Origin of the sequence: Marinobacter sp. MBR-99, from assembly GCF_040547575.1 — a bacterium.
In the GTDB taxonomy this organism is placed as follows: domain Bacteria; phylum Pseudomonadota; class Gammaproteobacteria; order Pseudomonadales; family Oleiphilaceae; genus Marinobacter.
Window position 1 is genome coordinate 57,672 of sequence record NZ_JBEPPY010000016.1, and the last position, 52,578, is coordinate 110,249.

Here is a 52,578-nt window from a genome sequence, read left to right on the forward strand (position 1 = left end):
GGAGCCGGCGACCTACAAGACGCCGATGGGTGTGTATTCCGGCCCTCGGAACTTTATGACCATTGGCCTGGCGCCCGGCGGTACTGTGGTGGTGTGGATTTCGAACCAGATTGGCAATGAGATTGAGGTGATGCGTATGCAGGCCACGGAAGTGCCGGGGGATCCGGCAGATTTTGCACCCTTAATGGAGGATTATCTGGAAGCCCATGGTGACTACCTCAAGGAACATGGCATCCCGACGGAAGGGTGGTAGGCTGCTCGACAAACAGCCATCTCTTGGTCAGTTCTAAGCAGGTGGCTTGTCCAGCAACTTCCGGAAGGGCCCACTCCTCCAGGAGCCGGGTGCACCAAACACAAACGGGGCCAACAGGCCCCGTTTTCGTGACAGCATCAGGCTTGATCAGCCGTACACCTGCCATACGTTCCATAACAGCAGCAGCGCCGCCACCAGAATCGCCAACCAGGTTAACAGGATACCGATCATGCGGGCCTTGTGGGGGCCACCCTTGCCGTTGATCATGCCCCAGGCATGGAGAATACGGCCCACCACCAGCGCCATGCCGGTCCAGTAAATCAGGCCTGAGGCAACACCGTTCAGCTCGGCAATCGCCAGCATAATCAGGCCAATGGGCGCATATTCGACCAGGTTAGCATGGGCGCGCACCGCTGCCTCAAACTCGACATCGTCGTTCACGCCCAGCCCTTTACGGTACTTCAGCCGGTACTTGACCACCTGGCCGGACAACACCAGCAACAACAAACCAAGGACGGCCGCGAACACAGCGGTTACGGGTACGATCATGTCAGCCCTGCTTTATCTTGTTGACCACCGCCAACAGCAGTACCGCACCGACCGTCGCTGTGACCAGCTCACCGACCATGCTCTTTACCGCCAGCCCCAGCACGCCAAACAGCACGCCGCCAATCACCGAACCGACAATACCGATACCGATATTGGCCAGTACACCAAAGCCCTTGCCTTTCATAATCAGGCCGGCCAGCCAGCCGGCAAGACCACCGATGATCAGAAACCAGATCAGGCTCATCTCCGCGTTCTCCCAAGGTTTACCAGTTCAGAATGTAATCCTGTTCAGAAGACTGCCCTGTTTTTCACGGCCATTCAAGCAGTTCCGGGAGTTCGTGCCAGCCCTGCGATGGCTTCCGACATCTGTTGGTGGCACCGGGCGATCAGCTCGGGTACATCGGCAGAGGTCAGCCCCTGGGTTTCGACAGGAGGAAGAATCCGCATCGGGACTGGCTCCCTGCGACCAGACCAGCCTCGTGTTTTGCCGTGATACTCACCGGCACACACCATGGTAATGGGGGCACCGGCGGCAATGGCAGTGTGAAACGCACCTTTCTTGAAGCTTCCCAGGCCGCGCCCTCGGCTACGGGTGCCTTCCGGGAAGACCCAGATACTTTTACGCTGCTGGTTGATCGCCTCACTGGTGGCCTCCATTACCGCCACCGCTTTTCGGGACCGACCGCGGTTCAGAATGATGTTGCCACCCAGCCAGAATACCTGGCCAAAGAACGGCACCCAGACCAATGAGGACTTACCTACCGCCACCGTACGCGGCGGTAGCAAGTCACCCATCAGGAACAGGTCGTCGTTCTGTTGGTGGTTAGCGATGATCACCGTTGGCCTGTCCTGCGGCATGTTCTCAGCCCCGTACAGTGGGCGCTTCATGCCCACCAAACAACGCCCTACCCGGGCGACAATCCAGCCCAGCAGACGGTTATTATCCGGGTTGAACGGCCGGGCCAGGTATAACACCAATGCCAGAAGGCACAGGACTGGCACACTGATCCACGCCAGGATTTTTCTTACCACTGCCATACTGCTTTTCCGTTGAGACTCATTTGGCGCACAAGTGTACGCCAAACCTAAAGCGCGGCAACAGTATCCTTTTGTTCGAGTGCGTAAACCGGTTGGGCTTCAACCACATAGCGCAGGGGGCCACGGGCATCCATGGAATTGAAGGGATAGCAGGTAACCAGCAACAGGGTGCCGGCCGCCATCGCGTGGGTGTTAATCAGCTCTTTGCGACTGTCCACTACCCGGATACTGGTCACCCGATAGTCCTGCCAACGCTGATCCCGGCCTTGCAACCTGACCGGGTTACCCGGAGCGAGATGCTGGAGATGGCTGAAGTGGGTGTCCCGGTGCCCGGCCAGGATGACCGGCCCGTCGGCGCCGGCCACCACCTTGCCCGGCCCGAAGGCCAGGCTTTCGCCATGCAGGCCATCCAGCACAATCATCGACACATCCAGCTCGGGTATCTCCAATTTCGCCACCGGCCAGGTATCCGCCCAGGGCCAGGGCCGGGCCTGAACCTGACGGGCCTGGGTTTCGGCCCAGGCAAGTGCCAGCAGCTCCTGTGCCACCAGCGCCTTGAAGGGAATCCACAGCCCGAACATGAGCACTGTGGCAGAGCAACCGAACAGTAACAGCAGCAGGCGGCTCACAGGGATGGCCTCCGGTTCAGCATGGCAATGGCCAGGGAGAACATCAGCCCCAGCAAACCCAGCGCCGTGAACAACGGTGCGAATGTGGCCGTCTGGGGGTACCTGAGCATACCGGGCTGGCTACCTGCCGGCAGCAGGGTGGGTATGCTCTGCGACCCTGCGCTTTCGGTTTCCGGGCGAGCCCGGCGCTGCTCCACCACCACAAAGCTGGTGAATGGCGAAATCACGCCATGACGAACCGACAGCTCAGTGATTTGCTGCTCATCCGGCGTTTCTCCCTGAAGCTGTGCGGCATCGGTCAGCTCATCAATCCGGCCACGGGCCCACTGACGATTCAGACCACTGGCGGGTGCCGCCTGGGCCAGGTCCAGATATGTGGACCAGCGACGGCCTCCGGGCAACTGGCCGGAAACCTGCAACTGCCCTGCTGCCGGCAGCCCCCGGACTACCTGGACCAACGGCGCGCCGCGAAACACATCCCCGGGCCTGGCCGGTACTGGCTCCAACGGCTGCCCCTGATCCGGCCAGCGGACGTCCAGATTGGTCAGCACCGGCGCCTCCATGGCGGCAAACAGACGGTTCAGGGCCCGGTCTACTTCGGCGCCTGAATGAATTGCAGTAAACTCGCCCCGGCCCCACCGGGCCGCCTCCCGCAAAAAGTGCATGTTGGGAGCAGAACCAATCCCCACGGTAAACAGTCTTCGGTCCGTCAAACCCGAGCGGATCTGGTTAAACAGGACAGACTCATTGCCCACGGCACCGTCGGTGATAAACACCACCTGGCGTACCCGGTCACCACCCGGGCCAGAGTCCATTCCCAGCGCCAGCGACAGGGCACCCGCCATCTCGGTACCGCCATTGGCCTGCAAATCCTGGACATAACGCCGGGCCCGGGCCAGGTAATGGCCTTCTGCCGGCACCGGCTGGGCGAACAGGGCATGGGCCTGGCTGTTGAACTGGATGACATTGAACGAATCACCGGGGCGCAGGGTTTCCAGTCCCTTCAGCAGGGCAGAACGGGCCTGGGCGATTGAATCCCCCGCCATGGAACCCGAGGTATCAATAACGAACACAAGCTCCCGGCGCAGCATCGGCCCGACCGTTTCCGGCGGCAACACCATGGCCATCAGATAATCCTCACCCTGCCAGGTCTGGTGAAACACCGCCGCTTTTGGCTCACTGCCAGCCGCCGGGCGCCACCTGATGATCACATCACGGTCCATAAGCACCTTTTCCTGTTCCGGCCTCACCATCGCCCTGGCACCGTCCAGCTCGGTATGCAGTCGATGGCTCGGGCTGGAGATATCCGCCAGGGCCAGGCCGCTTTCGATCTCTATCTCGATGCTGGCCCGGTGGCTGCCGCCATCAACGTCCTGGGGGCGAACGGTAAACGGACTGATTTCGTGGGCATCGGCAACTTCCGTGGTGGCAAGCGCCCAACCCGACTGCCACGGACCTTGCGATTCCGCCAGCGGTTCGCCTGGCATATAACGGGGAGTCAATGTAGTGGGCAACCGAAGTTCGAATTCACCGTGTTTGTAGGCCACCGGTTGCTGATAACGGATTTCCACCTGCACACTTTCGCCTGGCGGGATATTGGCTACCCGGCTGGTGAACAGGTTCGGGCGATGCTGCTCCAGCGTGGCCGCATGCTGCCCGGCCTGCCTGGCCCGTTCATAGGTTTGGCGGGCCTTGGCTTTGGGCTCAATGTGGCCCACGATTTCACGCTCACCAATGGTCATGCGTAGCCCGTACACCGTGGCCTTGTCGGGTAACGGGAACACAAAAATTCCCTCCTGCCACTGGTCGCTGGTATTACGAAAAACCCTGGTCAGCCTGGTCTCCGCCAGCAGGCCAGACACATGAACCCGGAAGTCACTGTCCAGAATCAGGGCCGGCTGCTGCCGGGCACTTTGATCATTCATCAGGTACAGTTGACCCGGCTGTTCCATGTCCATCTGACGCGCCTCCGCATACAGGGGATGGACAAACAACATCAGCAGAACCGCCAACCAGAGGCTGATACCCTCGGCCATCCGCAACCACCTGGATTGTTTAGCGGCTGGCTTCGCCCGGCGGGCAGTGAACAGGTCGGGCCGTACGGCCGGATTGGCAAGCAGCGATAGCAACATCATCACGACATCCTTTTTGTGGAAGTTAGTGATGCCATTGCAACAGGCTGAATGGGCCCTGCCGTGGCAGAAACGGGCAAGCTGGCGATAGAAAATGATGAATTATGGCAATCCCGCGGCATCGACTTGTGCCGCACAAGGAGCATGGTTTAATGACAGCACATCTTGCTGAACAGCATCACTCATGAAAAAACACATTGTTCTGATTGAAGACGAAGCAGGCATTCGCGATAACTACCGGGCGGCGTTCGAGCGCCGGGGTTACCGGGTATCTGCCTATGGCGACCGGCCATCGGCCTGGCAGGTGCTGCGCCAGGCGTTGCCAGACCTGGCCATTATCGATGTCGGGCTCGGAGACGAGCCGGAAGGCGGCTTTGCTCTGTGCCAGGATCTTCGGTCACAGTCTGCCACCTTGCCGATTATCTTCCTGACCGCCCGGGACAGCGATATCGATTCGGTGCACGGCCTGCGCCTGGGCGCAGACGATTACGTCACCAAAGACATGAGCCTGGACCACCTGCTGGCCCGGATTACTGCCCTGCTGCGCCGGGCCGATGCCTGGGCCGAGGCGCTGCAGAAGCCGGATGAGCTGCTGCACCGGGGCCGGCTGTCGCTCAACGTCGACCGCATGACCGTGTCCTGGGACAACCAGCCGGTGGACTTGACGGTAACCGAATTCTGGATGCTGCACAGCCTGGTTCAGCATCCAGGCCACGTTCGCAGCCGGGACCAGCTGATGGAAGCCGCCAGCACGGTACTGGATGACAACACGGTGACCTCCCATATCAAACGCATCCGGCGTAAATTCAGCCAGCTGGACAGCAGCTTTGATGGCATTCAGACCGCCTACGGCATGGGTTACCGCTGGAATGCCCGTGAGGTCTGACCTTGAGCCTTAAACGCCAGCTGTTTCTCGCCAGCCTGCTGATGCTGCTGATCCCCTGGGCCGGGCTGAAGTTTGTGCTGGAACTGGATGACGCCCTGCGCCAACAGGCCCTGCAACAGCTCCAGGAGCGGGGCCAGCGGATGGCAAACCTGGCCGGCGACCTGCTGCTGGGGCAACCCACCATCGCCACCCCGAACGCGCTCTACGCCAGCCCGGCAGAAACACCGATCAAACCCGACGGCCATGCCGACGACTGGCCCGGTTATGATGAGCCCGATCACCTGCAGCCCTGGCAATCGGCTGAGCCCCTGCCCGTGCCCGGCGCACCCCATCTGCGATGGCAGGCCGCCAGTGATGGCCGACACCTGTTCCTGCTGGTCCAGATGCAGAACCAGGCGATGCAACTGTTTCAGCAGAACCGGCCTGACCAACCCCACGATCGCTTTGAGCTGGTGCTGCAACCGCCGGTCACCGACCTGCAACAGCCGGTGCCACGGCACCGCTGGACACTACGAACCTCAGCACCGGGCAGCGTGAATGCCATTCGGGAAGACCGCCAGCAAACTCCGGATTATCGGGTTCAGGGTGCCTGGCGGGATCGGGGTGCTGGCTGGCAGCTGGAGCTGCAGATGCCGCAGCCTGCCCGGGGCAGCTTGCTGGGTTTCCAGGTGACCCAGGGAGGCCAGGAGTCGTCAGTACCCGGCACCGGTATTGAGCCACCACCCCCACTGGTGCAGCGAATCCCGGAGCTGGAACGGGCCTTGGCGGACCAGCTCGGTGACGGCCAGCAAGTCACCGTGGTTGAGCCGGCGGGTTGGATAGTTGCCCATCACCGGCATCCGGCCACGGGCCAAGGCCCGGATTTTGATGACCTGTCCCCCGTGCAAGTGCTTGAGAAAATCACACTGAACGCTTTGCGAGCGCTGATTCGGCTCTACCAGCCAGAGCCGACACCGCTGGCAGAAACCGGCCACCGGCTGATCACCGGTGGTCTGCCAGACAACCATCTGGTCAGGCGAAATGACGGCTCGGTCTGGCTGGCCACCGAGCATGACCTGTTTGGCGGTCGCTCGCTGGTACTGGAACAGTCCCTCGACCAACTGCTCACCGTCTCCGGCTCGGCCCTTGGCAGTGTTCTGGCCCGCAGCCTCCTGATCATTCTCGCGCTAACCCTGGTATTGCTGGGTTACGCCAGTTGGTTGTCCTGGCGAATTGCCCGCCTGCAGCGCCTGGTCAGCGCCAGTGTGGACGAAGATGGCCGGATTCTCAGCCAGGTGCCCTCGGCCAGAACCCGGGATGAACTGGGGCAACTGCAACAGCATTTCAGCCAGATGGTGGAACGGTTGCAGAGTTACAACCACTATCTGGAGAGTTTCTCCCGCCGGCTGTCCCATGAGCTGAAAACCCCCGTGGCGGTGGTCAGATCGTCCCTCGAGAACCTCGCTCATAACAGCTCCGAGCAGGAACGGCAGCAATACCTGGAACGGGCCGCCGGGGCCACCGAGCGGCTGCGCCGAATTCTCAACAGCATGAGTGAGGCTGCACGGCTCGAGCAGAGCTTCGACCAGGCCGACAAAGAACAGTTCGACCTGTCCGAGGTGGTCGCGCAAGCCACCGCGGCGTACCAACAACTGGATGCCGACCACCAGATCCGTTACCAGATTCCCGAAGCGGAATGCCCACTGATGGGCTCACCGGAAATGCTGGTGCAAATGCTCGACAAGCTGGTGGATAACGCCCGGGATTTTACCCCCGAAGGCGGCGCCATAGAGGTCAGCCTGCAACGCCATTCGGACCACTACCAATTGTGTGTGTTCAACGAAGGCTCACAATTGCCGGAACACGCCGGCGTGGATATTTTTGGTGCCTTTGTCTCCCAGCGCCAGGGCCAGAGCGAGGGGCACCTGGGGCAGGGGTTGCTGATCGTACGTCTTATTGCCGACTACCATGGTGGCTATGTGGAGGCCCGAAACACCCGCGAAGGTGGCATTGACGGGGTGAGCTTCCGGGTTATCATCCCGGTATACCGCCCGGAAACAGGATCAACATTGTGAGTGCCGAAACGTCATCCCTGGATTTTCATCCCTTGCGGGCAGACCTTTACCAAGAGCTGCACTCACGCCCCTTTCAGGTGATACCCTCCACCGCCCGGGTGACCCACATTGCCGTGCTGGTCACACCGGAGCAGCGCCGAACACAGTTCGCGCATCTTCAGCGGCTGCACCGCCTGCTGGGCGAGCCCTGGCCGGAACAGGAAGTCAGCTGCTATGAGCACAACTTTGGCAAGCTGCGGGTCCGACGTGAAGTACATATGGAGTTTGCCTCCTACACCTTCACCAACCTGGACGTTTCCAGTGCCGACCCGTTTGCCGAGACCGGCATCAGCTCATTACCTGAGGGTTGGCTGGAACAGCTGGACGGCACCATTGTCGGGGCCTTCCACATTGAGGTGCGCCCGTCAGAAGAGGACGCCCGCAGCGAACTGGCGTTCATGCGCAAGTATTTCGAAGGTATGCGCCTCATTGGCAGCAGCCCACAGGAAGGCGCCGCCCGGGTGTTGGGCTCGTTCCAGTTGCACAGCGACCATTTCGGCCGGTTCATGGTACTCAATCACAAGATGTCCAATAGCCAGCTGGGCCGCCTGGTACAACGCCTGATGGAGATTGAAACCTACCGTTTGATGTCTTTGCTGGCGCTGCCACTGGCCAGGGAAATGACGCCCAGTCTGAACGACATGGACCACAAACTGGCCACCATCACCCAGTCCCTGGCGGATAACGAATCCCTGGACGAACAACAGATACTGGCCGAACTGACCCACATTGCCGCCCGGATAGAAGCCTACCGGGCCCATTCCACCTTCCGCTTTGCCGCCACCCGGGCCTACCACGAACTGGTACTGACCCGGTTGGAAGAACTGCGGGAAGACGAAGTCTCCGGCCACCTGACGATCAGCGAATTCATGACCCGCCGGCTGACACCGGCCGTGAAAACCTGCGAAGCCGTGGGAGAACGCCTTGAAGACCTGTCCCGCCGGGTGGACCGCGCCTCCGACATGATGCGTACCCGGGTGGAACTGGCGATCCAGAGCCAGAACCAGCAGTTGCTGAGTTCCATGGACCGCCGTTCCCGCATTCAATTAATGATGCAGCACACGGTAGAAGGTTTCTCGGTGGTGGCGATCTCCTACTACCTGATCAGCCTACTGAAGCTCGGCCTGGACGTGCTGCAGGACAGCGGCCTGGCGTTCAATAAATCCCTGGTACTGGGCGTGGCCATCCCGGTGATCATGGTGCTGGTGTTCCTGGGCATCCGGATGATCCACCACCGGTTTATCCGCATGGCCCGCCGGCAGTAGCCGGCGTCAGCGGAATCTGGGGTCACCGGCAAACTGCCGGTAAAACTGCTGGGCTGTGCGGCCGTTGCGGACGCCTTTGCCGGTGGCAAACCGGACGGCCTCCTGGTGCAGTTGCGAGCGGTCTGCCACCTCCGGAAACAGCGCGTCCACCGCCTGCAGATAGATATCCTGGGAAAACGGATAGAACGACAGCTGCAACCCGAACCGGTCTGCCAGTGAGACCTGTTCTTCAATGGCTTCCGCCGGGTGCAGCTCGCCGTCGCGCACCTCGCTTTTCAGGTTGTCACTCATAAACTCTGGCATCAGGTGCCGGCGGTTGGAGGTGGCATACACCCGCACGTTCTCCGGGGGCAGCTCCAGTGATCCCTCCAGCACGCTTTTCAGGGCCTTATAACCGGACTCCCCCACATCAAACGACAGGTCATCACAGAAGATCACAAAGCGGTACGGCAGCTCGCAGATGTCGTCGACAATCTCCGGCAGGTTGACCAGATCATCCTTGTCCACTTCAATCATGCGCAGGCCATCAGCCTGGTAACGGTTCAGCAACGCCTTGATCAAGGACGACTTGCCGGTGCCCCGGGAACCCCAAAGTAACGCATTATTCGAGGGCTGCCCCGCCAGAAAGCGTTCGGTGTTGCGGGCCAGCGCCTGTTTCTGCCGGTCAATACCCGTGAGATCAGCCCATCTTACCGGATCCAGCCGGCGAATGGCCCTCAGGCCGGAGCGGTGCCGGCGCCATACCGCGGCCGGAATCTGCTGCCAGTCAAAACCGTGTTCTGTCACTGCCTTGCTCCTTGGTCGAGGTGCCGGGGCATAGTCTGAATCTGCCTTCAATATAGCCACACGCCACTGTATAAGGTTACGATCTGCAACTACACTTGAATGGAATTTCTTCGGGACGGTATACCTTGCAAACCCGCCTGCCTCCATCGTTCAAGAACTTAGCCCGAGCAGCCTGGTTGATTCTTGCCATCCTGTTTGCCGGGTTATCGGCCTCACAAGCTTTGGCTGAAGACGATACCACCCTATCTCATCGTGTGGTCACCATTGGCGTGGTCTCCGATAACGAGCCCTACACATTTTTTGAAGGCCGCAACCCATCCGGGTTTTCCATCGATGTGCTGCGGGAAGTGGCCCGCAACAGCCACCTCACCTTTGATTTTCGCGCGGGCAGCTGGCCTGAAATCTATGCCGCGTTCCAACGAGGAGACCTGGATGCCATCGACGGCATCTCCTGGCGCCGGGATCGGGCCGAAACCATCCTGTTTACTGAGCCATACCACTTTCGGGAAATCTACCTGATGTACGACAGTGCCGGCAATGCACCGGTTATTCGCGAGCTGGCCGATCTGGCAGACCTCCGAGTTGGCGCTGTGGAAGACGTCTTTTACAACAATGAATTCGTGGATGCCGGTATTAGCCTGACCACCTACGATTCCCTGCCAAGCCTGGTGCGCGCTCTTGCGTTTGGCTGGGTGGACGTTGCCGTTGGCCCCAAACTGACGCTGGAGTACCTGGCTAATCAGTCCGGCTTCCGGTTTCTGGAAATTCTGGGGCCGGCACCACTTAAGCGTTACTCGGGGGAAGATTTCCGGATTGGTGTGAGTCGAGACGATCTGGACCTGTTCAATCGCCTTCAGGCAGGACTCAGCGAAGTACCGGAAGAATGGCTGAAAAACCTGCTGCAACGGTGGCAAGAGTTTGGTGGGCTGTCTGGCAGCACCACCACCGACCTTCCACTGAGTGCCCGACAGCGGCAATATCTGGCAGGCCTTGGTCCCGTTCGGGTGGGTTTTATGGATGATTATGCTCCGTTCAGTTTCACCGACGGCGGCCGGATTCTGGGGTTGAGCGTAGATATCATGAACCGTCTGGTCGACCTGACGGGTATGCAGATGATTCCGGTACGGGGCCAGTGGGAGGAACTGATTCCCATGCTGAGGAGCGGCGACATCGACATCATGGCCAATATGTCCTTTCGGCCAGAGCGTGAAGCTTTTGCAATGTTCACCAATTCCTACCACGTCATCCCCAATGTCATTTTCACTCGTAGCAATACCCTGGCGTATCAGACCCTTGAAGATCTGTCGCATTATCGGATTGGTATCGGAGCCGGCATTTATTACGAAGACGCTGTTCGCCAGGTACTGGCTGACGGTGTTGTCGTTGGGTATGGCTCACAGCAACCCATGTTCGAGGCACTTGCACGGGGTGACGTGGATGCGGTCATCGGCGCCCTGCACACCGGCAACTACTGGATTCGTCAGTTAGGTATCAGTGGTACACGCATTGTCGGCGAACTTCAGCTCGAGGGTTTCAGTGGCGAGGACCTCCGCTTTGGAGTCCGGCCCTCACTGTCGCCTCTCGCGGATATCCTGAATCTGGCTCTGGCAGGCATTTCACCAACCGAACATCAGGTGATTGAAAATCGCTGGCTCGGAGCCACCACTCAACCACCGCCCAGCTCTTCTGGCCCGATACAATGGACAGAAGCCGAGTTGCAGTGGCTGGAACAGCGCAAACATGAGATTCGGATCTGTGCCGATCCGGACTGGTTGCCCCTGGAAGGCGTTCGAAACGGCAAACATACGGGCCTGTCCGCAGACGTTCTCCGCCTGTTAAGCCAGCGCAGCGGATTGATATTCAGACTGGTTGAAACGAACGACTGGCCACAGGCCATTGCCGCTGCGAAAGCGCGGCAATGCGATATGTTCCCCATGGCGATGCGAACCCCAGAGCGGTCCGAGTACATGGATTTCACGTCATCGTATCTGGAGGTGCCAAACGTGGTGATCGGACGGCTGGAGTCTCCGTTCATCCAGCGCCTGACAGAGCTGGATGGCAGTCCGATCGGCATTGTGGAAGGTTACGCCTTCGCCGAGCTTCTGAAAAAACGTAATCCTTCACTTCAACTGGTTATGGTCAACTCCGAACAGGAAGGCCTCAGAAAGCTACAGAACCGGGAACTGGCGGGGTACATCACCACCCTGGCCACGGCCAGTTACTACATGCAGTCCCTGGGCCTGGCAGATCTCAAGGTGATTGGCCGGGTACCTGCAGACTGGTCACTGGCCATTGGCACCCGCAATGACGAACCCACATTACACGGGATCATGCAGAAACTGGTATTGAGCCTGACTCCCGCCGAGCGAACGGAACTTGAGAGCACTTGGCGAAACCTTCAAATCGAAGAGCGCGTGGACTATTCCCGATTCTGGCAAATACTCGCGCTAGGCCTGTTAGCAACAGCCCTGCTGGTGTACTGGAACCGAAAACTCGGCCGGCTCAATCGGGAGTTGGCCGAGGCCAACACTGCCCTGTCACGATTGAGTGTAACCGACAATCTCACCGGCCTGGGCAACCGCACCTATTTTGACCGCGAGTTCTCCAAAAGCTATCAATGGTGCCTGCGCCACCGGACCGGCTTTGCCGTCGCCATGGTAGACGCGGACCTTTTCAAGAAAATCAACGACAATTGGGGGCATGAGGCCGGTGACCGCTGCCTGGAATCCCTGGCAAACACCATGCGGGAACATTTCCGCCGCGACACGGACCGTCTGGCTCGGTTTGGTGGTGAAGAATTTGTGATTTTTACCAGTTATTACGATGCAGATGACGTAAAGGCCCGGCTGAACCGGTTCCGGGAGGAAGTCGCAACCCGCCGCTGCGATACCTGCAAGGATAAGGGCATAGATCTGACGGTCAGCATTGGCCTGGCACTGGGTTTTCCGACACCAGAGCACACCGCCGCGGAATATCTCCGGCTTGCCGACCAGGCACTATACACCGCTAAACGTAACGGCCGGAATCGCCTGGAGGTTATTCCCGCAGGGCAAGAATCAGGGCCAGACGACACTCAGCACCCGAAGGCATGAATAACGAGAGGCGTGCCGACTGGAGCCTGTGCCACCAAGAGCATTGGCTCATTTTTCAGTGGTATCTTGCCGACACATTGCCAAACGGGCACCGGCAGACGCCGCCCCTTCGGCAACCACACGACCGGCCAGCGACACGCTGTCGTAACTGACTCTGGCGATACCATGGTGGCACACCCGAACAAGCCGGCTGCCGGGCCGAGTGACCGGAATGGCGTCCAGCACCCGAAAACTCTCGTCGGCAATGGAAAGGTGCACACGCTTCAACTTCACCGCGCCGTGATGCATGCCCTGGGCCACCAGCTCCGCCACACCCAGCCACCAGTGGGTATTGTTATCCGGTCCTTTCATGACAGCCACTCCTGCAATTGCTGACTCACCAAGGGGTGATGGGCCAGGCGAATATGGTCAACACCGGGAAAATTGGCGATGCCCGCCAGTTCCCAGCCTTCACGGCGTTCACCACGGGCGCTGGATTGGTGCACCAGGGCATCGCCAAACAGAACGTTCACAGGGTGCTGTTCGCCCTTGGCGAGCAGTCCGCTGATCACGTAATGCCGTGCACTCTGCAACAGCGGTTGATCCGAGGTTCCCGGTTCAAACACATCCCCCCGGGACAAGTTGCGGATACCCTCGCTGCGAAGGTCAATCACCTCGCCCACCACTTTCAGGTAATCCCGGGGCACCCGATTCAGCCAGCCTGCCGCTTTGTGGGCGCCAACCGCCAACCAGGAGCCGTCGTGGGGGGAGCCGATGTACACACAATCCGGGTTCAGGCTGGCCCAGCGGTGATCATTCGCAGCCCCGTAATGACAGGCACTGCGAATCAGCAATCCGCCCATGCTGTGGCCGATCAGAACAAGTCGCTTGACCGGCACCGGCCAGTTGGTTACCAGCCGCTCCAACAATGCGGCAAGGTCCTGGCCGTTACGGTAAATGGGCCGGCCGGTATTGAAACGGAGTTTGAGGGCGGACGTATCGCCCAACCTGTTGGCGAGGTGGGTACCATAGTGTTCATCGGGCTTGGCTGGAAAGTCCCAAACCGATTCCAGCTCCATCAAACCATGGATAGAAAGGCAAAGCACACTGCCCGGCGCTGCGGGCTGGGGATTCTTCAGATCCAGCGCTTCGCCATCGGCAAACACCGTCATCGGCACCGCCAGCGGATTGCCCCGGTGCTCCAGCCAATCACCCAGAAAGCCGCTGGCAATGGCCGAAATGTGTTGCTGGACTCGCCCAGCGGAAGGAACAGACACCATGGTTAGTCTCCCGTGTATCTATTCAGTGTACGCCCTTTGCGGTGCATTACACTGGCCATTTTCGGGCCAGAATGGTGGCCCCGGAGCAAATCCGGCGAGACAGGCTCACGGTTTGTTAATCTGCCCGAAAGGGCTACAGGCGACCGAACCTGATAGCCTTGCTGGAATTGCCTAGAAACAGACCGGCCCGTGCCGCTCCATCTTTCACACTGACCAGCCAAAGGAAGCATCCCATGCGATCTGCTGTCATCGCCCTGACCCTGACCAGCCTCTTGTTCTCTGCCAGCCCGGCCACGGCCGAGACTCAGCAACAAGCATCGGCGGAGCCGGAAGTGATGGGCTTTGTGGAGTGGGTGGTGATGGGCGAGACCGGCATCCGGTTAAAGGCACGCCTGGATACCGGCGCAAAGACCTCGTCTCTGCATGCTGTAAACGTGGAACCTTTCGAGAAGGACAACGAGGAGTGGGTGCGCTTTCAGCTGCCTCTGGGTGACCACGAAGACCAGCCCAGCGAGGGTGAGCTGAAGCATGACGAAGTGATTCTGGAATTTGAGCGACCGGTCTATCGCACCGTACTGATTAAACGCAAAGGCGCCCCCTCACAGCGGCGCTACGTGGTCGAAATGGACTTCTGCCTCGGCGGCAAGGTCCATGAAACCCAGTTCTCCCTCACCGACCGGGGTAAATTTTCGTACCCGGTACTTCTGGGCCGCCGACTGCTGCGGGATGACAACATCCTGACCGACTCCGGCCGCACCTTCATGACTGAACTGGAGTGCGAGTACAGCACCCTGGAAGAGCTGGCTCAGAGCAGCAAGGCTATCTCGCCCTAATCGACCTGCGGCACCGGCTCATCATTCCGGATCCTTAGAAAGCTGGCAAACCTTGGCAAGCCGGTGGCGGTCAGACCACGGTAGCGGAAGGTAATCATCGAGCCAATCGCCGGCGGATTCGCCCTGTCGTTATCGGTAAACCCGGTCCCGATGCGAAACCGCCGGCCATCCTCCAGCTCAACTTTCAACGCCCCCATCATCCCCTCATACTTGCCCTTGCCCGGCAGGTGGCCAACCACCCGGGCTTCGGCGTCCTCATGGGTTTTCACCTTGAGCAGATCGTCTGAACGACCCGCCCGATACAGGCTGTTTCTTCGCTTCAGCATCAACCCTTCCGCACCGGCTGACACCATCGCTTCAAGCTGTGCTTTCAGTTCGTCATGGCTTGCAACCGGGTGTTGCTCCACCAGCTTCAGATAGGGGGAACCCGAGTCTTCGACCAGTTGTTCCAACCGACGATAACGCTGCTCGAACATAACTTCAGGAACGGGCAGGTCAAACACATGGTAACGTACCTGGCGCCATTCCTGCTGCACCGGATGCGCCTTGCGCACCACTCCGGACAGTTCAGCAAAGCGCCCACGACCGCTCCAAAGCTCACCGTCCAGAGGATGCTCGGGGAACCGTTCGGTGAACCAGGCCGGCGCCTGATACACATGTCCGCCCCGTGACCATAACTGTGAGCCATCCCAATAGGCGCGGACACCGTCGAGCTTTTCGCTAACCCAGTATTCCTGAAGGTTTACATCCGGATGATAGACATTGGCCAGGGGAATGGCCGGTGGCCGGGCATTTGCCTGACCGGAATGGGCGACAAGTAACGAAAAACAGAAAAAGCTGAGTGCCAGGACTATTGCCCTGACACCGCCAGTATTGAAGAGTGGCATGTTCCTTTGCCCTTTTTACATCCTGTTGAAGGTATTACAAAAAACGCTGGCTCAGGCCGTTACATACTTCAGCAACTCAACCACCTGCTCCGGCGTTTGTGCCCAGGCCATGGCGGCAGCGTCCACTTCCTTGAGCGGGTGCACGATGTCTTCATCATGCAGGGTGATATAAGGGGTGCCCATGGCGGCACAGTAGCCGGCGTCGAAGGCCGCGTTCCACTGTTTGTACCTGTCGCCAAAACGGATCACCGCCAGGTCGCACTGCTCCAGCAGGGTCTTGGTACGAATGGCGTTCACCTTGGAAGACTGGTGATCCCGCCAGAAGTTGCTTTCTGGCTTGCCCAAAAAATCGCCGGCCGCATCGCTGGATTCGTGGTCGGTGTTGGCAGAGGTGAACTCAACCGGCAGGCCCGCCGCCTCGGCACCCGCAGCAATCTGCTCACGCCAGTCGGTGTGGATTTCGCCAGATAAATAAACAGTCCAGATCATGGTGGGCTCCTGTGGGGCTCGTCAAAAGTTGAGGTGGAGATCATACGCCAAAGAAGGCGCAGGTTCACGGCAGGTCAGCGCGCTTCACACACCCTGACCCACCGTTGCTCAGCCTACCGACCGCTGTTCAGGTTCATGCAGTTTGCATAATAGGTCGTGGTCGCTGGCCAGTCGGAGAATATCCCGATTACGCCAACATCCCGGGCCAGCACATCAATCACGTTGAACACATCGCCGTCGTTATTGATGGCGTCTGTGACGGTCTGATAATACCAACCACCACCGGTGGCCAGCGGACCGCTCCGTTCAACCGTCCAAGCGATCATATCCAGTCCCGCCGCGCGGGCATTCTCCGCATACTCGGAAGGCACAATCTCGCCATGGCCATCCAATGTCAGCATTTTCCAGATTGCGGGCGCCAGGATATTCACACCACGGGCTTTCAGGTTCTCCATGAAGGCCAGGGACGTGTTGTCTGGGGTAATCGGTTCCTGATCAAGGAACACCGCTTGCTTGCCAAAGCGGGGTGTTTCGTTAACCCAGTAGAGCACATCGCCCAGATTGAAGGATTGCGGCCAAACGTCTCTCGGAGGCACGCCGGCATCAATGTAATCCTGGATCATCTGGCGGGCATAATCCTGCTGACTGTAATCGCCCTCAAACGGCATATCCACCACCGGGAACTTCAGCTCCGGAGTGAACTTGACCCCCAGCGCCTTGAACAGCTCAATGCTTTCACGATGACTGACCAGAGTGCCGCGGGCGGTGTAGAGGTCCGTCCGCCAGTCGGCCGTCCCGCCAAGGTATTCCTCCGGCGTAGTTGCCTCCGAGTTGTAGGCATCCATCTTGCCCTTCAGGGTTTTGAACTCCGCAAGTGTGATGTCACTGGTACGGCATTCGGCCTGCGCAGGCGCGCCGGAAGCCGGATCGGCCGGCACGAAGGGCTGCGTGCATTTGGCGTTCAGCTCAGGAATGGTAACGATGTTGGTGGTGGTGTGTAGATCGTTCTGGGCATGGCGGCAAACCAGCTCCCGGTCCTTGGTAAAGGCTACGTCACATTCGACAATGCCCGCTCCCATTTTGGCCGCCGCAATGTAGGATTCCCGTGTATGTTCCGGGAACTGCAGCGGCGCGCCTCGATGACCAATGGAGAAGTCCGAGGATTTGAACGGACGGGCACTGCAGGACTGAAGCCGCTCCTTCAACGGTCCCTCGTCCATATCCTGTACCAGCCAGAACGGGCGCGGCCCAAGCTGCACCGATTCCTGCCCCTTGAACTTCCCGTGGTGGTGCTTACCCCAATCCGATGACTCCTGCCACTTGGCAAGGCCCGGCGGCAACCAGTTCTGCCCATCCTGATTCTTCGGCCCGGCGTGGGCGACGGCGATAGAGATCGAGCACAACACGATGCCCGCCAACGTGAGTAACTTCATAACCAGCTCCTTGTTAAATGAATGATACTGCGGAGCCAGTGTTCACAAACAGGGTTACCGGTGCATGAAGGTTTTTTGACCAGGGCGGCACAACCTCTCGGGTACTTCCCGAGGGCATCCTCAAACTGGCAGATCGATCCAACGCAACAGATCCGTTCCTCATAACAGAGTGGGCGACCTTTTTACTGAATTACGGCTAGATATTGCCAGTATTACACCATGGCTGCCTCGGCCAGATTGGGAACGCTTTTCTCCATCCGATCCTCCAGTGTCGACCATGGGAATTCCCGAATAGCCTTCAGTTGGGCCGGATAGCCGTCGTTTTCCCACCAAGTCAGATCCAGAGTCGCCCAATAGTCCGATGGCCTTCCCCGCTTGCCTGCCGCATCGTACTCGGCTGTTGTGGGGTCCAGGTGACGGTACTTTTCCAACGCGGGAACGTCGGGTAAGGGCTGGCTAACGTCCATATACCGCTGTAGTTCATCCCAGTGCGCATACAGCTCCACTTTGTGGACATCCGCCACCTGAGCGACGGTCGTTTGCCAACCGGTATAGCGATGACGCAGAAGCAACTTGTAGCTGACGGGGGCCTTCGGATTCACATGAAACGAGATATAGGGATCGAACTCGATAAACGGTGCTTCGAAGGTCTCTTCTCGCCACTTACGGAACTTAACCATGCCGGTGGGGCGGACAAAAACACAGCCCAGATCTTTAACAATGAATTCTGGATTGCGTTCCAGAAACCAGGTGAGAGGGGCTCCTGCACTGGGATTGCATCCCGGCGATAGGCGCCAGGCGCCAGGCGCTTAACATGGTCTTCAGAGCCTTGGACGGAGAAACACCAGAGGGAGGCTGACTATAACGTTCGAGTTTGTTACGCTCCGCGCTGATCTCACAAGGATGCACTGCCCCCCAAGGAAACGGAGATTCCTGAATGAAGCTGCTCTGGGCGTTCTGCCTGCTATCGCTCCTGCTCGGGTGGAGCCCTCTGGCTACTAGTCAAGCCCCACACGTCATGGCAAAAAATAGCCAGCTGGATGATCTAAAGCTCTGGGTTCGGCTTCAAGGCAATAACATCAACCCGGAGAATGCAAAGTGGGCAGGGTTTGCCAACACCGCGGCGAAACAGGGGCAGCTTGAAATCCTGGAATATCTGCATAATCTCGGAGTCGATTTCAGCCAGTTCGACAGCTTCGGAGATAGCACGCTTCACTCCGCCTCGTCTTCCAACAAGGTTAACGTTGTCCAATGGCTCCTGACATCAGGTATCGATCCAAACCTTCAAAAGACGGTTAACCATCCAACCGCACTGCATAAAGCCGCGCGGTATGGCGCTTCCGAAACCGTCACTTTCCTGTTGGAAGCAGGCGCCGACCCACTCATCAACTCGCTGTCAGGTACAGCGTTTGAGCTGGCTGATAATATCCTTGTTCTCCGCACGTTAATGACCCACTGGCAAAAACAAGGGGATGGCATGCCGCCGCCAGGCATTTCACCTGCGGCCTGGTGGTCATTCATCGGGCAGCCAGGACGGGTTCCTGAGAGTCTCCTGAGACAGGATCTAAATCAGGCGGAGTGCAACGCCCTGCACTGGGCGGCTGCATCCGGCCACTTACCCACACTGAAAAGACTGCTCCAACTCGCCCACCGGGCGGCTCTATCGAACCAATGCTTCAAAAAATGGACCCCGCTGAAAATCGCCATTCGGTTCAATCAAGCAGAAGCCGTTGGCGAGTTCCTGAATCACTGGCAGTCTGTCGACGTGCAGGACGTCAGGCTCGCCGTAAAGTATGGTTCCGCGACGCTAGCAAAAATGCTGTACGACTCATTGGAGCAAGAGAAAGACAATCTGGCGTTTTATCCCCGAGAGGGCAACGCTGTCCTGATCAATTATGATTTCGAGGACCTTGCGTATCTGGTCAACCGGAGAGTGATCAGCCCAGGCTGGCTACTGAATCAGATTGCTAGCCACGGCGGCGAGATGCTGGAACTTGCTCCACTCGTAGTGTCACAAGGTATCCCGATCACTCAGGTTCTGCGCACAGGCCTGCGACAGGACAACCCTTCCCTGGTGCAGTGGGCTTTAAAACAGAACCCGCCGTTACAGCAGATCGACGACCGCGAGCCGTCCCCATTTATGGTCGCGGCCAAGACGGGAAACACAGATCTTGCCAAACAGTTATGGCATCCGGATGCCGTTCTGGGAGACGACAATTACTATGAGCAGCTGGAATACTTCGCAGCAGCCGGGTGGACTGACAAGGTTCTGTCGTTTACCAATCGACGCGCAGACCTTCTGACCTACGCTCTTATAGAAGCCGTTCGCTATGACAACGTCGATCTTTTGGTGGACCTTGTGACTGCCGGCGTCAGGGCGCCAAGGCGCCGGTGTCGTTCCGCTTTTGATGTGGCAATCCGGCAGGATTCATTGCCAGCCATTGCGTTGCTCGCGGAAACGCACGCCGATAACAAAGACTGCCTGTCTGAAGCTGTACTAAGCGTTATCGACGACGGTGATGCGGCAATGCTTGCTCCTCTACTGAAACATGGTGCTAACCCAAACGGTACAGGGGACGGCTATCGCAATGCCATTGTCCGGGCGGTTCGGGATCGAAAGCTTGTGATACTCATGGCGCTTTTGCAGGCGGGCGGCGATCCGTCTGCCGTAAAAGCTCCCGAGGGCACAATTCTGGAGCTTGCGCAAAAAAACCTGGAAAGTTCGGGCCATCCTGAACGGGTAGTGACTGCACTCGAAACTGAACCCTCACCCTTGCTGACGGCTGTGAAAACAAACGATCTTGAAACACTGAAGGCATTGATAGAACAGGGGGCCGACCTTACCCAAACCAACGATCAAGGGGAAACGCCTGCCCACCTTGCAATACGCGCCGGGCAATTTGATGCAGCATACTTACTACTTAATTCTGAGGTGCTGCTCAAGAAAGACAAACGGGGCCGAACCCCTTTCCATCTCATTGGTGCGTATGGCACCCCAGCACTTGCAGCCAGGGCCATCGAGCTGAGCGAGGGAGTCTACCCGGAAGACGATGCACGGAAATTCCCCCTGGATTATGCCGCTCGCCTAAACGAGCCTGTCGCGCTGCTTCTCGCCAAAGCCGACGCCCGCCATTCCGACAACCTCGCTACCCTTGCGGCACTCTACGGTCAGGAAAGACTGATGAGTTACCTGAGCAGTGAGTTTGAAGCGTTGGATTCCGGGCACTATGAAGAAAAACCCGAGGCCGCCTATTTCATGGTCGCCCTCGCACAGCAAAACCGCAACTGGTACGAGTCGCTTCTGGAACAATCCCTTGACCCAAACGATACCTTTGCCGGAGAACCCCTTATATCCATGGCCGCACGGTACAACAATCTCCCAGCGTTTGAGTTACTGATCCAGAAGGGTGCGGTGTTGCGGCCAAGCCTGTTTATGCGTCAGTACAGCGCGACCTACCAATTTGCACTGCTGTCCCAGAGGCCGGAACTGGCTGAAACGCTGCTCAATTCCATAGATTCTGGTAAAAGAGCCGAGTTCCTTATTGCCAGCCTGGAGCCACTGTCCCAGGTTATGTCTGAAGACCAGCTGGTTTCATGGCTCCAACAGCAAGGACGCGCAGCTCTGGATGAACCCCTGGCAGACGTATTGAATCCGCTCATTCGTTCGGGAAAAAACCTGTCTTTGATCAACGCGCTGGTTCGCAGCGGCGCGGATCTTGGCGACAGAGATTATTCCGGCTCATCACCGGTTCAGGAGGCAACAGAGGTTCTTGGAGACGACATCGAGTGGGGGCATCGTATCGCACTTGTCCGCCTGCTCCACCAAGATCAACAAAACAGGCAGTCTTTTCCGCTTCTGGACCGCCTCCGCCGCCTGATCACAAATGCCGACGAACCCACACCTCCTGTTTGGAGATACCTCCAGGAAGGGTACAGCGTGTTGGCGACCGTTGATCAAGAAAATTTAACCGAAGAGGATCCCGTTAGCCGACTGACGCTTCTGGACGCAGCTGTTCTCCAGAGTGACACTGAGGCCATTGAATCCCTACTGAAAAACGGTGCCACCGTGACACCGCAAACGCTCCATGTCGCAGCACACACCGGCAAGATTGAGACTCTTCGAGCCCTGCATCCCGCGATATACGACCTTAATGCCCGGGATTTCAAAGGGAACACCCCTCTCATGACCGCCGTCAAAGCCGACCGGGAAGACATGGTAGAAGCATTGCTCTCAATGGGAGCACGTCCAAATGTCTACAACCAAGACCATCGATTCCCGCTAAAACTTGCTGTGCTCAATAAATCAGAATCTTTGGTGAAACAGCTGCTGAACCACGGCGCCCACCCCGATGGGTTCAGCGAGCAGATGTCATCCAATGCGTTACGCGACGCGGTTGTTAGTGGAAATCTTGAGATAGTCGAAATGCTTGTCAACGCGGGAGCGAGCGAAAACCCGCTCCTCGGCGCACCTCCCTTCAGCGTACTCCCGGCTGCATACAAATTCGCCCCCAAAGATATTGTTCTCTATCTGGAAGGTACGTTCGAGCTCACTACGGAACAGCGGCAGGGGCACCTCGATCTGGCCTGGGAACATGGTAGTGAATGGGCGAGAGAGCACTTGTTGCAGCGTGGTGTTGCGTTCTAGCCCGCTGTGAAAACTCGAGACCGCTCTTCACTGGCCTCGTGTTGCGTCTTCCACGACGTGAAAACAACCTCCTTATCCGTCACTTAGTAGCGGTTCCGATACCCCTTGGCATCGGCAGACTGGTAAACACCTTTTTCGGCCTTGGGAATTTGGTAGTTGGCGAACCGCAGGGCCGATTGGTATCTGTGGCATTCCGACGTTATGACACCCTGCGGCGCGAGAAGCTGGCCCTCTGGCTGCATACGTCAGTTTCGGGTCAGCCCGGTATCAACCAAGCATGACAACCAGTAATAACAAAAAGGCCATGAAGCCAACGCAGATGCCGATCACAGCACCTGGGCTATCAAGATCCTTACCCGGCACAGACTTCCTCCGGGGCTGGCTCTGCAGGAAGAACTTTAAATCGGAAATTAGCTGGGTGTTGGACGTTCGAGTGCTTGTGTACCACTCATCCGGGAATTCCACGGCAGTCTGTGGCACCACAATAGGGCCGCACATCGAGCCAAAATGAACCGCGTCATTCACCAGTATGTTGTCTCGGCGCAGTGTTCCCCGGGGAAGATCTGATGCCTGAACTTTCAGATCCTCCAGTGCTTCAACCACGTAACCTTCGGGTATCTCACCGTGCACCAGCACAGGTATCGGTTGTACGCCACAAGGCATAGAAGCCAGCACCGGGAACCGGGTGTCATCCAGAGGCGGATGAAAGATCCTGTTCAGATTGTCCGGGCGAAAAGGTTTCAGGCACGCAAACTGCCCAAGAATGAGCGACGCCCGCGTACCAGGCTCCCGCCCCTTCCAGAATAACGTCCAGGCAATGGCCCGAACCACTTTCAGGCGCAAGGGCTCCGGCATCTCATGGCGACCAGTTGAGCTCGGTAGCCAGACCTCATCGGAGAAATCGGTCAGTGCCAGGCCATCGCCACCGAGCAACAGGCACCATTCGGGGTGATCCTCAAAAAGAATGCAGAACTTCCGGCCCTCAACGCGATCCAGGCTGTCATCTCCCGACTCTTCCATTTCGGCGAAAACCTGGTCTTTGCTAACCTCCAGATGAAGGCGGCTTGCATCAGGCATGATCTCATTGTTTATCGCCCGCTCAAGTTCACGGAATGAATTCAGTAACGCATCGTCAAGCAATGAGGGGTGGGGAACGTAAGTGTCCTGAATAAGAGAGTCGCTCCCCATCTCTTCACCCTGGGTTAACGCCTCAAAGTCATATACTGGCGCCGCCCATTTGTCGAAGAGCGCTGCTTCATCCGCCGTCAACTGGCTTAATTTGCGTGAGGAGAGAATTGCGCCTCCATTCTCTGCGAACGCAATAGATTTGCTGTCATCATAAATCATGACTTCTTGGGAGCGCTGAATGTCGGACCCGCCAACGACCTGGCTAATGCTCCAGATTTGGGCGCTTGCGTTGGCCGAGGGGCCCGTCTTGTTCAGTGCAGGGGAAGCATAAACCTTTGCCTGATATAATTTCTCTTGCCCACCGTCCACAGTCACCAGAGCTTTCATCCCCAACAGTTCCATGAGTGAACTGTTCATGATGATTTCGGCACCCAGCCAGTTCAGCCAGGCTCCCAACATATGGGCGTTTCTGGCCAGCTCTCGTAACGGTTCAGCTTTAACGAAAACATCGGCATCGTCCGGAAGGGCAAAGCCTTCCAATGCCTCTTGAACTTCATTGGCATCCGGGCTCGCCAGAAAGCTCTGGTGCTCGTCAACCGGATAGAGCATTGGCAATTCAAGTCCAGAATGTTTCTTGACGAATACAGTGTGAAACACCACATCGCTCCATTCCCGAATAAGCTTCAGGTGGTCACCGCTGTTGAGTGTCTCTAAAAACTCTGCCGCTGTGGGCACTGCCAAATCTTCCTTGATCATGGTGGGTTACATCCTTGCTTGCATTATTAACGGCTTAGCTTTGAGCTCGATCCTGCGTCAGCAATCTGTCCTGAAGATCCCGTATAACCCTCAACACCCGGCTCATTTCCTGCTGGGTTTTCAGATCCAGGTCCAGCTTGCCATCCATGGTTTTCACCAGCGGCACAATGGATTCCTCGAAGATACGGGCAAACGCCATCAGGGCATCGCCCACCTGGGGCGGGCTGTCCAGATTGACGGTAACCGCCGGATTCAGTTGCACCGATTGCAGGCCTTCGGTGAGGCCGGCTTCCAGGGAGCGGGACAACTGGCTCAGGGCCTTGTCGAGATCCGGTTCGGACTCCCTTCGGCTGTCCATTCCGGCGACCAATTGCTGTCCCAACTGCTGCATGTGCTCGGAAATCAGGCCCAGCTGGCGCACCACTTTTACGCCGGTTTCTTCGTCACCGCCAGCCTGTTGGCGGCGGCGGTATTCTTCGCAGATGGACTGCCAGCGGGCGGCTTCTGCCTCGCTCAGGGTGCCGCGCATCTGTTTGAGTTTCAGCAGATTTTCTTCCGCGCCCTGGGTCAGCAACTGGGATTCACCCTGGTAGTGGTCATCAATCAGGGCTTCCAGTTCATCCTCGCTCATGATCGGCGACAGCTTTTCTGCCAGCTTGTTCATGTTCCGGTAACTGCCCTGCAGCTTGAACGTCGGCTCGGTGCGATAGGCCTCGGCCTGGGCACTGGAGGCAATGTAGGCCTGGTTCACTCGCAGTACGGTTTCCCGCACCCGGATCATTTTCTTCAGCAGGGAGACGATTTCATCCCGCTCGGCAGCACTGTAGTCGTGTTCGAAGTCGGAATCGGCCACGGCTTTGCCCTCGGCCAGGTCGGCAAAGCGATAGAAATCCGACATGCCCCGGGTGGCCAGGGGCGCCAGTACCGGATTGGAGCTCAGGCTGTTCTCGATGTAGGACAGCGCAAAGGCGTGTTCCATGCCGGAGAGCACATCGCCCAGGTTGTAGATATCGGCCCGGTTGGCGAGCATGTCGGGCACTTTGAACACTTCACCGCTCTCGGTGTAGGGGTTACCGGCCATGACCACGCAGAAACGTTTACCGCGCATATCATAGGTGCGGGTGCGGCCACGCCAGACCCCCTCAATGCGCCGGGTGCCGTCACACAGGGAGATGAACTTCTGCAGGAACTCCGGATGGGTGTGCTGGATATCATCCAGATACAGCATCACGTTATTGCCCATTTCCAGGGCCAGGTTGAGCTTGATCAACTCCGCCTCGGCGGTGGAGTGCGGCGCTTTCTCCGGGTCCAGGGAGGTAACATCGTGGCCCAGGCTCGGGCAGTTGATCTTCATGAAGATCAGGCCAAGGCGGTTTGCCACGTATTCCATCAGGGTGGTCTTGCCGTAGCCGGGCGGCGAAATCATCATCAACAGGCCGGACTGGTCTGTGCGCCGGTCTTCACCGGCGGTACCCATCTGCTTGGCCAGGTTGTCGCCGATGATCGGCAGGTAGCTTTCGCTGATCAGTTTATTGCGCACAAAAGACGACAGCGGCCGGGGCCGGAACTCCTCAAGGCGCAGCTGGTCACGCCAGCGCTCCAGGACTTTGTGGCGAACTTCCTGCAATTGCTGCCAGCCGGGAATGATTTCCTGGCGGTGGTAGCGCAGGCGCTCATCGAACTCGTCCAGCTGCAGGCTCAGGGTGCGCTCGTTTATGCGACTGTGCTGGCCCAGCAGGCCTTCGACATGAAAGGCCAACTCAACGCTGCGAACGCCCGTTTTGATGGCATCGCCCACATTGAGGACGGCCACCACTTCCGGCAGGTAATGCATCAGGTGTTGCTGGTCGGTTTTGCTCATCCAGGCCTTCAGCCAATGCTGGGCAATGGTCCAGCGAGCCGCCGGCTGGCCGCTCACCACCTCCAGCGCTTGCTGATACTGCGCAAACTGGTTATCCCGCTTCAGGGATTCGGTGAAACCGGCTGCCAGCTCACCCGCATAACGGGTAATATCAAACTGCTCGGTTTCCTCCGCCAGCTGCTGCACTAAATACCGGGCCGCCGACTCAATCAGGGTACGCTCAGCACTGCCTTTTTCCACCAGCGCCAGCTGATGATGGGTGACAAACTCCGACATCTGCGGAGCAAGTTCCTGCTCCAGGGAGTACAACAATTCGTTCGACTGCATCATCCGGCTGAGAATGCCGGCAGACAGGCAGCGTGAACGCAACTGTTGCGCTGCCAGATCCTGCCGGGCCACCTCGGCCCAGTACAGCATCGCCAGGGCCCGGGCCTTGGGGCTGAATCGAAGCAATCCGGCGCTCTGGATAGCCGGCCAGAGGGTACTGACGATCAGGGCCGCATCGTGGTCGTGAATGCCTTTTTCATAGCCCTCACGGTAGCGGGGGGAGGCGAATTTGCGGATGTAGTCGGTCAGCTCATCCAGGTCGGCCACGTTGACGGGCAGATCAGACGCCTGCCGGAATTCCTCGATCACCAGGGCCGCAAGATACTCGGCCCGGTAAACCTTGTCCGACTCCGACGGCTGGCTCATGTTCCAGTAGCCCCGCAGGCGGTCCAGCTCTGGCTCGTCCAGGCGTTCATAATACTGGGTGCCGGTCAGGTGCAGCAGCACGTGGTCGTCTCGCGGGATCAGCGTCAGGTCCAGCTCCTGCTGGTTAACGCTGAACCGGTGCTTGCCCAAACGGATCACGGCGCCGCCATCTTCAAAGATATCGGCTTTATCACGAACACTTCTGAGCGCGGTGTCCTGGGCGGCCTTGAGCTGCCCCAGGCAATCATCCGCTTCCATGGCCGCGCCCAGCTCCCGCAGCTCTTTGGCCATGCTGCGCAGGCGCGCCACCATGGCGTCGGAGGCGAAGAAGGCGTGCAGTTCTTCCGGGCTGGCGAAACGCTCGGTCCGACGGGTGACGTTCCGGAGTATGCGTTCGGCGGCATCGGTGAGTGTCGTTACCCGGCGCTGCTGCTGATCCTGCAGTTGCTGGCGCCGGGCTTCAATGCTTTCGTGAGCATTCTCACGCTGCTCCAGAATGGCGGCCAGAAACTCATCGTATTCGCCAAACTGGCTTTCCAGTTCCTGCAGCTGGTCCAGCATCCGGGTCATCAGGCCATCGCATTCCCGCACATCGGTCAGGGAACTCACGCCGTTGGCCAGGCTCTGCTCAAACAACCGCAGCCGGGCGGCAAACTGGGCCCGGGCCTCGGCACTGCCCTGCTCTTTCAGGCGCAGTTCCGCTTCCGAGCGCTGCTGGTTGATGGTGGCGTAGATGCCGGAGATGTTATCGGTGATGGCGGTTTCCAGGGCGGCATCGTCACCGGCCATGGACGCCAGCATGCCCTGAATCATATCCAGCCCGGAGGTCAGCTCCCGGTAGCGATCCACGATCTTGCGCAGGGCGTCCCGGGTGTCAGCCTCGGCAAGATCTGTTTGCAATTCGGTCAGGGTCTTGCGGTATCCATCCAGCGCCTCCGGTGAGGCCAGAAAACGGAAGGTTCGCTCCGTCAGCCGCTCTTCAGCGTCGGCCAGATCGCTTTCCAGCGTTTCGATACGGGCTTTATCGGCATACCGCCGATCATTCAGGGTGCGCACCCGCCCCCGATGTTCGCGCAGGCGGGCCAGGTAACTGACGAACTGATCCGGGGCTTTCCAGCTGTCCGGCTTCAGGTCTCGCATCAAAATGCCCTGAGCCTCAGCCACGTCGTTAATGGCAGTTTCCGTCTGGGCCCGGATGCTCTGAACTTTCTCATACTCATCCAGTACCAGTTCCGCGGTGCCACGGATGGTTGTCAGGTGCTGATGAAGGCCGGCGAACAGAGCCTCCTCCTGCCTGCCAGACAGCCAGAAGAACTGGTCGAGCACACGGTCAACGGTGCGAATCAGGCTGGTGAAGTGGCGCTCACTGGCGCTGGAGGAGTCCACCAGGGTCACCACGGTATTCAACTCGGCGATGCCCCGAACCAGTTCCGGGTTACCGATCCGCGCCAGTTCCGAATCGTTTGCCACGCTGGCCTGGGCATGGAAGCTCTCGGAGGTAAACGGGGTTTCCCATACCTGCAGCGGGTGCACCAGAGTTGGCTCGTTATCGGCGTTGAAAACCACCAGATGGCCGTTTTCGAACAGTGCGAAGCCATGGCCAATCAGGGGCACATCCGCCTGTTTCCGAATCAGGTTGTAGCGGAACAGTATCACCTGCCCGGTCAGTTGCTCGTAGAACACATACAGCATGTCCTCACCGTTCGGTGAGCGCAGCGTGCGCTTGAGCCGGAAATCGCCATCCGGAATCTGGAAGGTTTTCAGTTCACCGGTAGTAAGGTAATAGCCGGAGGGGAAAATGAGGCCGTGATTGTCCGGCAACGACGCCACCGAACCGGCCATGGCATCCACCCGTTCAACCTTGCGCTGGGTGCGATTGAACAGGTAGTAGCGCCAGTGCTTTTCATTGAACGGCAGAATCCGCACCAGCAGAATCTCGCCAAGGTCGGCGTAGTCGAAGCTGGCGTCGTCCAGCGACTGGGAGTCAGACTCCACGGCGTCCTGATAGATGCCCTCGCCAGTGGCGGTGTTGTTCTCCACCTTGAAGGTGATGTTGCCCCTCAGGTTGTCGACAAACAGGGTGTCGGCAATGTTCAGATGCGGCGAACGGCCCTGTACCTGGCTGTCACGGCCAACGGTTTTCCAGGGGAAGCTGAAACGGTCCGGGAAGGTCAGGTCGCGCTCACCCCGGTTATCCACGTATCGGTTTACGTTGCCATCGGGCTTAAGCTCCCAGCGGAATACTCTCAGGTCGTCCAGCTTGTCACCAATACGGAACGCCATCAGCAGCATGCCCTTGAGGATGACAAGCTGAGACAGGGTGGCGGTGTTGTAATACTGCTGCAGTTCCCGGAAGTCTGTGGCGAAGCGGGCATCGGTCAGAAAGGAGCCTTCGATGGCGGCTTCGGTCATTTCGAAACCGCTGTCGCCGTCATTCAGGTGGTACAGCCGGAACACATCCTCAACCGCCAGGGACTTGCGCAATCCAAGCTGAAGGTTGAAGCCGAACAGCAGCTTGTCACCGAGACGAACCACATCCCGTGCGATGGCATTGTTTTCGGTTCTGACCCGGGCCCGGCCAAGTACGTTCATGCCGGCACTGCCGAAAACCTCCTCCCGAGCCTGGTTCAACCCGGACACCTGCTCCCGGAGCTGTCCGCCCTGCTCTTTCAGCCGCCGCTGGATGGTTTCGAAGGCAGAGCCTTCCTGAACAATGCTCTCAAGGCCGGTGCGATCCGTCGACATACCAAATCATCCTGAACTGAAGGGAAATCTGAAAGGGAACAGTGACCGCCGAAGCTAAGTCCGGCGGTCACTGGAGCTTCAGGCGGTTTCCGAAGTCCGGCTGGACTTCTCACCGGAAACCCGTCCGGCGATGCCGGCCAGGGCTGCCTGCAGCGAGGGCGACTTATCCAGAACGCCCTGCACACTTTTGCCGTAACCCAGCCCCTGGGCAAACTTCTCGAAGATGCCGCCGTCGCCGCCAATCATTTCAAACTTGGCGTCTTTCAGAGCCGCCGCCATCACGCGACCATTTTCCAGCAGGCCGGTTTTCTGGGCTTCGATCTGCGCCATCACTTCCTTCTCATGAACTTCCAGGTTCATGCGGAACTCTTCAAAGTGACGTGCCTCTTCAGACATGTTGTCGTAGGCTTTGAGCTTCTCGACCAGGCCAGATGCTTCGGCCTTGGCCATGGCTTCGCGGGCATCGGCCTTGGCCAGACCCATGCGCTGCTCGCCTTCCGCATCCGCCAGTACCATGGCTTTACGGGCATCCGCTTTGGCCAGACCCAGTTTCTCTTCGCCCATGGCTTCGGTTTCAAGGCGTTGCTCCAGCACGCGTACTTCGGCCAGGCCGGCTTCTTCGTCAGCCTTCGCGGTGGCCGATTTAACTTCAGCACGGGCCAGACCATCCGCACGGATCGCGGTTGCCTGAGCTTCCTTGACCTGGGCATCGGCCAGGCCATCGGCCGCTGCCATCGCCTGACGACCACGGGCCAGCTTCTCATCCGCCACCGATTTCTTCTCGGCCGCGTCCATATCTGCCTGTGCTTTAACACGCACCTGCTCGGCTTCCAGCTTGGAACGTTCAAACGCTGCTTCCGCAGCCTTCACATCCATCAGCTTCAGCTCTTCGGCGTCGGCTTCGGCCGCAACCACTTTCTTCACCTTCAAACGCTCAGCTTCGGAACGGTTACGAACATCCTTGATGTTCTCTTCCTCTTCCGCCACGTTTCGCTCAACCGCAATACGCTGGCTGGTGATGTCGGCAATTTCCTTGCGCTCTTCTTCCAGCGCTTTTTCCATGCCGATGCGCTCGATTTCCACCGCACGCTCACGGTTTACATCTTCCAGCTCACGGGCCTGGCGAATGCGCACTTCCTCAATCTGCACCGCACGCTCACGGGCCTTCATGGCCATCTCGATCTGGCGCTGTTTGTTTTCTTCGGCAATGGCCAGCTCTTCATCGGTCTTGATGCGAGCCGCTTCAGCGCGGGCGCGCTCCTGCTCACGAACCTGCTCGGTTTCCGAGGTTTCGCGGGCCTGCAACGTCTCGATTTCGCGGCGCTGGCGGGCTTCGGCATCCGCCTGACTACGTTCCAGCTCCAGAGAAGCCTCACGAGCGGACACATTCTTGCGCTGGATTTCCAGCTCCTGGTCACGCTCCAAGCGGTTGGTTTCTACGTTGTGCAGCGCAGTGATTTCAGTGATCCGCTTGATACCCTCGGAATCCAGAATGTTGTTTGGATCCAAAGAGGTTTTCGGTGTTTGCTCCAGGTAATCGATTGCCACGTCTTCGAGGATGTAGCCATTCAGATCTTCGCCGATGGTCTCAACAATGGAATCCCGGAACCGCTGCCGCTCCTCGAACAGCTGCATGAACTCCATTTTCTTACCAACGGTTTTCAGCGCTTCACTGAACTTGGCATTGAACAGTTCGTTGACCGCATCGCGGTCAGAGGCACGGCCAACCCCAACCGATTTGGCAACCCGCAAGACATCTTCTGCGGTTTCGTTTACCCGCAGGTAGAAAGCAACGGTGATATCCGCCCGCAGGTTGTCCTTGCAGATCAACCCTTCCTTGCCGGTACGGTTCAGCTCCAGGGTAATCACCGAGATTTTCATGGTCTCGGAACGGTGAATAACCGGCAGAACCATGGCGCCGGTGAAGTACACCTTGGGGGTGGGCGACAGATCGTTCACGATCAGGGCTTGCCCCTGATCAACCTTGCGATAGAAAGCCTTGAACAGGGCCAGAATGCCCAGTATCAACAAGACCAGAACGCCGACAGTCATGAAGACCGGGATGATCCAAGATAAATCCATTTACGCTTTCTCCTGAGCTGATTGGAAGGACGCTTGTGCAGGGTTAACCGGCGGAGCCGCCGGACAGAAATTCAGCTTCCGGCACCACCCACCAGGCGTTGGCATCCGGAATATGTTCAATGAGGATGGCCCGCTCCCGATGGGACAACGGGGAATGGCTACGCACCTGCAACACCAGGTGGGCACCGTCCAGATGGGCTTCTGCCCGCCCGGATGTTTCAGAAACCGAGGAGGAAATCACCACGCAGGGTGTTCCGATAATGCGTTTTTGCAGAGGCGGCAGATAGGCACGGCGAAACAGGGGCCGAAGGGGACGAACGACAATGGACGTGACCAACAGGCCGGCAACCAGGGCTGTGAACAGCACCGCCAGCGCGTACAACCAGTGCAGAATGCCCGACGGCACCAATGCGCCCAAGGCAAGATCAATGAAATAACTGGTCAACCAGCCAGCCAGGAACAACAGGGTGAGCACCAGCGGCAGGGGCACGCCTTGCAAGCCAAGAGTCACCATCAGGCCACTGAAATCACCGGCAACATCAAGATCACCCTCGGCATCAACATCGCCCATACCAGAAAGGGAAATCAGCCAGTAAATAATGGCCACGCAAAGCAGTACGGAGAAAACCACCGTCGGGAAGGAGAACGCAACTGCGAAGAATGTTTCCATACGCGACCAGACATCCGTTCCGGTAAATCCAAGGGGTGACAGTTCATGTCAACAATTAGGCGTTGTTTATAACGCAAACAAACTATTTCTTGCAAATATTTAATTGCGGAGTATAGACTCGGCTTATTGACATAAAATGTCAAGCGACAGGACAAGGTTCGTCCGGATCGGCCGAACCGATTCAATGCCACAGGAAGGAGCTATTCGTGGACACTCAATCCCTCACCCTGGCCTTGGGTGATGCTACCCATGCAGGCCGTACCTTTGATGTGATGCCCGTAGCCGGTGACGAGCCGGTACTGCAAGTGGTCGTTTCCGGCGCTGAAGAAACGCCGGTGTACGTTACCGTAACCGACACCCAGATTCTGTGCCTTGCGTACCTTTTTGACGAACAGGAACTGAATCCGGAACGCCTGAACGAACTGCATGAAAACATGCTCCGGCTGAGCGTACCCATGCCCCTCAGCGCGCTGGGAAGAACCGGCGATCATTACGTGGTGTATGGCGCCTTGAGCCCCACCTCCGGCACGACCGAAATCATGCAGGAACTGGTCACGCTTGCCGAGAATGCCATCGACCTGTTACAGACTTTTGAAGACTACCTGGCTTGAGTGAGGGCTGAACCATGAGAACCGTACTGAAGAAAATTCTGACCGCCATGCGCGGTGGCGTTAACGAACTGGGTGAAGCCGTTGTGGATGGCCAGGGCAACCGCATTCTGGAGCAGGAACTGCGAGACGCCGAACAGGAACTGAAACAGGCCAAGCAGGAACTGGCTGCCCTGATGGCCGAATCCGCATCGCTGGCCCGGCAGATCCGCGTTGAGCAGGACAGCGCCAGCAAACGCGAACAGGACGCCAGCAAGGCATTGGCCGCCGGCCAGGAAGACCTGGCCCGGGAAGTGGCAGAACGCATTGTGGGCCACGAACGCCGCGCCGGGGAACTGACCCAGACCCGCGAATTGCTGCAACAGCGCATCAGCGGCCTGAAAGAGCGCGCACAGCGGGCAGAAAAGCAGCTGGCCGACTACCGCCGGGAACTGCAGGTGGTGAAAACCAACGAGCGAGTACTGCGCACCACCGCCCAGATCGACACCAATATCAACAGCAACCAGTCGTCCCTGAGCACTGCCAAGGAAACGCTGGAGCGAATCCGCGATCGCCAGGCCCGGGAAGAAGACCGGCAAACCGCCAGCGCTACGCTTGAGAAAGAACTCACCGGGGCAGACCTCGATGAAAAGCTCAAAGCCGCCGGCATTGATAGCGAGCAAGACGCGGTAAACGATGTCCTTGCCCGCCTGAAAGGCAACCAGGCTCAGTAACACTTTGCGCCCCCAACACGGGGGCGCCTATCCAGGCTAAGCCAATGGCAAAGAAACCGGACTGGTCAAAAGAAGAACAAGCGGTTCAGGCGGTACAACTGGCCTTTGATCTCTCCAACGACATCCAGCGCGCCTTCCGGGTGTCTGCCGCCCTGCAGGACATGACCACCGCTGATATGGTGCGCAAAGTCCTGCAGCTGCCCTACCGTAAGAATCGCGCCAGGCCCCGGCTGACCATCACCCTGCGGGATGAGGATTTTGATGTACTGGCAAAGAAGTACGGGCTTGATCCCAACGACCGCGCCGCGATTCGGCAGCGGGTGGCGGGGGAATTGCAGGCGTTTGCGAGCAACTACCTGGCGGGATAGCGGCGCTCGTCAGCCGTCTATGAAATGCGGGACGAACCGCGACGTGTCACGCGTGATCGCGGTATTGTCTTCACGGATACCCATCCCGACAGCCTCGTTACCCACAACCCAGCTCCCGATTAGGCAATAGTGCCCGGAGAAACGGGGAGGCGGACACCAACCCTGAATGATGGTTGGCCCATCGCCATATGGCCCCTCAACCTGAGCCTCCACTCCGGCGCCGGTTTCAATCGCAATGTTTGCACCTTCTCTGGAGAACAACGGCTTGCGAACCCATCGTTCGAGGCCCGGATCACATCGCTTATCGCTTTCAAACCAGGCTGGCAAAAGATTCGGATGGCCCTCATGGCGCTCCCACAACAAAGGCAGGATACCTTTGTTCGACAGGATCAGCTTCCATGGCGGTTCGACAAACTGGGTGCCACTGGCACCCACATAATCGGAAAAAGATTCCTGCCACATCCACTCCCAAGGGTATAGCTTGAACAATTGATCAACAGGCTCATCATCAAGGCCAACAAAGCGCTGACGCTCTCCAAGGCCAATCTCATCAATAAACAGGGTCTTGGGACTGAGCCCAGCCTGATCCGCGCAGTCGGCAAGATACTCAATGGTACCGGCATCCTCGGGATGGTCCCGGCAGCAGGCCAGGTGAAACGACTGCCCTGCACGACCAATCATTGCCAACCGCTCGATCAGGGCCTCCTGCAAACGATTGAACTGATCGGCGCCTGCCGGCAGCTGCCCTCGCTCAATCTGTTGTTCAAGCCACAACCATTGGAAGAACCCGATTTCATAGAGAGAGGTTGGGGTGTCAGCGTTGTATTCGTAGAACTTCGCAGGCCCGGTGCCATCGAATGAGAAGTCCATTCGCCCATAGAGTGACGGTTCAGAGAACTTCCAGCTTTCAGCTACCAGGTCCCAAGCTTTCTCGGGTATCGCCAATTGATCCATCAAGCGCTCGCTTGAGACCACCTCACCCACCAGATCGAGGCACATTGCGTGAAGTTCCTCGGTGGGTGACTCAATACCGTCTTCAATCTCGGCAAGCGTAAACCGATAACAGGCGGTTTCATCCCAATAGGGTTCGCCCTCCAGGGTATGAAAATGGAATCCATAGGATTCCGCCTGAGAGCACCAATCGGGGCGGGGAGCCATTTGTATGCGTTCCATGGAGTGTCCTTCTCCTGAGGCGGGCCAGTCCAATACTTTCCTGAAGCGCGGGAGTCTACCGGTATTTCCACACCCGGGAAAGTCGCCAAATCCAACCGGATTGACCTTTCCTTTCGCTTGCTATAAATTCCCGCCCAAACTGCATACAGGAGAAGGACACTCCATGGCCACTCAGGACGAGGCAAACGCCATACTGCCAACCCGTACCCGTCGTCAGAAACGCTCCCAGACCGCAACGCTGGTGCTGATGGGTGCTACGCCCTTCGTCGTGCTTGGCCTGGACCCACTGCATTCGGAGGTCCGGGTTTTTCGCGACCTGCAGGCATGCCAGACCGCCTTGCCAGGCGCGCAGGACTATTGCGAGACACTGAACGCAGAGGCAGCAAACCGGCATCCGTCACTCGCCCCAAAGTACACCTCTCGCCACCAATGTGAGTCGGACTTTGCTCACGTAACCGTCAACAATTCGTGTGAAAATGGCTGGTGCAGTATTGACGATCTCTCCATCTGCGAGCGCAAAGCAGATGGCCACTATCGCCCTCCCTTTTCGGCCTTTCTGGTCGATCAATCCATCCTTGATGGCACCTATGAGGGAACCAAGCCCGCGCCGGAAACTCTGGATGACAGGCAATTGCAGCCGGTGTACAGCATTTCCGACGAGACCCTTAGCAGCAGTGGTGATGAAGGCCAGGGCTCGACTTATCGCAGCCACACGCCCTTCCTCTGGCACTATGTGATGGCCAACGGCCAGTACCTTGGCAACCAGAATCTTCGTGATCCCGTAACACGCACCAAAAGCCAACTGGCAGCCAGCACCAGCAGAACCTTCACCGGCACCAGCCAGCGTGGCGGCTTTGGCTCCACCGCCAGGCAAACCATGCAGGCTGCAAGGAGCTGATCGATCATGGTTAAACCCACTTTCAGCGCCTTGGCACTGGCAGCCTGCCTGTTCACCACCGTAACAACGCAAGCAGAAACAACAATATCGGCACTCGCCGAAGACCTTCAGCAGCGGCTAACGCAAACACCGGAGACCCTGCGCTGGCTGAAGCCCAACAAAGACGAACCGCTAGCGCACACAGACCTCGGCATTGACCCGGAAACCTGCGAAGCCCCGGTGCTCGCCCGGGCAGGAACTCATCCCCGCTTTCTGGTCCGCTGCGTCAACCGCGCCTTGGTCAATTTTCGTGTTACGGACATTCAAACGCTGACATCCTGGGCCTACGCCGACGGCGATTGGGGCACAGGGCAAATCATCGCCATTCGCGGTATCGACAATTCTCCTACAAGCCGGTACAACTCAAGGAAAGTGGAGTACGAAACCGTGTGGCATAAAGGCGAGCCGGCCGGACCGTACGAACGCAGCCTTACCGTCTTGTCAGAGACCGATCTCCGCAAGTTGGCCAAGTTCTGGAATAGCTTTGACACCGGGGAACTGCCGGTACTGGAATCCCTGGAACAATGGCGCCAACTGACGTGGCCCGATGCGGTGGTTGGGCTCCGTCGCAATGGCCAACTTCTGCTTCAACATGGAACGCTGGCAGGCACCAGCGACCTGCTGGAAGAATTGTCCTCAAAGGACGCGCTACCACCTTTCGCCAGAGGCTTGATCCGCCCGGTGAAAAAAGTCTGGCGCGGCACCACGCCTCCGGGTGAGCCGATGTTTCTTCTGCACAGCCTGCGAGCGAACGGCACCGATTACGCCTTAGCACTTTCCGATGTGACTGCCGGGGCCGCCTCCCAGAACATACAACGGCTCAGTGCCGGTTTGCCCTATGAATTGGTATTTCTTCCAATAGAAAGGAATCTGTAAGTCATGACGACCGCCAGCATGGAACCGTCTCAGGCGGTTACTAACCCGCTAGATAGCCTGAAACAAATCCGAAACCACAACCGTTATGCAGGGCAACTTCTGCTTGCCGGCAACCGGTCGGCCTTGACCAGTTTGCTCGTGGTTTGGTTCCCGGTAATCGCAGTGCTGACTTACGGCTTTGTGGTGCCGTTTACCTACACAGCATGGGGCGAGAACAACCTGTTATTGATTCTGTATTGCTGGACGGGCCTCTGGCTGGCTCTTACGGCGGCAAGCGTTACCTTCGGCACCGGACGGCACGTATATTCTGTTGACCTGGCCAATCGAACTATCAGTCATCTGAACTCAGAGCAAAGCACGTCCCTGGCACTCGAGCTTCGCCAAGGATCAGAGGGCAGTTACCTTGACCTGAAGGCCCCCCTGGCTAGTGGCTGGCATCTGGACGTGGATTCCCGGATTGTGGCGGAATTAACCCCGGCGGAGGTGCCGTCGATCCAGCAGTGGCAACCGGCCAAACTCAAAGACCACATCCGAAAAAAGGTCAAAGATGGCTCGCTTACAACTCTGTTTGTCGTCGCGAATATCCCGCTGGTCGTTATACATCTTGTTTCCGGAACCTTCGGCCTTCTGATCATGTGCCAGATTTACATGCTTGCGGCCTGGACCCTCACCCAAACTCTTGACTGGTTCCTGGAAAAGCGTGATCAGCAAGTTATGGAGCAACTGTGAAATCCTACTGCCCTGCCTGCGGCACCCGCACCCTGAGGCCACTCCAGGGAGGCGACCAACGAATTGCTGAATGCAGGCATTGCCATGGGGTGTGGTTTGAAGACGGCAGCCTGAACTGCGCCATAACCGGCCACCACGATCATATTGAGCACTACGATCATGAACAGCACCTGGGGCCGAAACTGGGCGTAAGCAAGCGCCAGTGCACCAGATGCAGGGTTCCCATGACGCACTACCAGTTACTGGCCGATTACAGCGTAGAGATCGACTGCTGCCCGACCTGCGACGGTGTCTGGCTTGACCAGCATGAAGTGGATCAAGTCATTCACTCCCCGTTGCTTAAGGATGCCTTGGCGGAACTGAACAAAAAGGTCACCTGGAAATCCTGGGTGTTCCAGTTCTTCACGGCCATGCCTGTTGAATACAACATCCAGCCTCATCGCACACCCTGGATGACATGGTTACTCATCGCACTATGCACACTTGTCTTCTTCAGTGGCGTCTATGACGCCGGCTCCAACGAATGGATCTTTCTGAACCTTGGCCTTAACTCAGATTCCCCGAGTGCAGCCCATGTGGCCATGCAACTGTTTACCTACCAGTTTGTTCACGGTGGGCTGATGCACCTTGTCGGCAACATGTATTTTCTGTGGATTATCGGCGACAACCTGGAAGACGCATTGGGCCACTGGACTTTTCTAGGCCTGTATCTGCTGTCTGGGGTGGTCGCCGCACTGGCAGAGCTTATACTGTTTGATGCCTCTCAAGGACCGTTGCTACTGGTAGGCGCCAGCGGCTCCATCGCGGCCCTGTTCGGCCTCTATCTCATGTGGTTCCGCCATGCCAGCCTGACATTCATGATCGTCATCTACCAGAAGAAACTGGCCCCTCACTGGTATTTCCTGATCTGGAGCCTGATCAATCTGTTCGGGATGTTTACCGCCCAGGGCGGCGTGGCCTGGGCTGCTCATCTTGGCGGGTTCGTATTGGGTCTATTGATCGGATACCTGATGCGAGACTATGTTCTTGCAAAGAATCCGCTGATCGCCATGCTGAACCAGCCAGAGGCAGCCATCAGCCGGTAGGTAAGCGTTCACCGGCTGACGGGTTACACAATCGCCCAAGCCAACGCAGACTCAGTAGCCAACCAGAATCATGACGAAAACAAAGACAATGGCGGCTGCTCCCATCCACTTCAGCAGCAATTTGCCGTCGGAAGCGTTGTCACGATTCTCGGAAACAGCTGGCCCTGAGGTGTCGTCGTCCTGAGAGGCAAAACTCAGAAGCGCAAGACTCCTGATGGTTTGCGACACGGTTTGGTCCAGCGACATCCGAACACCGTTATACCAGGGTTCCGGATATTCAATCAGCGCTGGCGGCACAACAATCGAGCCCAGCGCGTCCCAAAGAGTCATAACACCATCGACAACGACTAATTCCCGTTGCGGCAGCTCCGTGGCAACCTGCTCTTCATCCAACTCAACGTCTTGCTGGGGCCTACAGACATAGCTGCCATCCTGCATCCCGAGAACCAACACCGGCACCAGATTCTCACCGCAACGGAAACCAGCCAGGAAGGGAAACCGTTCGTCCTCCGGATCACTGAAAAAGCGTGAATCCGAGTTGTCGGGCTGAGCTGAAAGCAGGTCCTGCAGATGCCCACCCAAGAAAAACAAACCGTCTTCCAACCTGCGAGAAAGCACGCACAGCCTCCAGCTAATGTGCCGCAGGAACAACCCACGCAGGGCGTCTGGAAGTGGATGAAGCCCCGGCGCCTGCGGCAGCCGATACGGCATGCGTTCAACCTCTTCAACCCTCAGTGTTTCTTCATACAGTTTGAGCGACGTTATACCGGCACCAAAGCGGCTTTGCTGCATGTACTGAACCGCAAATCGAATGGCTCCGACAGGTTCTTTCTCATATTCGTTACCATCGTCATCAACGGCGATTGGAGTAATCGTCGTGGGTGCCACTTCGAGTTTCAGGCCCGAACTCTGGTTGAACAACCGCTCCTCCAGCAACTCGTAAAACTGCTGTGCCGTGGCCAGGAGTGCCGGAGGCATTGTCTCAACGGCGGATAACCGGGGCTGATGACTGGCGTTCTGATCCCGCGTCAACGGCACGTGCCGGCCAAGCACCGGCGTTGCCCAACGATCAAATATCCGGCGCTCACCGTCTGACAGAGATGAGCGTGGCACTGCTGACTCCGGCAAATCCGGCAGCATGGGATTACCCTGCCAATCAACGGTGTCATCGTAAATCAGTCGCAAAGTATCGGTGTCGGCGTCTTCACCTTCGTCGTTCCAGTGCTGCAGGCAGCCCGGAGCCAGTTCCTCAGCGCCATCACCCTCAAGGGGCAAAGTCGTTATCTTGTAATAGCGATCGCCGCCCTCTTCACTTGTGGCCAGCGCCATATGCCCCAGTGCTGCCAGGGGCCCACCTTCAAGAACGGTGCCTTGTTGGTGCCACGTCACGATGCCCCCATCTGAATGGGCCAAACGAGCGATTTCCCAAAGGGGCAAGGTTTTGACGAAGGGTTTGACTGATGGGTTATGCTCAGCAACCGCCGAGACCAGATCCTCAGCCTCCTGCTGGTCCAATGTAACGATAGCAGCCTGATCCGGCCCGTATTGGACAAAGGCCACACGCTCGATACCCGAATGGTCGAGCCTGTAAATAAATCTGTGTAACTGCCCACCCCATTACAGGTGGCCGTCCAGACGGTCACCGAATTCGATAATAAAGCGATTCAATGCCGGCTTCCAATCACGGATCGGCATGGTCCATTTCTTTGAGGCCTGCTGGATCGCCAGGAAGGCCACTTTCAGGGCCGAGTCATCACTTGGGAACAGCTTCCGGCGCTTGGTCGCTTTGCGGATCACGCTGTTCAGCGACTCAATGGCATTGGTGGTGTAGATCACTTTCCGGATCGCCGGTGGGTACTCGAAGATGGTGATCAGGTTATCCCAGTGGCTTTGCCAGGAACGAGAGATCTGTGGGTATTGGCTGTCCCAGCGCTCTCCAAAGGCCTCCAGTGCCTGCCGGGCTTCATGTTCCGTGGCGGACTGATAGATCTGCTTCAGATCGGCCGTCACGGCCTTGTAGTCCTTCCAGGACACGTAGCGCAGCGAGTTGCGAACCATGTGCACGATGCACAGTTGCACCTTGGTTTGGGGGTACTCAGCGGCAATGGCATCCGGGAACCCTTTGAGGCCATCCACACAGGCGATCAGGATGTCCTCCAAACCGCGGTTCTTCAGTTCCGTCAGTACCGATAGCCAGAACTTCGCACCCTCGGTCTCGGCCAGCCAGAGGCCCAGCAACTCTTTCTGGCCCTCCATGTTGATACCCAGGGCCAGGTATAGGGACTTGTTGATTACCCTCTTGTCCTGGCGAATTTTCAGAACGATGCAGTCCAGATAGACGATGGGGTAGATCGGATCAACAGGGCGATTCTGCCACTCGTGCACCTGATCGATCACACGCTCCGTCACCTTGGACACCAGAGTTGCCGAGATGTCGGCGTCGTACATTTCCTTGAAGGCGTCTACGATATCTCGGGTGCTCAGGCCCTTGGCGTAAAGCGCCAGGATCTGGTCATCCATCTGAGTTAGGCGGGACTGGCCTTTACGGACGAACTGAGGCTCGAAGGAACCGTCCCGGTCCCGAGGAGCCTGTATCGGTACTTCGCCGTGTTGGCCCTTCAGGCGCTTGGCAGAATAGCCGTTACGGCTGTTGCCGGTGCCACGGCCTTCAAGAGCGTGCTTCTCGTATCCAAGATGCTCATCCAGTTCGGCGTTGAGTGCGGTCTCGACGGTGAGCTTGACCAGCTGCTGTGTGAGGGCTCCGAGATCTTTTTCAGACTTGATGTCTTTGGCCAGCTCGGCGGCCATGGCTTTAAGTTTTTCTTGGTCCAATTGCGTACCCACGATGGTATCCTTTTGAAAAGATTACTCAGTCGTGGGCAGTTACACAATTTGGTTTACAGCCTCGAATGGTCCGTCGCAAAAAGTGTAAAAAAGGATTGCTCTGCCCAGCGAGTCAACAATTCCTTGGTATTGTTCTGGTCCAGCGCTTTCTTCAGCGAAGCAGACGGTGACGATTCTACAACTGCGCCCATAGCTACGATCCCTGTTGGAACTGATTTTCTTGAAACGAGCCTTGCTCAGCTTTGCTGCTCGGCTTCTGATAACTCCGCCAACGAAACAAAGACAAGATCAAGGTGCCCGCCCGGGACAATCTGCCAGGTCATCACCCCCTCTTCAGCCGGCACGCCCGGTTCATTAACCAGCACGAAATGCTCGTCGACGTATGTTTGAACTTCCTGAATCACGGAAGGTGTGATCTGAGAACCGGCTACCAAGAGCATGACGCCAATGGAAAAAATGGGCCCGGGATTCAGAAGAATCATTTCCCAAAGGGTTGGGCCATTCCAGCCAACACGGATAGAGCTCGGCCCACCAATCAGGATCAGGCCACCGATTACGGCAATCGCGATACCGAGCACAGTTAGAACATTACTGATGTTCTGCCTGGACTCGAGTTTCTGAGCAAGCGGGAAATTTTCAATACGGTGAGGTAATTCGTCGGCGGTAAGCCGGCGCTTTGAGGAAGATTCCATTCCTAACATTCCCTGTATTCGTGTCCATTTGAGCGGCGCATGGTAAGCAGCTCCACTTCAGGATTCAACCGGTGCGATGCACCGAGCGAGCGCAACTATGGTTAGCCCCAGTTTCTTCAGATAATCATGCTGCCGAAATCTTGCGTTCAATTTCCTGCAAGCGGCGGCGCATGGCGTCATCCACCTCTTCCGGTTTGATCCTGGAAATGATGTTCCGAAGTACCCGGATTTCGTTCTCATCAATCACACCATCGCGCTCGGCGATACGAACGATTGATCCTAGTTCTTCGGCATCCAACTTACCGTCATCGGCAAAGCACTGGATTGACATGAATGACATTTCGAGATGATCGCGACTTCCTGACATGGTGTTCTCCTTGTGGTGACACTTCTTGAAATTTAACTCTATTAGGGCCGCACCTCTCAAAGCCCCAAACTGTGAATAACGGGATGGCTGTGGCGATTCCAATCACATCAACTGATTGAGTAATCGACTGCCCTGAAAACGCCGGAGGTAATGCATCAAGGGGAGGTTCAGCAAACTAAGAGGGGCCGTCATCAAAAAGCCCGGCAGTATAAAAAACAACGACAGCTTGCTGGTACCTTTATCAGGAGCATTACGACTCCTCAACCCGAACATCACCAGGCCAAGAAGCAGCAGAAAAACACCCAACCCCAGAACACCGACCATCAACATAGTTTGGGGAGCCGCTCTTTCCGCCATGATGAAGCCAAACACAGCGAGGAACCCTGCCGTACAAACCAGGCCAGTTGCGATTTCTTCGTCTTGTTGAAGTTCGAGCTTGTCTGAGAGGACCGACAATGTCGTCGTTAAAGTGTCAGAGTCAAAATGTTGGGGTGCGACAGTGGCTTCTTTAATGCTCAAAACCATGAAAGGCTTCTTGCGTTCATCGTTTTTGAGCTGTATTGCAGCAACATCACCCCCGCGCCAGTCGACGGGTTTGCCGCGCTGATTAATAGGCGTAATGGTCGAGTGGGGAAGCGCCCGCTGAAGATCCTCTGCGAGGCTTTGGAGATCGTTGACAGAAATACTCTGAAATCTGATTTCAGGGGAAAGTAACATCGGATTATCCTTTTTCCAGTAACGCACTGCGTCCGGCAGTGATTTCAAACGTGACAACTATACACGGCTCTCTGAAACTGATCCATTCACATCAACACGTCAATTCACGAAAATACAAAGGCCGGCGCACAACAAGCGTCTTAAACACGGATTGACGGGACAAACCCGCGGCAGCCATGACCAGCGTTAACCCGATGCCCAGAACAATCCAGCCTACCGCAGAACTCAGTCCCAACATCGCACCAGCAACACCCGCTTTAGCAGCACCCATCAACGATATGCTCGCCCAACCACTCACTCATCAGGGCGCCAGCCGTGGCGCCGTCCATAGCTTCGGCAGACCGTGTGCGTTTAGGCCCATGTCCGTATGATTCTCATTGCTCAAGATGATCCTCAGGCCCGGAAACGGCCCCTCCCTCGCTTTTGTGGCGGCTTCATTTCTCGCCCCGCCTGCCATTCAGACACTGGCCCCATCTGGGCGAACTTCAGGCCACGCTCGTAAGCACCGGCAAGCTGTTGATTCAGGCTCTGCAGTGCCGCAGATGGTTTGGCCCATTGTTCCTTGGGCAAAGGCGCGGACCAGGCTTTCAGTTCCTCTGGCAGGCTCTTGAGGGCCAGGGTCTTGATCCGGCGTTCGGTGATGATATGAGCCAGGTATCGCTGGAAGAACCAGTCGCCCACTTTCTTGCCTAGCCAGGGTAACAAGGACATTTCTTTGCGGGCCTGGCGGCATTTGGCTTTGTAATGGGCCAGGGTTTCATCCTCTTTCGGATCCGGGCAGGCCTCGGGGCCGTTTTCCATAAACTGGCGAATACACTCCCACTGGGCCAGACCGGCTGTTTCATGGCCGACATTGATGCTTGCAGCAGCCAGGGCCGATTCAGGGTCGTCCGGTTTCGGAATCGCCATGGTGAGAACCGTGTGGGTAGCCATCAGCCCGGGACCGATGTCCTGGCGGGTTTCGATGTAGGCGACCAGTTTCTCCCACGGGTAGATTTCGTAGACGAGTCTTGGGTCGTGTTTTTTCTTCAGGCGGAGGGCGAAGAAGAGGTAAGTGCCGACCACCAGAACCTCAATTACCAGAGCTGTCAACAAGTAGTTCCGTACACGTTGAACGTATTCCACCGGATTGTTTTCCAAACCAATAGGCGTATACAGAACTGCGGCTATTGTAAAAGCGATCACTATATAGGCTATTCCAGCTGCATTGTCTGTCCAAAACGGGAGCTTGAATTCCTTTCCTTCAGTCCAACGCGGGATGGCTACTTGCCGGCGTTGTAGGTTAAATCGCACCGGTGGAGTTTCTTTCACGGCTTTGTTACCCAGGAAATGCATGTACAAGCCCCAGGGTAAAGAAATCAGGAGGTTTCCAACCAGCATTATAAGTGGCGACTCCCAATCCCAACGGCCCAGCGAGTCGGGGCCTAGCGCAAACATCAGACCAAAACCCAAGAAACCAATGGATAACACGCTCAAGCTCAAGAACATCAACGCAAATTCGGCACCAAACAGCAGGTTTCCACCCTGCAAATCCAGCCAGCCATCGGTCTTTCGCCTAATCCAAGCATTGACGTCCACCGCCCGCGCCCCTGTCATCACCGGCTCAGGACTCAGAACTAGTAACCGACCGTCCTTGGTTGTGCGACGTCTACCTGCTTCCCAGTTTGACTCAGATGACGATTCAGTGGATGACGGGATTTTGTAGGATTCAGGCATAGTCAAGACTTCTTGGGTTCGCTTATCAGGGCGTGATAGTTAGTGATCAAGGCATTCAAACGATGGTCGGGATCATCCAGTGATTTTACCGGCTTCCACTCTTTGATCTCGTTGGCGCCAACCCTCGGAAGGTTGCCCTGTTCATGAAAAATAAGCTTGTAGTGATATGCCCTCTCCGATTCCGGCAACCTAACGCCAGTACAACTACCATGACCAATTTTTGATACCCAACTGACCTGCTTGGAAAATCGAGAAGGCTGTCCGAGTGCCTATAAACCATTCTTTGATATAGGCGACACCATACTCCATATCTTCCGAGGAATCGGACACCCCGGCCACCCTCCGGGCGGGTGGGCTGGCAAGTCGTGCACAGTTAGTGCGGTACAGCTTCTTATCCAACTGGTGTTCCAGGTCCGTTTCCGGAAAATTACACTTCAAAGGCAAGTCTTTCATCGACACTCAGCTCCTTCACATCGTTTCCGTACCGTGAATAGAAGCCCGAGACCATAGAGGATCGATTTATCCTTTGGGTATACCTTGGTCCTGATCCTCGGAATGTCCGTAAAAGAGGGCATTTTTTTATCCAGCATCCTACTGTCCGGCGAATCTTCCTTGATCACATCGGCTCCTTATTCTCCACTTTTTCATGAGGCGTACCGCAACTTCTCTGCCATCACATTGCGGCGCTGGGCGGTGTCAATGATGGTGACTTCGGTGAACATCCGGTCCACATGCTTCTTGAAGGTTTCATCGTCCATGTCCCGCCAGTACCGCGGTGGCCGGCCTGTCTTCTGGTCATGCTCTGCCGTTGTCGGATCCAGCGGGCGGTATCGCTCCAGCAGGGGAAGCTCCGGCAGGGGCTTGGTGATATCCATGTAATTCTGGATAAAATCCCAGTAGGCATAGCACATGGTGGCGCTGCCATGGGCGCCAAGGATATCGCCAACGGTGACGTCCAGTTTGCTGTACCGGTGAGACAACACCAGATCAAACAGAGTGCCGAAACGATCTACCCGGGCGCAGCACCAGGCATCAAATTCGTAGAAGGGTTTTTCGATCACAACCGGAGGCTTTCGGGGCACGAACGGGAGTTTTCGGGAATATTGCCAGACCTTGATCATGCCGGTGCGGCGGTTGAACTCCCATTCGGGGCCTCGGCCGTTTTGGTGAAGCCATTTGGGGAAAATACGGAAGACTATATCTATGCTAAGCATGAGAACCCAGCCTCCAAAAAACAGGACAAGCTGGGGTAAACTCAAACTCTGAAAATATTCGAAATAGCCCCTATTCGAGGGTGTAAACAAGGGAGACATTAGCACCAAGACTATCGCGTACATCGGAGAGACTATGTAAGCCCAAAGCTTTCCGAAAACATATATCCCGTCTAGAAGACGCGTCTGCAAAGCCAGTGGCGCGTGCCGGAAACACTCATGGCTATTTTCTACATACAGCCCGAGCTTATCCGCCAGATCCTCCTTTCTCTCCAGCTTACGCAACTTCTTCGGTGGGTTTGACGACATAAATGTCGGCGGCACCACCTCACGGGCATTACCCCATGGCAGTCGCAGACTGGCGGACCGATCCAGTCCTGTCCGGTTCAATTCCTCTACCTGATTCTTCTGAGGAGGAATAACATCAGAACGGTAAGCACATTGCCCGTAATATCCACCGGTACAGGCTGTGCTGGAAGAATTATTCAACATTTTCCTGAACCCTTTGACTGTACCAGAACGGCTGATTGTTGCGACCGAACTCAGGTTTGCTATGGGAATCATCGTCCTTATTAAATGACAAAGAATCCTCCGGAGGCGGGGCCGGGAAAACCATCAACAAACCACCAGGAGATTTCCTCGCCTGAATCTGCACTTTAGCCTGCCAACGATAGGTCTTTGTTTCCCAGACATCGCCCTCCCAGAACCAGCTATCGAGCTGCCGTCGCTCATTGGCGGGTGCATTAAGGTAGATGTGCGCTCCAGTTTCAGACTGCTCTGTCAACAGTCGATACTGTTCTACATCATCTCCAGCTATCTTATTTACCCGGACCTGGCCTCTTCCTCTGGTAACCGCAACCGTTTCAAAAAGTTGGAGCTTGACGATGACTTTGGAAAACATCCCAGAACTGAACAACCCAGGAATAGCACTTTCGATTACCAAGCGCTCACCGGAATTTGACAATGCAAGCGACCTTCCATCAGGCTCACCTTCTTCTAACGACAGGGCCTCACGGGTAGCTAGACGTAAAGGGTTGTACTCTAGGCGAACTGAGACGCCCATCAAAAGGCTGATCAATCGATAGTATGCTTCATCCGGCTCTTTTAGAAAGGGCTTCTCATTCAATGGTCCGAAAGGACCGTGTCTCATCCAGACATCCAGAGGCTCATCACTAAAGGTCAATACAGTGGCCAGACCAGCCACCGCAAGTACCACACCGGCAACCAGCCAGCCTTTTGGTCCAAGCACCAGCAACAAGCCAGACTTGCCAACCAGACTGGCGAAGCCGAACGCAACACCGCTTCCGGCCAGAAGACCATAGCCAATCGCTGCCCCCGTGTTGCCCATACGGTATTCGTAGTAGGCATTAAATCCAGCATCCAATGCCATCAAAAACCCGGCCGCTGCACCCAAGCCACTTCTTATCGTTAATGATGTCCCAAAAAGGCGAGAGAATATTTGCCCAGCCTTTCCCGACAACTCTAAGGAAAGAACCTTGGATGGCCCCATTACCCATCGTTCACTGATCGCCGCGCCGGCCGCTATCAAATCGACCCCAGCGCTTAGCATCCGGATATCTGAGCTAAGAGCGCCTCTGACTCGAGCTTCCTGTGCACGAACGACCCAAACACTCGAAGTATTATGAAGCTCCATCAAGCCAACAAACACTGGAAAAACCGGCTTGTTCAACACTCGGTACAGTCGGCTGGATCTTTTACTGCTGATCTCGGCCTGATCAACCCGGTTAGCAGCATCATTCGCTGCTTCAAGTTCACTTACATATTGCTCTCTTCCATTAACCCGCGCGCTATCTCGTTCAAACGCTTTCAGTTCTCTCTCCGCGGTGTCCAACTCCTGCTTCGCAGCATCTAATTTTCGCGCAGCTATCGCGGCAGCAGCTGCAGGGGTGTTCGGTGCGTTATCCAGTGCCCCTTCCAGAGCTTCCAACGCATGCACTGCCTCTCGAAACCGGGATTCTGCAGCAGAGATCTCCTCCAACGCTCTGGCAATTGCTTCGGTTTTCGGGATAACCAACACATAAACATCATCCGCAACGTCTGAAGCAATACCGGCTGCGCTGCTCCGCTTCTTATTGGTGGACGCCTGAACTTCCTGATCAGCCCCCTGCTGAACAAAGTCCCCGAACAACGCGATATCCCGCTGATTAGTGAACTGCCTTAGCCGGCTCTTGCTGATTTCGATAACCAAATAATCCCTCTGCAACGCCTTGGAGAAACGTTTAAGTTCCATCTTCCCGAGCAAACCCGGTAGTGAGCGGCGCAACTGTTCGATTGATCCGGAGTAGAGCTTCATCCGGCCAAGAATCGCGGTTTTTGCAATTGCTTGCTGTTGTAGCATTAACCCTTGGTAACGGGTTTCCATCTGGCTCAGCCGGTTCCGAATATCCGCAAGCTCAGCTTCCTTACCTCTGAGGTTATCTAACCTTCGCTCAACGGCCCAACGCCGGTTTTCAAGTTCGGTCTTTTGCGTCCGAAGGGTTTCAAGTTCTTCGCGAATATCTGCAAGTTCACTATTTCGGGCCTGAATCGCATGACTTGCGTGATGGATGGCAGCCCACATATTGCCGTGAACGCTCATCAGTACCTGGCTACCAAGTCGCATGCCAGTCGTTAAAACTGTTTCGTAGGCACCTGCAGCAGCCTCAACGGCAAGCTCAAGCCCGTCCATGGTTTTGAGATCGTCAATGTCTGGCAGATCCATCTCAGCCATTGCGGCCAGATCTGTTTCCCGGAATCTGCCATTCCCGTGATTGGGATTAGGCTCGGCGGGAGACTCGTAGGGCTTTTCCAAGTCTTCCGATTGAACGTGAGGGAACAGCAGGGAATGCAGCACTTGGCTATGGCGGCCCTCACACAAGCCTTCAAGCCATTGTTTCCCCTGCCCATCCACAGCCCCTTCAACTTCTACGTCGAGAGCATCGCACTCCGCAGGCTCTGTCACCAGATTCATGACCAGAGACGTCACAAAGTTGAATGCACCTGCATAGTCGTAACTGGAATGGGTGAACAGGTCTGTCAGCACATGATGAGTGCGCTCATCAGATAGCCGCTCTAACAATTCCGTGTGAACGCGATCCAGATATCGCCTGGCCAATGCTCGCTCAGACACGGACAGCGAACGCTCCAGCTCCACTCTGCCATCTCTGTTTACCTCAGACATGTGCTTATGGAGCGGATTTGGCTCATAGCCGATCAACTCAGGCTCAAGAACTGAGTGGACCAATAATGCAGAATCGAAATAGGGCCTGAACTGGGCCCGGCGCACTGCCGCATTCATAAACCAGGCGGCAACCTGACGACGACGCTGGTTATACCGCAACTGGTACACCGGATCATCGAGCCGGATGATACCGATACCGCGAGTCTTGGCTTGCTCTGTGCAGTCTGCCACACAAGATTCCGAGCCATCCCAGGAGAATGGCTCCGGCTCGTCCGGCCGGCACTCCTGCAACCGTTCTGCCTCTGCGAGGTTCAGTTCTTGGAGTGTGTTGTGCAAACAATTGGATAACGCCGTCATCTCGGGGCGTTCGTCTTCCGCAACCGGGTCCTCAGGGTCGGGATCTTCTTGCCGCTGGTGCATCGACACTGCAGCCCGCATCGCTGTGTCGTGGTAAATCCCGTCGAGGTCCAGCAAGTACTTTTCCGGCCGATCGAACTGCCACTCCAGAGCGGGCTTTCTTGGCCGCTGAGGCTCTAAATATTGGGCGAGAAACGCTGTGGTGTTTCCGTTTGACACGCGAAGGTTGGTAACGTCCTCTTTGCGGTCAGTATCAAACTGCATTCTGATGAGATTACAGCGATTTGAACGGTCACCATCTGACCGTTCAAGGTGATTTACGCGCTCACCCGGCCACTGTGATTCGCTGTACGCCGCTTGCAGATTCAGCCAGCCTCCACCGATCCTGGCTGGCAGCCAGATTTCTTCCAGTCCGGCTCCAGTCACGTCGCGATAGCCAGCCCTCAGTTTGCCATCGTCCGCGCGGTGGTCAGACAAAGCGACATCGCAGTATCGAGTAACGCCACTTTCATCAATCTGGATCTCCAGTTCCCGCCAAAGCTTTCCTTCATGAAACAGGTAAAGGAATCCAGCTCTAGCAAGTACATGGTGAACCGGGTTGCTTCCATGCAACTCAACACCAGAGATCAGCGTGGCGGGAACAATGGGCAAAATAACATGACGTTGCCGCTCCATCTCCCGATCAACACTAGCCGCTCCTTCGAGGAACGGTACTCGAATCGGGCTGCCCTCGGCTTCGATCTCGATCCAGATATTGCGACTGGGTTGCCCTCGCCAGGGCCAAACGTGAAGAACCGAATCTTCCAGTGGTTCAACCTGAACCTGATTTTCCAACCATTCCTGCTGCTCGTAGTTGGTGTCATCAAAGATTCTGAAACTCTGCCCCTCCGGATGATCCCTACCCATCACCTCAATAATCAGTAATTCGCCCTCACAGGCGGGGCCACAGCTTCCGGCAACCTGGTTCGAGTTGTTCTCAGACATCCCTGTCATTCCTTGCTTTATCTAGCGGTGAATTCATTCTCAGGCAATAACGGTGTTCAATGCCTGCCATTGGCTTTCGTTCAGTGTGGGCACAGGTAACATGTTAAACGGGCTTGGTTTTTCGGTGGTTAGCCAGCGGGCCTCACCGGAATCACCATGCCAGTAGATAACGCGCTCCACCACATCCGCTTGGTCCTGGACCACGGGAGATAGCCGATGCCAAACATTCGGGTCGTAGAAGCGCAAAAGGCCCTGTCGTTGCCCATCGAAGCGTACTTTCAGACGCGTTCTTAACCATTTCGTAACGGACTCGAGTCCTTCTGACGACTCCAGAATCAGGCCCGTTAATCGTCCCTCTTTCAGTCCTTTCAGCGCCCACTGGTATTCAGGGCTACTCTGGTTTGCTTCCAGGACAACGGGGCTTTCAGCCAGGTATTGCTGCCAGTCTGTTTCAGCAAACAGGTGCACCCACTTCGGGTTGTCTGCCTGCTCATACAAAGACCGCACAACCGGTGGATTCTGGCGGGCTTCCAACACCAGGTAACGCACTTTGTCAGATGAAGGCTTTGGTAATGCCATGGACCGTCCCCCTCCGATTATGCCGACTGGCTCTTGCCACAGGGGCAATTCCCGAGCGGACATGAGCCATCAGGTTGTTGCTGGCATTGCTCAACAATGGCCGTTCCTTGCATGCGTGCCTGCTTGAGGCGATGGGCAACGATGGCTTTTGGCTCGGCATCCATACGTTGATCGACTTCCGCCAACGCCACCGGCGCCACAACCCCGCCCGCGGCGGTCACCAACCCAGGCTTCTCCGGCACCTGCACCTTCTGTCCACTGCCCTTTCCACCAGCGCCACCGGCGTTCATCTTGATGCTCGCGCCACCCAAGGCCACGCCGCTGGGGTCGATCTTGACGAAGCTGCCGCCGGCTTTGAGGGTGATTTCAGCGCCGGCTTCGATCACCACTTTCTGGCCGGCTTTGATATGCAGTTCGGTACCGGAGTCACTGAGCCAGGCGGTGCCCGCTTTCAGGTGCAGGGTGCCGGTGACGTTGAAGCTGTGGTCTTTGCCGGTTTGTTCGCGCTTTTCGCCGTCCACGGTATGGTGGCTGTTGCCTTTGGTGTGGCTGAAGCGATTGTTTTCCACCGTCAGGTGGCTGTCATTCTTGATAACTTCGGTGCGGTTGTTTTCCGTGAGCAGGTCCAGGTCTTTCTGGGCGTGGACGTAGATCTGTTCCTGGTCCGCTTCGTCTTCAAAGCGCAGTTCGTTGCTGCCTTCGCCCTTGTGGGTTTTGGTTTTTAATGTGGTCCGGGTTTTGTGTTCCGGCAGCGCGTAGGGCGGCGTGTTGGTGGCGTGGTAAGTCCTGCCGGTAATAATGGGCTGGTCCGGGTCACCGTCCAGGAAGGACACAATCACTTCGTTGCCGATTCTGGGCAGGGCCATAAAACCATACTGGCCGCCGGCCCAGCCCTGGGCGACGCGTAGCCAGGCGCTTGAGTGTTCGTCGTTCTTTGAATAGCGGTCCCAGGGGAAACGGACTTTCACCCGGCCGTACTGGTCACAGTGGATCTCTTCACCCTCGGGGCCGGTGACGATGGCCATCTGGGGGCCGTCCATCATGGGTTTATGTTCACACAGGGGCCGCCAGGTTTTATCGGCCGGGATGGCGGTGAAGTCGTTGTGGTAACTGGTGGGTTCGCTGCCACCCTCTTCTTCCAGGGCCTGGGGCTGTTTGCCGGTGTGGGTGATGGCGGTCAGCAGCCATTCCCGGTTCAGGCTCTGGCTGTCGTGGTCCTGCAGTTCCACTTTGGCGC

General features: G+C 57.0%; 41 protein-coding genes (1 of these 41 cut by a window edge). 14 read left to right on the forward strand and 27 right to left on the reverse strand.

What is annotated here, in order from left to right; genetic code table 11:
- Positions 1 to 253, forward strand: the 3' end of a protein-coding gene (locus ABIE59_RS14210) for a DUF2931 family protein (RefSeq protein ID WP_354447891.1). 350 nt of this gene lie to the left of the window's left edge; only the last 253 of its 603 coding nucleotides appear in the window; its start codon lies off the left edge, out of view; it ends in the stop codon at positions 251 to 253.
- Between the two features lie 147 nt (positions 254 to 400).
- Here the strand turns inward: ABIE59_RS14210 and ABIE59_RS14215 are convergent, their stop codons facing one another.
- The 5 genes from ABIE59_RS14215 to ABIE59_RS14235 all read right to left on the reverse strand — a co-directional run bounded on the left by ABIE59_RS14215 (position 401) and on the right by ABIE59_RS14235 (position 4,604).
- Positions 401 to 802 (reverse strand): MAPEG family protein, encoded by a 402-nt coding sequence (locus ABIE59_RS14215; protein WP_061330920.1) that lies wholly within the window; start codon positions 800 to 802, stop codon positions 401 to 403.
- A 1-nt stretch (position 803) separates the two neighbouring features.
- On the reverse strand, positions 804 to 1,046 hold the full coding sequence (locus tag ABIE59_RS14220; RefSeq protein WP_061330921.1) for a GlsB/YeaQ/YmgE family stress response membrane protein: 243 nt from the start codon (positions 1,044 to 1,046) through the stop codon (positions 804 to 806).
- 74 nt (positions 1,047 to 1,120) lie between these two features.
- Positions 1,121 to 1,840 (reverse strand): lysophospholipid acyltransferase family protein, encoded by a 720-nt coding sequence (locus tag ABIE59_RS14225; protein ID WP_354447893.1) that lies wholly within the window; start codon positions 1,838 to 1,840, stop codon positions 1,121 to 1,123.
- Positions 1,841 to 1,887: 47 nt separating this feature from the next.
- Complete coding sequence (locus ABIE59_RS14230; RefSeq protein WP_354447895.1) at positions 1,888 to 2,469, reverse strand: class GN sortase; 582 nt, start codon at positions 2,467 to 2,469, stop codon at positions 1,888 to 1,890.
- A complete protein-coding gene (locus ABIE59_RS14235) occupies positions 2,466 to 4,604 on the reverse strand; it encodes a marine proteobacterial sortase target protein (protein ID WP_354447897.1) in 2,139 nt (712 codons plus the stop codon). The genes ABIE59_RS14230 and ABIE59_RS14235 overlap by 4 nt, the downstream gene beginning before the upstream one ends.
- Before the next feature lie 181 nt (positions 4,605 to 4,785).
- Here ABIE59_RS14235 and pdsR point away from each other — a divergent pair, with 181 nt between their 5' ends.
- Genes pdsR through ABIE59_RS14250 form a run of 3 tightly spaced genes read left to right on the forward strand, consistent with a single transcriptional unit; the run spans position 4,786 to position 8,845 of the window.
- Entirely contained in the window at positions 4,786 to 5,487 is a 702-nt protein-coding gene (gene pdsR / locus ABIE59_RS14240) for a proteobacterial dedicated sortase system response regulator (RefSeq protein WP_152439343.1), read from the forward strand.
- Positions 5,488 to 5,489: 2 nt separating this feature from the next.
- Positions 5,490 to 7,541 carry a proteobacterial dedicated sortase system histidine kinase gene (pdsS, locus tag ABIE59_RS14245; RefSeq protein ID WP_354447899.1) on the forward strand — a complete coding sequence of 684 codons (2,052 nt, stop codon included), beginning with the start codon at positions 5,490 to 5,492 and terminating at the stop codon, positions 7,539 to 7,541.
- On the forward strand, positions 7,538 to 8,845 hold the full coding sequence (locus ABIE59_RS14250; RefSeq protein WP_354447901.1) for a DUF3422 family protein: 1,308 nt from the start codon (positions 7,538 to 7,540) through the stop codon (positions 8,843 to 8,845). Before pdsS ends, ABIE59_RS14250 begins: the two co-directional genes overlap by 4 nt.
- Before the next feature lie 6 nt (positions 8,846 to 8,851).
- Here the strand turns inward: ABIE59_RS14250 and ABIE59_RS14255 are convergent, their stop codons facing one another.
- Complete coding sequence (locus ABIE59_RS14255) at positions 8,852 to 9,631, reverse strand: ATP-binding protein (RefSeq protein ID WP_354447903.1); 780 nt, start codon at positions 9,629 to 9,631, stop codon at positions 8,852 to 8,854.
- Positions 9,632 to 9,756: 125 nt separating this feature from the next.
- On the opposite strand from ABIE59_RS14255, the gene ABIE59_RS14260 reads away from it, so the two are divergent.
- Positions 9,757 to 12,723 (forward strand): transporter substrate-binding domain-containing diguanylate cyclase, encoded by a 2,967-nt coding sequence (locus tag ABIE59_RS14260; protein WP_354447905.1) that lies wholly within the window; start codon positions 9,757 to 9,759, stop codon positions 12,721 to 12,723.
- A 48-nt stretch (positions 12,724 to 12,771) separates the two neighbouring features.
- On the opposite strand, the gene ABIE59_RS14265 is transcribed toward ABIE59_RS14260, so the two are convergent.
- Together ABIE59_RS14265 and ABIE59_RS14270 are read right to left on the reverse strand one after the other, a co-directional pair.
- Positions 12,772 to 13,074: a hypothetical protein gene (locus ABIE59_RS14265; RefSeq protein ID WP_354447907.1), complete on the reverse strand. Its 303-nt coding sequence runs from the start codon at positions 13,072 to 13,074 to the stop codon at positions 12,772 to 12,774.
- A complete protein-coding gene (locus ABIE59_RS14270; protein WP_354447909.1) occupies positions 13,071 to 13,982 on the reverse strand; it encodes an esterase/lipase family protein in 912 nt (303 codons plus the stop codon). Before ABIE59_RS14270 ends, ABIE59_RS14265 begins: the two co-directional genes overlap by 4 nt.
- A 233-nt stretch (positions 13,983 to 14,215) precedes the next feature.
- Between ABIE59_RS14270 and ABIE59_RS14275 the strand changes: the two genes are divergently transcribed.
- Complete coding sequence (locus ABIE59_RS14275) at positions 14,216 to 14,815, forward strand: ATP-dependent zinc protease family protein (protein WP_354447911.1); 600 nt, start codon at positions 14,216 to 14,218, stop codon at positions 14,813 to 14,815.
- Here the strand turns inward: ABIE59_RS14275 and ABIE59_RS14280 are convergent.
- From ABIE59_RS14280 to ABIE59_RS14295, 4 genes are all read right to left on the reverse strand, one after another.
- Positions 14,812 to 15,702, reverse strand: coding sequence for a DNA ligase (locus ABIE59_RS14280; protein WP_354447913.1), 891 nt, complete (start codon positions 15,700 to 15,702; stop codon positions 14,812 to 14,814). The two genes, ABIE59_RS14275 and ABIE59_RS14280, sit on opposite strands and share 4 nt — an antisense overlap.
- Before the next feature lie 51 nt (positions 15,703 to 15,753).
- Complete coding sequence (locus ABIE59_RS14285; protein WP_354447915.1) at positions 15,754 to 16,191, reverse strand: YtoQ family protein; 438 nt, start codon at positions 16,189 to 16,191, stop codon at positions 15,754 to 15,756.
- 113 nt (positions 16,192 to 16,304) lie between these two features.
- Positions 16,305 to 17,624, reverse strand: coding sequence for a glycerophosphodiester phosphodiesterase family protein (locus tag ABIE59_RS14290; protein ID WP_354447917.1), 1,320 nt, complete (start codon positions 17,622 to 17,624; stop codon positions 16,305 to 16,307).
- A gap of 212 nt (positions 17,625 to 17,836) precedes the next feature.
- On the reverse strand, positions 17,837 to 18,304 hold the full coding sequence (locus ABIE59_RS14295; RefSeq protein WP_354447919.1) for a hypothetical protein: 468 nt from the start codon (positions 18,302 to 18,304) through the stop codon (positions 17,837 to 17,839).
- A gap of 257 nt (positions 18,305 to 18,561) precedes the next feature.
- Between ABIE59_RS14295 and ABIE59_RS14300 the strand changes: the two genes are divergently transcribed.
- Complete coding sequence (locus ABIE59_RS14300; protein ID WP_354447921.1) at positions 18,562 to 22,269, forward strand: ankyrin repeat domain-containing protein; 3,708 nt, start codon at positions 18,562 to 18,564, stop codon at positions 22,267 to 22,269.
- Positions 22,270 to 22,536: 267 nt separating this feature from the next.
- Here the strand turns inward: ABIE59_RS14300 and ABIE59_RS14305 are convergent, their stop codons facing one another.
- From ABIE59_RS14305 to ABIE59_RS14320, 4 genes are all read right to left on the reverse strand, one after another.
- Positions 22,537 to 24,153 carry a hypothetical protein gene (locus tag ABIE59_RS14305; protein WP_354447923.1) on the reverse strand — a complete coding sequence of 539 codons (1,617 nt, stop codon included), beginning with the start codon at positions 24,151 to 24,153 and terminating at the stop codon, positions 22,537 to 22,539.
- Positions 24,154 to 24,187: 34 nt separating this feature from the next.
- Positions 24,188 to 29,452: a DNA repair ATPase gene (locus tag ABIE59_RS14310; protein ID WP_354447925.1), complete on the reverse strand. Its 5,265-nt coding sequence runs from the start codon at positions 29,450 to 29,452 to the stop codon at positions 24,188 to 24,190.
- A 78-nt stretch (positions 29,453 to 29,530) separates the two neighbouring features.
- On the reverse strand, positions 29,531 to 31,534 hold the full coding sequence (locus tag ABIE59_RS14315) for a flotillin family protein (protein WP_354447927.1): 2,004 nt from the start codon (positions 31,532 to 31,534) through the stop codon (positions 29,531 to 29,533).
- A gap of 43 nt (positions 31,535 to 31,577) precedes the next feature.
- Positions 31,578 to 32,204, reverse strand: coding sequence for a hypothetical protein (locus ABIE59_RS14320; RefSeq protein ID WP_342631385.1), 627 nt, complete (start codon positions 32,202 to 32,204; stop codon positions 31,578 to 31,580).
- 206 nt (positions 32,205 to 32,410) lie between these two features.
- Here ABIE59_RS14320 and ABIE59_RS14325 point away from each other — a divergent pair, with 206 nt between their 5' ends.
- From ABIE59_RS14325 to ABIE59_RS14335, 3 genes are read left to right on the forward strand one after another with little or no spacing between them, the layout of a single operon-like run.
- The gene (locus tag ABIE59_RS14325) at positions 32,411 to 32,815 is read left to right on the forward strand and encodes a YjfI family protein (protein WP_058091627.1); all 405 of its coding nucleotides are present in this window, start codon (positions 32,411 to 32,413) and stop codon (positions 32,813 to 32,815) included.
- A gap of 14 nt (positions 32,816 to 32,829) precedes the next feature.
- On the forward strand, positions 32,830 to 33,525 hold the full coding sequence (locus tag ABIE59_RS14330; RefSeq protein WP_354447929.1) for a PspA/IM30 family protein: 696 nt from the start codon (positions 32,830 to 32,832) through the stop codon (positions 33,523 to 33,525).
- A 44-nt stretch (positions 33,526 to 33,569) separates the two neighbouring features.
- A complete protein-coding gene (locus ABIE59_RS14335; protein WP_354447931.1) occupies positions 33,570 to 33,893 on the forward strand; it encodes a hypothetical protein in 324 nt (107 codons plus the stop codon).
- Between the two features lie 9 nt (positions 33,894 to 33,902).
- On the opposite strand, the gene ABIE59_RS14340 is transcribed toward ABIE59_RS14335, so the two are convergent.
- Positions 33,903 to 35,066 carry a glutathionylspermidine synthase family protein gene (locus tag ABIE59_RS14340; protein ID WP_354447933.1) on the reverse strand — a complete coding sequence of 388 codons (1,164 nt, stop codon included), beginning with the start codon at positions 35,064 to 35,066 and terminating at the stop codon, positions 33,903 to 33,905.
- A 163-nt stretch (positions 35,067 to 35,229) separates the two neighbouring features.
- Between ABIE59_RS14340 and ABIE59_RS14345 the strand changes: the two genes are divergently transcribed.
- From ABIE59_RS14345 to ABIE59_RS14360, 4 genes are read left to right on the forward strand one after another with little or no spacing between them, the layout of a single operon-like run.
- Positions 35,230 to 35,964 (forward strand): DUF1190 domain-containing protein, encoded by a 735-nt coding sequence (locus tag ABIE59_RS14345; protein ID WP_354447935.1) that lies wholly within the window; start codon positions 35,230 to 35,232, stop codon positions 35,962 to 35,964.
- A gap of 6 nt (positions 35,965 to 35,970) precedes the next feature.
- The gene (locus ABIE59_RS14350; protein WP_354447937.1) at positions 35,971 to 36,879 is read left to right on the forward strand and encodes a hypothetical protein; all 909 of its coding nucleotides are present in this window, start codon (positions 35,971 to 35,973) and stop codon (positions 36,877 to 36,879) included.
- Between the two features lie 3 nt (positions 36,880 to 36,882).
- A complete protein-coding gene (locus ABIE59_RS14355; protein ID WP_354447939.1) occupies positions 36,883 to 37,608 on the forward strand; it encodes a hypothetical protein in 726 nt (241 codons plus the stop codon).
- Positions 37,605 to 38,693, forward strand: coding sequence for a rhomboid family intramembrane serine protease (locus ABIE59_RS14360; protein WP_354447941.1), 1,089 nt, complete (start codon positions 37,605 to 37,607; stop codon positions 38,691 to 38,693). The genes ABIE59_RS14355 and ABIE59_RS14360 overlap by 4 nt, the downstream gene beginning before the upstream one ends.
- A gap of 51 nt (positions 38,694 to 38,744) precedes the next feature.
- Here ABIE59_RS14360 and ABIE59_RS14365 read toward each other — a convergent pair whose 3' ends face one another.
- The 10 genes from ABIE59_RS14365 to ABIE59_RS14410 form a co-directional block, all read right to left on the reverse strand.
- On the reverse strand, positions 38,745 to 40,253 hold the full coding sequence (locus ABIE59_RS14365) for a hypothetical protein (RefSeq protein WP_354447943.1): 1,509 nt from the start codon (positions 40,251 to 40,253) through the stop codon (positions 38,745 to 38,747).
- A gap of 57 nt (positions 40,254 to 40,310) precedes the next feature.
- Entirely contained in the window at positions 40,311 to 41,525 is a 1,215-nt protein-coding gene (locus tag ABIE59_RS14370) for an IS256 family transposase (RefSeq protein WP_354447961.1), read from the reverse strand.
- A gap of 248 nt (positions 41,526 to 41,773) precedes the next feature.
- A complete protein-coding gene (locus tag ABIE59_RS14375; RefSeq protein ID WP_354447945.1) occupies positions 41,774 to 42,238 on the reverse strand; it encodes a hypothetical protein in 465 nt (154 codons plus the stop codon).
- 115 nt (positions 42,239 to 42,353) lie between these two features.
- Entirely contained in the window at positions 42,354 to 42,596 is a 243-nt protein-coding gene (locus ABIE59_RS14380; protein WP_058090729.1) for a hypothetical protein, read from the reverse strand.
- Between the two features lie 102 nt (positions 42,597 to 42,698).
- The gene (locus ABIE59_RS14385; protein ID WP_354447947.1) at positions 42,699 to 43,370 is read right to left on the reverse strand and encodes a hypothetical protein; all 672 of its coding nucleotides are present in this window, start codon (positions 43,368 to 43,370) and stop codon (positions 42,699 to 42,701) included.
- A gap of 336 nt (positions 43,371 to 43,706) precedes the next feature.
- Positions 43,707 to 44,405, reverse strand: a complete 699-nt coding sequence (locus tag ABIE59_RS14390; protein ID WP_354447949.1) for a hypothetical protein — start codon at positions 44,403 to 44,405, stop codon at positions 43,707 to 43,709.
- A gap of 1,268 nt (positions 44,406 to 45,673) precedes the next feature.
- Positions 45,674 to 46,243 (reverse strand): hypothetical protein, encoded by a 570-nt coding sequence (locus ABIE59_RS14395; protein WP_354447950.1) that lies wholly within the window; start codon positions 46,241 to 46,243, stop codon positions 45,674 to 45,676.
- Positions 46,244 to 46,721: 478 nt separating this feature from the next.
- Entirely contained in the window at positions 46,722 to 50,762 is a 4,041-nt protein-coding gene (locus ABIE59_RS14400) for a hypothetical protein (RefSeq protein WP_354447951.1), read from the reverse strand.
- 39 nt (positions 50,763 to 50,801) lie between these two features.
- Positions 50,802 to 51,341 (reverse strand): DUF4123 domain-containing protein, encoded by a 540-nt coding sequence (locus tag ABIE59_RS14405; protein WP_354447952.1) that lies wholly within the window; start codon positions 51,339 to 51,341, stop codon positions 50,802 to 50,804.
- A gap of 17 nt (positions 51,342 to 51,358) precedes the next feature.
- A partial coding sequence (locus ABIE59_RS14410) for a type VI secretion system Vgr family protein (RefSeq protein ID WP_354447953.1) occupies positions 51,359 to 52,578 on the reverse strand: 1,220 nt, incomplete at its 5' end.

What these genes read in the sequence shown, in the direction of transcription:
- ABIE59_RS14400 (WP_354447951.1), bottom strand. Translation starts at nt 50,762, where the DNA reads ATGTCTGAGAACAACTCGAACCAGGTTGCCGGAAGCTGTGGCCCCGCC.
- ABIE59_RS14215 (WP_061330920.1), bottom strand. Translation starts at nt 802, where the DNA reads ATGATCGTACCCGTAACCGCTGTGTTCGCGGCCGTCCTTGGTTTGTTG.
- ABIE59_RS14270 (WP_354447909.1), bottom strand. Translation starts at nt 13,982, where the DNA reads ATGGTGTCTGTTCCTTCCGCTGGGCGAGTCCAGCAACACATTTCGGCC.
- ABIE59_RS14350 (WP_354447937.1), top strand. Translation starts at nt 35,971, where the DNA reads ATGGTTAAACCCACTTTCAGCGCCTTGGCACTGGCAGCCTGCCTGTTC.
- ABIE59_RS14295 (WP_354447919.1), bottom strand. Translation starts at nt 18,304, where the DNA reads ATGGTTAAGTTCCGTAAGTGGCGAGAAGAGACCTTCGAAGCACCGTTT.
- ABIE59_RS14355 (WP_354447939.1), top strand. Translation starts at nt 36,883, where the DNA reads ATGACGACCGCCAGCATGGAACCGTCTCAGGCGGTTACTAACCCGCTA.
- ABIE59_RS14330 (WP_354447929.1), top strand. Translation starts at nt 32,830, where the DNA reads ATGAGAACCGTACTGAAGAAAATTCTGACCGCCATGCGCGGTGGCGTT.
- ABIE59_RS14340 (WP_354447933.1), bottom strand. Translation starts at nt 35,066, where the DNA reads ATGGAACGCATACAAATGGCTCCCCGCCCCGATTGGTGCTCTCAGGCG.
- ABIE59_RS14235 (WP_354447897.1), bottom strand. Translation starts at nt 4,604, where the DNA reads ATGATGTTGCTATCGCTGCTTGCCAATCCGGCCGTACGGCCCGACCTG.
- ABIE59_RS14405 (WP_354447952.1), bottom strand. Translation starts at nt 51,341, where the DNA reads ATGGCATTACCAAAGCCTTCATCTGACAAAGTGCGTTACCTGGTGTTG.
- ABIE59_RS14305 (WP_354447923.1), bottom strand. Translation starts at nt 24,153, where the DNA reads ATGATCAAGGAAGATTTGGCAGTGCCCACAGCGGCAGAGTTTTTAGAG.
- ABIE59_RS14290 (WP_354447917.1), bottom strand. Translation starts at nt 17,624, where the DNA reads ATGAAGTTACTCACGTTGGCGGGCATCGTGTTGTGCTCGATCTCTATC.
- ABIE59_RS14275 (WP_354447911.1), top strand. Translation starts at nt 14,216, where the DNA reads ATGCGATCTGCTGTCATCGCCCTGACCCTGACCAGCCTCTTGTTCTCT.
- ABIE59_RS14375 (WP_354447945.1), bottom strand. Translation starts at nt 42,238, where the DNA reads ATGTTAGGAATGGAATCTTCCTCAAAGCGCCGGCTTACCGCCGACGAA.
- ABIE59_RS14335 (WP_354447931.1), top strand. Translation starts at nt 33,570, where the DNA reads ATGGCAAAGAAACCGGACTGGTCAAAAGAAGAACAAGCGGTTCAGGCG.
- ABIE59_RS14220 (WP_061330921.1), bottom strand. Translation starts at nt 1,046, where the DNA reads ATGAGCCTGATCTGGTTTCTGATCATCGGTGGTCTTGCCGGCTGGCTG.
- ABIE59_RS14285 (WP_354447915.1), bottom strand. Translation starts at nt 16,191, where the DNA reads ATGATCTGGACTGTTTATTTATCTGGCGAAATCCACACCGACTGGCGT.
- ABIE59_RS14345 (WP_354447935.1), top strand. Translation starts at nt 35,230, where the DNA reads ATGGCCACTCAGGACGAGGCAAACGCCATACTGCCAACCCGTACCCGT.
- ABIE59_RS14380 (WP_058090729.1), bottom strand. Translation starts at nt 42,596, where the DNA reads ATGTCAGGAAGTCGCGATCATCTCGAAATGTCATTCATGTCAATCCAG.
- ABIE59_RS14310 (WP_354447925.1), bottom strand. Translation starts at nt 29,452, where the DNA reads ATGTCGACGGATCGCACCGGCCTTGAGAGCATTGTTCAGGAAGGCTCT.
- ABIE59_RS14280 (WP_354447913.1), bottom strand. Translation starts at nt 15,702, where the DNA reads ATGCCACTCTTCAATACTGGCGGTGTCAGGGCAATAGTCCTGGCACTC.
- pdsR (WP_152439343.1), top strand. Translation starts at nt 4,786, where the DNA reads ATGAAAAAACACATTGTTCTGATTGAAGACGAAGCAGGCATTCGCGAT.
- ABIE59_RS14395 (WP_354447950.1), bottom strand. Translation starts at nt 46,243, where the DNA reads ATGCTTAGCATAGATATAGTCTTCCGTATTTTCCCCAAATGGCTTCAC.
- ABIE59_RS14315 (WP_354447927.1), bottom strand. Translation starts at nt 31,534, where the DNA reads ATGGATTTATCTTGGATCATCCCGGTCTTCATGACTGTCGGCGTTCTG.
- ABIE59_RS14225 (WP_354447893.1), bottom strand. Translation starts at nt 1,840, where the DNA reads ATGGCAGTGGTAAGAAAAATCCTGGCGTGGATCAGTGTGCCAGTCCTG.
- ABIE59_RS14320 (WP_342631385.1), bottom strand. Translation starts at nt 32,204, where the DNA reads ATGGAAACATTCTTCGCAGTTGCGTTCTCCTTCCCGACGGTGGTTTTC.
- ABIE59_RS14265 (WP_354447907.1), bottom strand. Translation starts at nt 13,074, where the DNA reads ATGAAAGGACCGGATAACAATACCCACTGGTGGCTGGGTGTGGCGGAG.
- ABIE59_RS14300 (WP_354447921.1), top strand. Translation starts at nt 18,562, where the DNA reads ATGAAGCTGCTCTGGGCGTTCTGCCTGCTATCGCTCCTGCTCGGGTGG.